At 50.9% G+C, this 57,376-nt stretch carries 54 protein-coding genes (2 of these 54 only partly in view); 31 read left to right on the top strand and 23 right to left on the bottom strand.

The features are described from left to right. Positions 1-297, top strand: partial view of a transcription termination factor Rho gene (rho, locus tag ELY33_RS04755; RefSeq protein ID WP_126944713.1) — the 3' end only. The gene continues 657 nt to the left of window position 1, outside the view; the window shows 297 of its 954 coding nt (coding positions 658-954); its start codon lies off the left edge, out of view; the stop codon is at positions 295-297. 54 nt (positions 298-351) lie between these two features. On the opposite strand, the gene ELY33_RS04750 is transcribed toward rho, so the two are convergent. Both ELY33_RS04750 and rlmF read right to left on the bottom strand, forming a co-directional pair. Beyond that, entirely contained in the window at positions 352-1,548 is a 1,197-nt protein-coding gene (locus tag ELY33_RS04750; RefSeq protein ID WP_126944710.1) for a DEAD/DEAH box helicase, read from the bottom strand. 156 nt (positions 1,549-1,704) lie between these two features. Beyond that, positions 1,705-2,655 (bottom strand): 23S rRNA (adenine(1618)-N(6))-methyltransferase RlmF, encoded by a 951-nt coding sequence (rlmF, locus tag ELY33_RS04745; protein ID WP_244208559.1) that lies wholly within the window; start codon positions 2,653-2,655, stop codon positions 1,705-1,707. Between the two features lie 380 nt (positions 2,656-3,035). Between rlmF and ELY33_RS04740 the strand changes: the two genes are divergently transcribed. Together ELY33_RS04740 and ELY33_RS04735 are read left to right on the top strand one after the other, a co-directional pair. After that, entirely contained in the window at positions 3,036-3,458 is a 423-nt protein-coding gene (locus ELY33_RS04740) for a tetratricopeptide repeat protein (protein WP_126944704.1), read from the top strand. A 10-nt stretch (positions 3,459-3,468) separates the two neighbouring features. Beyond that, positions 3,469-3,939, top strand: coding sequence for a YehS family protein (locus ELY33_RS04735; protein WP_126944701.1), 471 nt, complete (start codon positions 3,469-3,471; stop codon positions 3,937-3,939). Positions 3,940-3,949: 10 nt separating this feature from the next. Here ELY33_RS04735 and ELY33_RS04730 read toward each other — a convergent pair whose 3' ends face one another. Then, a complete protein-coding gene (locus ELY33_RS04730) occupies positions 3,950-4,693 on the bottom strand; it encodes a class I SAM-dependent DNA methyltransferase (RefSeq protein WP_126944698.1) in 744 nt (247 codons plus the stop codon). Positions 4,694-4,850: 157 nt separating this feature from the next. Between ELY33_RS04730 and ELY33_RS04725 the strand changes: the two genes are divergently transcribed. From ELY33_RS04725 to ELY33_RS04715, 3 genes are all read left to right on the top strand, one after another. After that, a complete protein-coding gene (locus ELY33_RS04725) occupies positions 4,851-5,258 on the top strand; it encodes a DUF4019 domain-containing protein (RefSeq protein ID WP_126944695.1) in 408 nt (135 codons plus the stop codon). 148 nt (positions 5,259-5,406) lie between these two features. After that, a complete protein-coding gene (locus ELY33_RS04720; protein ID WP_126944692.1) occupies positions 5,407-6,768 on the top strand; it encodes an NfeD family protein in 1,362 nt (453 codons plus the stop codon). Between the two features lie 29 nt (positions 6,769-6,797). Then, positions 6,798-7,586 (top strand): slipin family protein, encoded by a 789-nt coding sequence (locus ELY33_RS04715; protein ID WP_126944689.1) that lies wholly within the window; start codon positions 6,798-6,800, stop codon positions 7,584-7,586. A gap of 84 nt (positions 7,587-7,670) precedes the next feature. On the opposite strand, the gene ELY33_RS04710 is transcribed toward ELY33_RS04715, so the two are convergent. After that, positions 7,671-8,270 carry a YqaA family protein gene (locus tag ELY33_RS04710; protein WP_126944686.1) on the bottom strand — a complete coding sequence of 200 codons (600 nt, stop codon included), beginning with the start codon at positions 8,268-8,270 and terminating at the stop codon, positions 7,671-7,673. A 10-nt stretch (positions 8,271-8,280) separates the two neighbouring features. Further along, on the bottom strand, positions 8,281-9,099 hold the full coding sequence (locus ELY33_RS04705; RefSeq protein WP_126944683.1) for a DUF1206 domain-containing protein: 819 nt from the start codon (positions 9,097-9,099) through the stop codon (positions 8,281-8,283). 324 nt (positions 9,100-9,423) lie between these two features. Between ELY33_RS04705 and ELY33_RS04700 the strand changes: the two genes are divergently transcribed. Continuing rightward, positions 9,424-10,287 (top strand): bifunctional transcriptional activator/DNA repair enzyme AdaA, encoded by an 864-nt coding sequence (locus ELY33_RS04700; RefSeq protein ID WP_126944680.1) that lies wholly within the window; start codon positions 9,424-9,426, stop codon positions 10,285-10,287. Between the two features lie 4 nt (positions 10,288-10,291). Here ELY33_RS04700 and ELY33_RS04695 read toward each other — a convergent pair whose 3' ends face one another. Together ELY33_RS04695 and ELY33_RS04690 are read right to left on the bottom strand one after the other, a co-directional pair. After that, positions 10,292-11,212 carry a glutaminase gene (locus tag ELY33_RS04695; protein ID WP_126944677.1) on the bottom strand — a complete coding sequence of 307 codons (921 nt, stop codon included), beginning with the start codon at positions 11,210-11,212 and terminating at the stop codon, positions 10,292-10,294. Between the two features lie 303 nt (positions 11,213-11,515). Then, positions 11,516-11,908, bottom strand: coding sequence for a RidA family protein (locus ELY33_RS04690; protein WP_126944674.1), 393 nt, complete (start codon positions 11,906-11,908; stop codon positions 11,516-11,518). A gap of 170 nt (positions 11,909-12,078) precedes the next feature. Here ELY33_RS04690 and ELY33_RS04685 point away from each other — a divergent pair, with 170 nt between their 5' ends. After that, positions 12,079-12,639 carry a hypothetical protein gene (locus ELY33_RS04685; protein ID WP_126944671.1) on the top strand — a complete coding sequence of 187 codons (561 nt, stop codon included), beginning with the start codon at positions 12,079-12,081 and terminating at the stop codon, positions 12,637-12,639. A 215-nt stretch (positions 12,640-12,854) separates the two neighbouring features. Here the strand turns inward: ELY33_RS04685 and ELY33_RS04680 are convergent, their stop codons facing one another. From ELY33_RS04680 to ELY33_RS04670, 3 genes are all read right to left on the bottom strand, one after another. Next, positions 12,855-14,033 carry a vWA domain-containing protein gene (locus tag ELY33_RS04680; RefSeq protein ID WP_126944668.1) on the bottom strand — a complete coding sequence of 393 codons (1,179 nt, stop codon included), beginning with the start codon at positions 14,031-14,033 and terminating at the stop codon, positions 12,855-12,857. Positions 14,034-14,036: 3 nt separating this feature from the next. After that, complete coding sequence (locus ELY33_RS04675; RefSeq protein WP_126944665.1) at positions 14,037-14,891, bottom strand: AAA family ATPase; 855 nt, start codon at positions 14,889-14,891, stop codon at positions 14,037-14,039. Between the two features lie 103 nt (positions 14,892-14,994). Next, positions 14,995-16,977: a sigma-54-dependent Fis family transcriptional regulator gene (locus ELY33_RS04670; RefSeq protein WP_126944662.1), complete on the bottom strand. Its 1,983-nt coding sequence runs from the start codon at positions 16,975-16,977 to the stop codon at positions 14,995-14,997. Between the two features lie 445 nt (positions 16,978-17,422). Between ELY33_RS04670 and ELY33_RS04665 the strand changes: the two genes are divergently transcribed. The 3 genes from ELY33_RS04665 to ELY33_RS04655 all read left to right on the top strand — a co-directional run bounded on the left by ELY33_RS04665 (position 17,423) and on the right by ELY33_RS04655 (position 21,462). After that, positions 17,423-19,237 (top strand): NAD(P)/FAD-dependent oxidoreductase, encoded by a 1,815-nt coding sequence (locus tag ELY33_RS04665; RefSeq protein ID WP_126944659.1) that lies wholly within the window; start codon positions 17,423-17,425, stop codon positions 19,235-19,237. A 21-nt stretch (positions 19,238-19,258) separates the two neighbouring features. Next, positions 19,259-20,323 carry a 2,3-butanediol dehydrogenase gene (locus tag ELY33_RS04660; RefSeq protein WP_279629863.1) on the top strand — a complete coding sequence of 355 codons (1,065 nt, stop codon included), beginning with the start codon at positions 19,259-19,261 and terminating at the stop codon, positions 20,321-20,323. Positions 20,324-20,853: 530 nt separating this feature from the next. Next, entirely contained in the window at positions 20,854-21,462 is a 609-nt protein-coding gene (locus ELY33_RS04655) for an OmpW/AlkL family protein (protein WP_208644202.1), read from the top strand. A 111-nt stretch (positions 21,463-21,573) separates the two neighbouring features. Here the strand turns inward: ELY33_RS04655 and pepQ are convergent, their stop codons facing one another. The 8 genes from pepQ to ELY33_RS04615 all read right to left on the bottom strand — a co-directional run bounded on the left by pepQ (position 21,574) and on the right by ELY33_RS04615 (position 30,451). Next, positions 21,574-22,863, bottom strand: coding sequence for a Xaa-Pro dipeptidase (gene pepQ / locus ELY33_RS04650; protein WP_126944653.1), 1,290 nt, complete (start codon positions 22,861-22,863; stop codon positions 21,574-21,576). An 85-nt stretch (positions 22,864-22,948) separates the two neighbouring features. Next, on the bottom strand, positions 22,949-23,860 hold the full coding sequence (locus tag ELY33_RS04645; RefSeq protein WP_126944650.1) for a LysR family transcriptional regulator: 912 nt from the start codon (positions 23,858-23,860) through the stop codon (positions 22,949-22,951). Between the two features lie 49 nt (positions 23,861-23,909). Continuing rightward, entirely contained in the window at positions 23,910-24,968 is a 1,059-nt protein-coding gene (locus ELY33_RS04640; protein ID WP_126944804.1) for an ABC transporter ATP-binding protein, read from the bottom strand. Between the two features lie 17 nt (positions 24,969-24,985). Next, positions 24,986-26,002 (bottom strand): ABC transporter ATP-binding protein, encoded by a 1,017-nt coding sequence (locus tag ELY33_RS04635; RefSeq protein ID WP_126944647.1) that lies wholly within the window; start codon positions 26,000-26,002, stop codon positions 24,986-24,988. Positions 26,003-26,009: 7 nt separating this feature from the next. Further along, positions 26,010-26,954 carry an ABC transporter permease gene (locus ELY33_RS04630; protein WP_126944644.1) on the bottom strand — a complete coding sequence of 315 codons (945 nt, stop codon included), beginning with the start codon at positions 26,952-26,954 and terminating at the stop codon, positions 26,010-26,012. Continuing rightward, positions 26,951-28,000, bottom strand: a complete 1,050-nt coding sequence (locus tag ELY33_RS04625; protein WP_126944641.1) for an ABC transporter permease — start codon at positions 27,998-28,000, stop codon at positions 26,951-26,953. The genes ELY33_RS04630 and ELY33_RS04625 overlap by 4 nt, the downstream gene beginning before the upstream one ends. Positions 28,001-28,151: 151 nt before the next feature. Further along, positions 28,152-29,723 carry an ABC transporter substrate-binding protein gene (locus tag ELY33_RS04620; protein WP_126944639.1) on the bottom strand — a complete coding sequence of 524 codons (1,572 nt, stop codon included), beginning with the start codon at positions 29,721-29,723 and terminating at the stop codon, positions 28,152-28,154. A 341-nt stretch (positions 29,724-30,064) separates the two neighbouring features. Next, positions 30,065-30,451, bottom strand: a complete 387-nt coding sequence (locus ELY33_RS04615; RefSeq protein ID WP_126944636.1) for a glutaredoxin family protein — start codon at positions 30,449-30,451, stop codon at positions 30,065-30,067. Between the two features lie 242 nt (positions 30,452-30,693). On the opposite strand from ELY33_RS04615, the gene mpl reads away from it, so the two are divergent. From mpl to ELY33_RS04600, 3 genes are read left to right on the top strand one after another with little or no spacing between them, the layout of a single operon-like run. Next, a complete protein-coding gene (mpl, locus tag ELY33_RS04610) occupies positions 30,694-32,079 on the top strand; it encodes a UDP-N-acetylmuramate:L-alanyl-gamma-D-glutamyl-meso-diaminopimelate ligase (RefSeq protein WP_126944633.1) in 1,386 nt (461 codons plus the stop codon). Continuing rightward, entirely contained in the window at positions 32,076-32,738 is a 663-nt protein-coding gene (locus ELY33_RS04605; protein WP_126944630.1) for a flavin prenyltransferase UbiX, read from the top strand. Before mpl ends, ELY33_RS04605 begins: the two co-directional genes overlap by 4 nt. Before the next feature lie 2 nt (positions 32,739-32,740). Beyond that, positions 32,741-33,364, top strand: coding sequence for a LysE family translocator (locus tag ELY33_RS04600; RefSeq protein ID WP_208644203.1), 624 nt, complete (start codon positions 32,741-32,743; stop codon positions 33,362-33,364). A 16-nt stretch (positions 33,365-33,380) separates the two neighbouring features. Here ELY33_RS04600 and ELY33_RS04595 read toward each other — a convergent pair whose 3' ends face one another. The 3 genes from ELY33_RS04595 to ELY33_RS04585 are packed head-to-tail and all read right to left on the bottom strand — an operon-like array spanning position 33,381 to position 36,582. Next, positions 33,381-34,772 carry a bifunctional DedA family/phosphatase PAP2 family protein gene (locus ELY33_RS04595; RefSeq protein WP_126944627.1) on the bottom strand — a complete coding sequence of 464 codons (1,392 nt, stop codon included), beginning with the start codon at positions 34,770-34,772 and terminating at the stop codon, positions 33,381-33,383. A gap of 27 nt (positions 34,773-34,799) precedes the next feature. Further along, positions 34,800-35,732 carry a GGDEF domain-containing protein gene (locus ELY33_RS04590; RefSeq protein ID WP_126944624.1) on the bottom strand — a complete coding sequence of 311 codons (933 nt, stop codon included), beginning with the start codon at positions 35,730-35,732 and terminating at the stop codon, positions 34,800-34,802. Then, positions 35,725-36,582, bottom strand: coding sequence for a hypothetical protein (locus ELY33_RS04585; protein WP_126944621.1), 858 nt, complete (start codon positions 36,580-36,582; stop codon positions 35,725-35,727). The genes ELY33_RS04590 and ELY33_RS04585 overlap by 8 nt, the downstream gene beginning before the upstream one ends. A gap of 188 nt (positions 36,583-36,770) precedes the next feature. On the opposite strand from ELY33_RS04585, the gene ELY33_RS04580 reads away from it, so the two are divergent. The 11 genes from ELY33_RS04580 to lipB all read left to right on the top strand — a co-directional run bounded on the left by ELY33_RS04580 (position 36,771) and on the right by lipB (position 47,229). Then, on the top strand, positions 36,771-38,078 hold the full coding sequence (locus tag ELY33_RS04580) for a glutamate-5-semialdehyde dehydrogenase (RefSeq protein ID WP_126944618.1): 1,308 nt from the start codon (positions 36,771-36,773) through the stop codon (positions 38,076-38,078). 11 nt (positions 38,079-38,089) lie between these two features. After that, the gene (gene nadD / locus ELY33_RS04575; RefSeq protein WP_126944615.1) at positions 38,090-38,734 is read left to right on the top strand and encodes a nicotinate-nucleotide adenylyltransferase; all 645 of its coding nucleotides are present in this window, start codon (positions 38,090-38,092) and stop codon (positions 38,732-38,734) included. A 107-nt stretch (positions 38,735-38,841) separates the two neighbouring features. Continuing rightward, positions 38,842-39,228 carry a ribosome silencing factor gene (gene rsfS / locus ELY33_RS04570; RefSeq protein ID WP_009723533.1) on the top strand — a complete coding sequence of 129 codons (387 nt, stop codon included), beginning with the start codon at positions 38,842-38,844 and terminating at the stop codon, positions 39,226-39,228. Continuing rightward, positions 39,225-39,692: a 23S rRNA (pseudouridine(1915)-N(3))-methyltransferase RlmH gene (rlmH, locus tag ELY33_RS04565; protein WP_126944612.1), complete on the top strand. Its 468-nt coding sequence runs from the start codon at positions 39,225-39,227 to the stop codon at positions 39,690-39,692. The genes rsfS and rlmH overlap by 4 nt, the downstream gene beginning before the upstream one ends. Positions 39,693-39,727: 35 nt before the next feature. After that, positions 39,728-41,635 (top strand): penicillin-binding protein 2, encoded by a 1,908-nt coding sequence (gene mrdA, locus ELY33_RS04560; protein ID WP_126944609.1) that lies wholly within the window; start codon positions 39,728-39,730, stop codon positions 41,633-41,635. Next, on the top strand, positions 41,635-42,798 hold the full coding sequence (gene rodA / locus ELY33_RS04555) for a rod shape-determining protein RodA (RefSeq protein ID WP_126944606.1): 1,164 nt from the start codon (positions 41,635-41,637) through the stop codon (positions 42,796-42,798). Before mrdA ends, rodA begins: the two co-directional genes overlap by 1 nt. Before the next feature lie 47 nt (positions 42,799-42,845). After that, positions 42,846-43,868, top strand: a complete 1,023-nt coding sequence (gene mltB, locus ELY33_RS04550) for a lytic murein transglycosylase B (protein ID WP_126944603.1) — start codon at positions 42,846-42,848, stop codon at positions 43,866-43,868. Beyond that, positions 43,865-44,869, top strand: a complete 1,005-nt coding sequence (locus tag ELY33_RS04545; protein WP_126944600.1) for a septal ring lytic transglycosylase RlpA family protein — start codon at positions 43,865-43,867, stop codon at positions 44,867-44,869. Before mltB ends, ELY33_RS04545 begins: the two co-directional genes overlap by 4 nt. Before the next feature lie 69 nt (positions 44,870-44,938). After that, positions 44,939-46,138, top strand: a complete 1,200-nt coding sequence (locus ELY33_RS04540) for a D-alanyl-D-alanine carboxypeptidase family protein (RefSeq protein ID WP_126944597.1) — start codon at positions 44,939-44,941, stop codon at positions 46,136-46,138. A 123-nt stretch (positions 46,139-46,261) separates the two neighbouring features. Beyond that, positions 46,262-46,573, top strand: coding sequence for an HP0495 family protein (locus tag ELY33_RS04535; RefSeq protein WP_126944594.1), 312 nt, complete (start codon positions 46,262-46,264; stop codon positions 46,571-46,573). Positions 46,574-46,575: 2 nt separating this feature from the next. Next, complete coding sequence (gene lipB, locus ELY33_RS04530) at positions 46,576-47,229, top strand: lipoyl(octanoyl) transferase LipB (protein ID WP_126944591.1); 654 nt, start codon at positions 46,576-46,578, stop codon at positions 47,227-47,229. A 100-nt stretch (positions 47,230-47,329) separates the two neighbouring features. Here the strand turns inward: lipB and lipA are convergent, their stop codons facing one another. After that, positions 47,330-48,388 carry a lipoyl synthase gene (lipA, locus tag ELY33_RS04525; protein WP_126944588.1) on the bottom strand — a complete coding sequence of 353 codons (1,059 nt, stop codon included), beginning with the start codon at positions 48,386-48,388 and terminating at the stop codon, positions 47,330-47,332. A gap of 271 nt (positions 48,389-48,659) precedes the next feature. Continuing rightward, positions 48,660-49,649 (bottom strand): LysR family transcriptional regulator, encoded by a 990-nt coding sequence (locus ELY33_RS04520; RefSeq protein ID WP_126944585.1) that lies wholly within the window; start codon positions 49,647-49,649, stop codon positions 48,660-48,662. Positions 49,650-49,877: 228 nt separating this feature from the next. Here ELY33_RS04520 and ELY33_RS04515 point away from each other — a divergent pair, with 228 nt between their 5' ends. The 6 genes from ELY33_RS04515 to ELY33_RS04490 all read left to right on the top strand — a co-directional run. Next, on the top strand, positions 49,878-52,376 hold the full coding sequence (locus ELY33_RS04515; RefSeq protein WP_126944582.1) for a DUF3141 domain-containing protein: 2,499 nt from the start codon (positions 49,878-49,880) through the stop codon (positions 52,374-52,376). A gap of 303 nt (positions 52,377-52,679) precedes the next feature. Beyond that, positions 52,680-55,307, top strand: coding sequence for a type I DNA topoisomerase (gene topA / locus ELY33_RS04510; RefSeq protein ID WP_126944580.1), 2,628 nt, complete (start codon positions 52,680-52,682; stop codon positions 55,305-55,307). Beyond that, entirely contained in the window at positions 55,304-55,765 is a 462-nt protein-coding gene (locus ELY33_RS04505) for a DUF6586 family protein (RefSeq protein ID WP_126944577.1), read from the top strand. Before topA ends, ELY33_RS04505 begins: the two co-directional genes overlap by 4 nt. Positions 55,766-55,818: 53 nt before the next feature. Next, positions 55,819-56,283 (top strand): 2-hydroxyacyl-CoA dehydratase, encoded by a 465-nt coding sequence (locus tag ELY33_RS04500; protein ID WP_126944575.1) that lies wholly within the window; start codon positions 55,819-55,821, stop codon positions 56,281-56,283. A 173-nt stretch (positions 56,284-56,456) separates the two neighbouring features. After that, complete coding sequence (locus ELY33_RS04495; protein WP_126944572.1) at positions 56,457-57,101, top strand: L,D-transpeptidase family protein; 645 nt, start codon at positions 56,457-56,459, stop codon at positions 57,099-57,101. Positions 57,102-57,322: 221 nt separating this feature from the next. Next, on the top strand, positions 57,323-57,376 hold the 5' portion of the coding sequence (locus ELY33_RS04490) for an Lpp/OprI family alanine-zipper lipoprotein (protein WP_009723517.1). The gene runs 210 nt beyond the window's last position; 54 of the gene's 264 nt are visible here — the first part of the coding sequence; it begins with the start codon at positions 57,323-57,325; its stop codon lies off the right edge, out of view.

The raw sequence follows: 57,376 nt of genomic DNA, 5'->3' as shown, positions 1-57,376 counted from the left end.
GATACCGGAAGCCGCATGGATCAGGTGATTTTTGAGGAGTTCAAAGGCACGGGCAATATGGAACTCGTGCTATCACGCGACGTGGCAAATCAACGAATTTTCCCTGCGATAGATATTGCCAAAAGCAGTACTCGTCGAGAAGAAATTTTGATTGATGAAAGAGATATTGAAAAAGTAAGGACACTGCGTCGAGCGTTGACAACGCTTAAGCCAGTGGAAGGCGCGCAGAAGTTGCTTGAGCTATTAGAGAAATACCCAACTAATGCCGATCTGTTAGATGCGTTTTCACCCGCCTAGTGGTTAGGTGTCAGGTTCCAAGTCACTAATCACTCGGAACCTGACAGTTAAGTCTTAACGATTGCTTTTTTTAACATAGTTCAAGTTGGAAGCGGGTACTGCTTTTTTAACCGGAAAGCCTGCAACTTCTTTGCGTTCAATAATAGTTTTCAACCGCCTTTCAATAGCACAAAGATTTTTAAAGTCACTGATGTCGACAAGAGAGATGGCTTCACCTGAGGCACCCGCACGGCCTGTTCGGCCAATGCGGTGGATGTACTCTTCTGGCTGAAAAGGTAAATCGTAATTCACCACACGGCTCAGTTCACCAATATCCAACCCCCGAGCGGCCACCCCCGTGGCAACCAGGTATTTCAGTTCACCAGCTTTGAATTGAGCCAGAATCTTTTCGCGCATGGCCTGGCTTCTACCGCCATGAATGGAATCTGCTACGATGCCGCGTTTTTCCAGCTGAGCAACAAGCTTGGCCGCACTGTGCTTTTTCTCGACAAAAATAAGTGCTTGATCCCACGCTTGTTCATTGATCAAGTGACTCAACAAGGCAGATTTGATGTCTTTGTCTACCGTGATTAGCCATTGTTTAATATTAGCGGCGGCGCGGATGTTGGGAGAAATGGATATTTCAGCCGCCAGATCGGTCATCTTGCTATCAGAAAAATCGTAGGCAAGGGCGCGAACGTCGTCGGTCATGGTGGCCGTAAACAATAGGTTCTGACGGTTTTCAGGTAGGCGCACGATGATTTTGTGGATATCGTCGACAAAACCCATGTCGACCATTCTGTCCGCTTCGTCCAATACCATGGCTTCAAGTTCATCAAAGTGCAGCGCACGCTGATGTGCCAAATCGAGCAATCTGCCCGGCGTGGCGACCAGAATATCCACCCCTTCGATTAGGCGCTCTTTTTGAGCGTCGGTATCCACACCGCCATACACGGCCATCGAGGTTAAAGGCGTGTGTTTCGCATATTGAGCGACACTGGCTTCGACCTGAACCGCTAACTCACGGGTCGGCACAAGGATCAGCGCACGTATGCGTTTGCCGCGTAACGTTTCCGCTTTGCTGAATCGTTCCAGCAGAGGCAGCACAAAGGCTGCGGTTTTGCCTGTTCCGGTTTGTGCGGTGGCGATTAAGTCGTTACCCGTAAGAATGGCAGGAATCGCTTGTTCCTGGATGGGCGTTGGCGCTTTATAACCGAGTTCGTTAATCGCTTGAACAAGAGGACTGGATAAGCCTAGTTTTGAAAATGGCATTAGTAGCTCTGACAAATTGTCGTAAGGTGTGTCGAAAATAAAAAGTGATGCAGCATAGCGTAAAATCAGCCGTTGGTAGCTCGAATTGTGTAATCAGCTTCATAGCTCTGTATAGCTATATGGTGTTGAATGATCATGCGTCAGTGTTAGGCGCGCTCAGATGAATGTCCAGGCCAGTATCCTCGTGACCTTATTTCCCTGCTTCATTTCTATTTCCCTTATATCAGCGGCGCCGAGCTTACGAATCAGTTTCTTGGCAGGCTTAACATTGTCAGCTTTTGAAACCAGGCTGCTAAACCAGCGGCATTGAGTTGAATAGACTTGGCTTTCTCTTATTAGCTTTTTAAGAAACAGCTGTTCGCCCCCCTTACACCAAAGCTCTGCCCCCATCCCGCCAAAATTCAGCGTGGGAGATTGGGTGTCTGCTTTTTGCTCACCACGACTACGCGCAAGATTATTGAGTTTACGCTGGCTACCTTTAAGTGCTTCATCGAGCGAGGCGTGGAAGGGTGGGTTGCATACGCTGACGTCAAAAAACTCCCCCGCTTGAATAATGCCTTCAAAGATATGGTTTTTATCGTGCTGCATGCGCAGCGTGAAGCGATCTTTGAGCGTGGGGTTGTTGGCGATAATCGTTTCTATGTTTTCAAGCGACTGAAGGTTAATGTCACTGCCGACACATTGCCAGCCGTAAATTTGGCAGGCCAATAGCGGGTAGATGCCATTGGCTCCCGTCCCTATATCAAGCAGCTTGATGTTGGGCTTTTCATGCCCAGGTTCAAGCCCAACTAAATCCGCCATGTAATGGATATAGTCGGCTCTGCCCGGGATGGGAGGACAAAGTGCGCCCTCTGGAATATCCCAGTCGGCAATGTTGTAGTAGCGGTTTAATAACGCGGCGTTGAGCGTTTTTACTGCCAACGGGTCTGCAAAATCGATGGAAAGTTCGCCATAAGCGTTCGTTTTTACATGGGGGGCTAGTGCTGGGTGGTTTTTTACCAGCGCCGGGAAATCATAGCCTTGATTATGTCGATTCTTTGGGTGCAGGCCTTTGCGAACAGGCTTGGTTCGGTCTTTTTCACTTCGATGGAGGTTGTTCACAGTCATAGGCCTGAGGCTTGGCGTTCAATAGCAGAGTCGGGTTGACTTAGTCCGTGATTATAATCTTAAGGGCTGTGTTGAGCATACATAGCCATTTGCGGGAAGTGTGAGGATCTCCGGCTAGCAGTGGGTGCGCAGCGATTGTTATACATTAAAAATAACAAAATCAGTGGATTGAGAGCTTCAGCGTGGTGTAACTGACCAAGATAACGACAACCCTTGCCCGAAGCTTGCGTGGTACTGGACCCGAAAAAAGCCCTTGCAAACAACATCCGCGGAGACTTCGGGCGTATCAAGCCGACGTGGTACATTCATGTATAATCCTTTTTTTTGCGAGCGCGTGAATCCAATTTTTTGCCTGATAGGCACGGGAAGGGTCGTTGGTAATGATTAACACCAAGGTATACAAAGCGGTTTATGAGCTGGCTGAGAAGCTGATGAAAGCCGCCGCTAAAGATGATAGAGAAACTTTCGACGCCCTCTTTGCCGAGCTGAATGCTATCTGCATCGATAATGAAAATACCGATAAAGATCACCCGGAGCAGTGGGAAACCCTGGCTGACTTTACCGAAGAATTAGAGGATGCGCTGCCAATCTATCAAAAAGCGCTAGATAAGGCCGTTGCCAAGCAATCGAAAGATCATATGTCATCCATTGGTTTTTCCATGGCGATGTTGCAGGTGGAACTGGGCCAAACGGATAACGCTATCCAAAGCTTGGAACAGGCAAAAGCCAGCGCTTATGGCATTGAAGATAATGAACTGAAGGCAGAAATTGATCAGCTGCTTGAAACACTAAAGACCGACTAGGAACCCTATTTTGACCAATAACGATATCTTTCGCCGTATCCGCTACACCTTTGATTTAAAAGATAACACCATCGTAGATATCTTCGCGTTGGCAGAAATACCCGTTACGCAGCCGCAGGTGACGGCGTGGCTGAAAAAAGACGAAGACGACGCCTTCGTGACGATGAAGAACAGGGAGCTGGCTGCGTTTTTGAACGGTTTTATCAGCTTTAAGCGAGGTAAGCGTGAAGGCCCGCAGCCTGCGCCAGAATCGCAGCTGAACAACAATATGGTGTTCCAGAAACTGCGTATCGCTTTAAACATGAAAGCGGATGACGTGTTAGAAGTATTCGAGCAGGTGGGGCTGCCGTTAAGCCACCATGAGCTTAGCGCGTTTTTCCGCAAGCCCAGCCATAAGAATTACCGTGAGTGCAAAGATCAAATGCTACGCAATTTCCTGATGGGCATTCAGCGCCAGCTGCGCCCTGGCGATAACGGCTAAACCTGCCACATTAGCGCTTTACACACACGAAAATCGCATTGCCTGATAGGGCGTCCCAAGGAGTGATTGTTTCGTAGTCGTGCTCAAACACGTGCACCTCGAAGGTGGGCACTAGCAAGGCGATAAGTTCGCTAAAGCTGACTGCCACCATGGGGTGTTCGTCGTTCCAAACTTGCGTCGTTTCCGCGTTGGTTTTTTCGATACTCAGCCTGAGTGACTGTCTTTCACCGTGCCCGCCGTAATGCCAGCCAGAGCGAAAGGTAAAGGTATTGTTTGCCTGCTTGGCGGTATGTTTAACAAATAAGCCGTTGTCGATTTTGTCTTTATCAACAGCATTAAAATAGAACACGCCGCCTGTTTTCAACGCGCGGTGGGCGCTGGCAAAGCAGGCACTAAGCTTCTCTTGGCCATCGTTGTAGTGAATGGAGTACAAGAAGCAAGTGATTAAATCGAGCGGTTCACAAACCTCAAAGCTGCTCATATCTTGCAGCGAGAAGTGCGCTTCTGGGCAGCGGGTGGCGGCGATATCCAGCATTGGTTGATTAATATCCAGCCCACTACTGATGTAACCCTCATCAATGAAATGGCGCACATGGGGGCCGGTGCCACAGGCCAAATCCAGGTGGCGTTTGCCTTTGTTGCCAAAAATTTGGTGCAGGCGACGAATGGCGTTGCTTTGGGCGTGGTAGTCGATGTCGACACACATCAAATCGTAATAGCCAGAAAGATCGGTATAGAGTGCGTTGACTGACATGGTCGCCTAAGGGTAAGAGCAAATAAAAGAGGTGGCGCATAGTAAACGAGCGAGAAAGGTTTTAGAAGCGGGTACAGAATCATGACTAAAGAAATCGAGCCATCTTCCGATAACCTCTTAAACATAAGTAATCTTAATGCCGCCACAAGAGCATGTCATGCGCAAAACACTTGCCCTTTGTCTTACCACGTTACTGCTTATCTTGACGACTCATGCTCAGGCTTCTGTTCAAGCGGCAGAGGCGGCGGCGCTGTCGTGGCTAGCGTCGATTGATAGTGGTGAGTACCAGCAAGCCTGGGAAGCCGCGTCGCCGTTGCTTAAAACGCCGCTTTCAATAGCCATGCTTGAACGCACTGTTTCACTTTCGCGCCGCGGTCTTGGCGCAGCGCAAGCGCGTCGTCGTGTGCGAGTGTCGCAGTACACGTCTATGCCCGGCGCGCCAAAAAGAGATTACGCAGAGTTTACCTTTCAAACACGTTTTGAAAATAAGCCCAATGTCATCGAAGTTGTCACGCCCCACCTTGAAAACGGCACTTGGCGCGTTAGTGGTTATTATATTCAATAAAAATCCCTGCAGGATGCTACGTTAAACAGAGACTCTACTATTAATCATCGCTTTTCAATTTGCACATTATGTACAAGTTTTGTGAAACTAAGTGGTGTTCTAAGGGTCGCTGTTGTATAGGTATTGACGCGAAGCGCGGGGAGTTATTATGCATGCCTTTTCTCTTAAATCGCATTGGCTTTGGATGCTTCTCGTCGGCATCACACTGGCCACGCTGTCATTTGCGTGGCAGGCGATGGCTCAAAATAGTGATGGAAAAGCGCTGGTACTCAACGTTGAGGGCGCTATTGGCCCGGCAACGAAAGACTATTTTGAGCGTGGTCTCCGTCGTGCCCAAGAACAAGACAGCAAGCTCGTTATCGTTGAGCTAGATACGCCAGGCGGGCTGGTTGAGACAACCCGAGACATGATTCAAACCATGCTCAATTCCGACACCCCCGTGGTTATGTATGTGTCACCCAGCGGCGCGCGAGCGGCGAGCGCAGGCACTTATTTGCTGTATGGCAGCCATGTGGCGGCCATGTCTCCGTCAACCCATTTAGGCTCAGCTACGCCGGTTCAAATGGGTGGCTCTGGTTTGACTGGTGGCGAGGAAGATGCGGGCGAAGACGGCACTTCAGAGTCAGCGCGCGAGGGCAGCGCGATGGAGCGAAAATTACTGGAGGATGCCGTTAGCTTTATTCGTGGCTTAGCTGAACGCCACGGACGTAATGCAGATTGGGCAGAAGAAGCGGTACGCGATGCGGTCAATCTCACCGCTAATCAAGCACTGGAGCAGAATGTAATTGATGTCGTTGCTAGAGACATTGATGACTTATTAGCGCAGTTGGACGGTAGAACGGTGGTGATGGAGCGAGGCAATGTCACATTAGCCACGGAAAACTTAACGCTTGAGCGCTTTGATCCTGATTGGCGTACCCAGCTGCTGTCCTTAATCACCAATCCTAATATTGCCTACTTTTTAATGATTGTTGGCTTTTACGGGCTGATTTTTGAACTCTCAAGTCCAGGTAGCTTATTTCCCGGCACTATCGGCGTTATTTCGCTTCTACTAGCGCTCTTCGCTTTCCAGGTACTGCCCATCAATTACGCGGGGCTTGCACTGGTGGTGGTAGGGCTAGCGTTAATGGTGGGAGAAACACTGCTACCCAGTTTTGGCATATTGGGAGTAGGGGGCATTGTGGCTTTTGTGCTTGGCTCGGTGATGCTGATGGACGCTGAATACTTGGCCATCTCGTTACCCCTGATTGGCGGTGTAGCGCTAATTTCAGCAAGTTTTATGCTATGGGCACTCACTCGGTTTGCCACCCTAAGAAGAGCGCCCGTGCACAGTGGGGCAGAACAATTGATTGGCGCGCAAGCGGTGGCTTTAGATGATTTTCATACCCAAGGTCACGTGCGCCTGCACGGCGAGCGCTGGAATGCGGTGTGTGATGTGCCCGTCAAGCAAGGCGATACTTTAACGGTGGTAAGGCTTGATGGGCTAACCGTTCATGTGGCGCCCAATTGATCAAAACTAACGGCTAAACGAGGTGTGCAATGATGCTTTCTTACTTGGTTCCCGTTGTGTTGGTAGTGTTGCTATTCGCTGCCTCTATTCGTATTTTGCCGGAGTATAAACGCGGGGTAGTGTTTTTCCTTGGGCGGTTCCAAACGGTGAAAGGGCCAGGATTGGTGATCATTATTCCTGGCGTTCAAAAGATGGAAGTTGTCGATTTGCGCGTTATTACCATGGATGTGCCAGAGCAGGACGTTATTTCTCGGGATAACGTGACGGTGAAAGTGAATGCAGTGCTTTACTTCCGTGTCGTAGACCCTGAAAAAGCGATTATTCAAGTGGAAAACTTCACTCAGGCCACCAGTCAGCTGGCGCAAACAACCCTTCGCTCAGTGCTGGGTAAGCATGATCTTGATGAGATGCTTTCTGAAAGGGATAAACTTAACGATGATATTCAAGGGATCATCGACACCCAGACCGAAGCATGGGGAATTAAAGTCGCGAACGTAGAGATCAAACACGTTGATCTAGACGAGAGCATGATTCGGGCCATTGCCCGTCAAGCGGAAGCTGAACGTGAACGTCGCGCTAAGGTCATCCATGCGGAAGGGGAGCTTCAGGCATCAAGGAAATTAGTTGAAGCAGCCAATGTGATGAAGGAAAACTCGGCGGCTCTGCAGCTACGCTACCTGCAAACCATGAGCGATATGAGTAACAAAAACGCCTCGACTATTTTCTTCCCGTTACCCATGGATATTATGGAAGCGTTTAGGGACATGAAGACCAAGCATAAAGCCTCAGCACCTACCCCACAGCAAGATGATCACTAACGGCTAATGCCTCACTGCTAGCGGCGAACGTTACGTTGCTAGCAGCCTCTAATCTCGTGCTAACTCACGATTAAGTGCTTAACGCTAGATTACTAATCCCGCCAATGCCTGCATCCCTAGCACTAAGAGTAGTACCACGCTGCCCAGCGCCAGACTGGTTTTAAGCGCATGGCGCTTCCACATCGTTTCTACTCGGTTGCCAAATCGGTGCACCAGCCAGGCAAGGCCAAAATAGCGCAGCCCGCGGGCAATAACCGCCGCCAGAGCGAAGAGTAGAATGGGGTAGCCAGAAAGGCCCGCCGTAATCATCGCGACCTGAAATGGAATCGGCAAAATGCCAATGGCCAGAATTGCGGCAAAGCCGTACCGGTTAAAGAAGTGCTGAAATGCCTGATAGCTCTGCTCCATCCCCATAAATTCAATAAACCACGTACCTATGGATTGATACAGCACCATGCCGACCGCATAGCCTAAAATGGAGGCGACTAAGCAGCCTAGAGTTGTCGCGGTGGCGATAGCCCAAATGCGCTGTTTGTTAATCGCCATGAGCGGTATCAGCACGAGCTCAATGGGGATTGGCAAAATAATGGTCTCTAAAAAAGATAGGGAGCCGAGTAGCCACAACATGTTTTTCGAGCCGTTAAGACGCTCGAGCCACTGTTTAGTCCGCGTTTTTGAAAGCATTTTATGGTCTCTACATTTCGGTATTAATGCGGCGATAAACGGCTGCAAGTAGGCTGTAGAGGCCAAATGCGAAGAGCCCCAGGGCGACAAAGGCAAGCAGCCATTGACCAAAGGGCTGGCTTCGCAGCGTGCTGAACACTTCTCTCATGCCACCTGCTTCATTGGGGTTGATTTGGTAAGCGGCGATGATAAAAAAGCTACCCACGATGGCGAAGACGAGGCCTCGAATCACTAAGCCGAAACGACAGATGGGATAGGCCCATCGTTGAGTTTGTATTGGCATCGAGAAGTGCTTGTCGAATTTGGATTTATAGCCTTTGATTGCGTGGGCGATACCGACACTAATCAAGGTTAAGCCAACCCCACCAACTAACCAGCGCCCGAAAGGTTGCTGCATTAACCAGCTTGCCACACCCTTCGAGCCGCCGCCGGAGCCTCCTGAAGAGCCTGCGAATTGGAAGATAAGTGTGGCGGCAAAAAATGCCAGGAGAATATGCGTAATGGCACTCGCCAATAAGCCCGCACGGATCGTTAAACCTTTGCCTCCATTACCGTGGTGGTCAGTGTCTTTAACGGCTTGGATCGTGCGCCACATAGCGTAGCCGACCAAACCAACGGCAATGAGGCCTAGCATACTTTTACCGAAGGGGGCGGTAAGTACTCTTTCTAATGCGCCGCGGCTGCCTTCCGTTTGGCCACCCTGCCCAAAGGCTGCGAGGGCCGCGAGCCCACCTATTAATACATAAACGATGCCGCGAGAAGCGTAGCCCATACGAGCGAAAAGGGTAATCGCATCACGATGATCGGTGTTTCTCATACGATTGGCCATGGAGTCCTCCTGACGTTAATGGCGTTGCGAATTCCTATGCAATCTAATTTATATAGCGCGTTTCTGGCGGCTCATGCTGTGCACGTACTGTGTTACTGTCCAGCGCGCTAGTTTTCCAACGCACTACTTGTCCAGCGTAGGCCAAGTAATCAGGCTATTCGCTATGTATTTGGATAACACTTATTAAACAAAATTGCGGTGCCATAATATTGCGCAAGATTCGGGTAGGCCTAGTGACATGGGGTGGTTAAGCTTGTTCTGTGTTCTGAGCCTTATGTTTCGGCTCTATGCTTTTCCTTATTTTGCTCCGGTGAGAACATCCGCATGAATGACTATGCCCGTATCGAAAAAGCGATGGCCTATATGACGGCCAATGCCGCCAACCAGCCAAGCTTGGAAACAGTGGCGGCCCAAGTGCATTTGAGCGCTTACCATTTTCAGCGGCTATTTTGTCGTTTTGCGGGCATCAGCCCCAAGCGTTTTTTACAGGCGCTCACCTTAGAACGTGGCAAACAGTTGATTGCCTCATCGGAAAGCCTCACCAACACTGTGCACGCGCTAGGGCTTAGTGGTGGTTCGCGGCTTTATGATCACTTTGTGCAGTTAGAAGCGGTGACACCGGGCGAGTTTAAGCGCCAAGGAGAAGGCGTTGAGATTGCCTACGGCGTGCATCCCACGCCTTTTGGCGAGATGTTAGTGGCGATGACGCCAAGGGGAATTTGCCGAATGGCCTTTGTGGCGTCTGTCCGCCAGGAAGCACTGCTGGCGGAGCTAACGAAACAGTGGCCTCGCAGTACGCTCTGCCATCGCCCTGACGCCACCCGTTACGCGGTAAAGGCTCTGTTCACGAAACCTGCTGAGACGCCTGCTTCTATCGCGGCGCCTGCTGCGCTGTCGCTTCACGTGAGCGGTACTAATTTCCAGATTGCCGTATGGCGCGCGCTGCTCACTATTCCTGAAGGCCAGTTGGCGAGCTACTCGCAGATTGCTCAGGCACTTGGCACGCCGAAATCATCGCGCGCGGTGGGTAATGCCGTAGGGGCTAACCCCATTGCAATGTGGATTCCCTGCCACCGGGTAATTCAACAAAGCGGGGCGCTGGGCGGCTATCGCTGGGGCATTAAAACCAAACAGCAGGTACAGGCGTGGGAAGCCGCCCAGCATTCTCCTTTGCTTGCGTCAGAGTAATGAACTAGTGTCCAAATACCGACCAACCAGTGTCTTGGACAAACATTTCCAGCGCACGCGTGCCGAGCAGGCTATTGCCATAATGATCCAGCCCCGGCGACCACACTGCCAGCGAACCGCGGCCGGGTGCAACAGCCAGAATGCCGCCGCCAACGCCACTTTTGCCCGGTAAACCAACGCGGAAAGCGAACTCTCCCGACGCGTCATAGTGGCCACACATCATCATCAACGAGTTGATTCGGCGGGCGCGCTGAGGTGATACCACGCGTAAATCGCTCGGTTGATTGACACCATCGGAGGCCAGAAACAACCCAGCGTGAGCCAGCTGGTCGCAGCTCATGGCAATAGCGCATTGGTGGAAGTAAGTGCCCAGCACTTTATCGACATCATGGCGCAGGCGGCCGAAGGCTTTCATGAAATGTGCCAGCGATGCGTTGCGATCTTTGTGCTGCATTTCGGAAGCCGCTACCTGATGGTCAAAACAGATATTATTATCGTCAGCAATGTAACGCACAAAACTAAGAATTTCCGCCAGCGTCTCTTTCGGCTCGTGACCCATCATGATGGCATCGACAATCGCAATTGCCCCGGCATTGATAAAGGGGTTACGTGGTTTACCGCTTTCATGCTCAAGCTGCACGATAGAGTTGAACGGGTCGCCAGAAGGCTCTCGCCCAACCCGTGACCACAATCCATCGCCCCATTTGCCCAGCGCAATGGTTAGGGTGAAAACTTTGGAAATACTCTGGATCGAGAACGGCGTAGTGGCGCAGCCAGCGGAGAAGCGCTGACCGTCTACCGTAGACAAACTGATAGCAAATTGACTGGGGTCCACATGGGCCAGCTGAGGAATATAGTCGGCTACTTTGCCCCGCTCGGTTTCCAGGGCAATCTCGGCAGCAATCTTATTGAGTAACTCTTGCATGTAAGACGACTTCGTTTGGCAGCGTGAGGCGCTACCCTAGCGGAAATTAGTGCGCTTGTCTGCTTGCGAAAGATGCCAAAATGTCAGGCACTGTACTCGCTGTTGAGAGACCGGCCCGTTGCGAAAGGTGTGTTACATAGCGGCGTTGAAATTGGTCGTTCTAGTGCGCTTCGGGCACAAGCCGCCGTAGTGGTTCCCCAGTTATATAAATTCGGTGACGTAAACTCAGCCATATGAATACAGTGATATTGAAGCGATTTTGGCGATGGTTAGGGCGTATTAAACGCCCTAAACGCTGAGTGGCTATTCTTGCGGTGGTCGTTTTGCCATTAAGGTGATTTCGACGTTGCTGCCTCCGCAGATGTTAGGAGACTCTGTGCAGGTACGAGCCGGATAGCGACCTGGCTCAAAAAATTCTGCGTAGATACTGTCTAGCGCATTGATCTGCTTTAAGTCAGAAAGATGAATGTCGACACGAACAATATCGGTTAAGGTGCCGCCTTCTTGCGCTAGCATGCGTTCAAGCTCGCGCATCACGAGGCGTGTTTCCTCTTTTACATCGCCACGGGCAGCTTTGCCGTTAGATAGGTCAGCAACGGTTAAGCCAGAAATAAACATATAGTGTTCGTCGATCACCATATGGCTACCGGGAAACGATGGCTGAGGTAGCGTTGGGTCGTTAATAAACTGTGGCATTGGCTCTCCTTAGCGACAAATAAACGGGTCGCGATTAATGCGACTCTGCCACTAGAGTGTAGTTCCTTTGGGAAAAGAGGGTGGTGCAAGAGAAAGCTTTGCTCTAGGCTTGCGAGCTTTTAAGGTTTGCCAGACGTTGGTGTGATTTTAAATCCTCATGAGAGAGCGTAATGAAGGTAGTCCCTATTAGCCAGAGCGCCCCGCGTGATGCGTGTTTGGCAACCCTGTGTGCGAAGGTATATGGCCAGCAAGCCGGGTTAACACCCCTCGTGGTTTTTACCGGTACGAAAAACGTGCTGTTCGATCAAGAGGCGGCTCGTTTGCTGGCGGGTGTCGATGGTGATGGCAAGCCCCTGGCGCTAGTACTGCTGGTATTAGATGAGGCTGGCGAAGGAATGACGGTAACCCACGCTTGCGAGTTTGTTGATGGCGCTAAAGCGCGCTTAATCAGTGAGCTAAGTCTTAAAGCCCCGCTGCGTGTTGAAGTAAGTGATGCCAGCCAAGAAGCGTTCTATCAGCAGTGCGGGTTTAAGCGCTGGTTTGATGGCGCGAATGGGCAGCGTGTTGGCTTAGGTGCGCGTCACCCTGCCAAGCATAATGATGATCTGACGCCCACGCTCAGTCTTGATGAAGCGCTAATATTGCGCCGGTTTAAGCATGACCTCACAGCATTTACTGAGGCTAAAGAAGCCTTTTTGTCAGGTTTGAATAACTTTCCAGCAACGCTTTAGGCTTGAAACAGCGAAGCGCTTCATTTTATGTAACGAACTTGCAGGTTGATGTCTTTTTTCTGAGTAAAAGAGCATCAATATCTCCACGTCAGTGGCGTTGGATGGGGATATAGCGTTTCTGTTCGTATGCCAAAAAAAGCGGCGCGTTCAATCAAACGCGCCGCTTTTTCTTGGCTAGCATATTGGGTAAGGCAGTCATTTGGTTTGGATCGTTGCTACTTAGCTAGCTCGCGCATAGCTGTCTCCAGGCCTTCCATGGTCATGGGGTACATGCGGTCATCAATGACCTCACGAATTAACTGGGTCGAATAGGTGTATTCCCAGGTACGGGGTGGCATGGGGTTTAGCCATGCCAAACGTGGGAATGACTCCGCTAAGCGTTTCAGCCACACGCCACCAGGTTCGTCATTAAAGTGTTCCACGCTACCGCCAGGGTGGGTAACTTCGTAGGGCGACATGGCGGCATCGCCAACAATCACGACCTGATAATCGGCGCTGTAGGTGTGAAGCACCTCCATGGTAGGAATACGTTCGTTATTGCGGCGCATGTTATTGCGCCAAACGCCTTCGTAAAGGCAGTTATGAAAGTAGTAATGCTCCAGGTGCTTGAATTCGGAACGGGCCGCTGAGAACAACTCTTCGCAGACGCGAATGTGGTCATCCATTGACCCGCCAACGTCTAAAAACAGCAGCACTTTAACCGCATTATGACGTTCGGGGCGCATTTGAATATTGAGCAGCCCCGCATCCCGAGCGGTTTCACGGATGGTGCTGTCCACATCAAACTCGTCTAGCGCCCCTTGACGGGCGAACTTGCGCAGCCGCCGTAAGGCCATTTTGATATTGCGGGTGCCTAGTTCTAACGAATCATCGTAATCGCGAAAACGCCGCTCGTCCCAGACCTTGGTGGCGCGACGATGGCGTGAGCCATCCTGGCCAATGCGTATGCCTTCTGGATTGTAGCCATACGCCCCAAAAGGGCTGGTGCCACCGGTGCCAATCCACTTGTTGCCGCCGGCGTGGCGCTCTTTTTGCTCTTCCAGGCGCTTTTTAAACGTCTCAATCAGCGCTTCAAGACCACCTAACGATTCAATCTTGGCTTTCTCTTCGTCGCTGAGCTGCTTTTCAAATTCCCGGCGCAGCCACTCATCGGGAATGAGCGCCTCGATGGCGGAATCCATGTCTTCAAGGCCTTTAAACCAGGCGGCAAAGGCACGGTCGAAGCGGTCAAAGTAGCGCTCGTCTTTGACCATGACGGTACGCGCTACTTGATAAAACGCTTCCATATCGGCAAACACGACGCCACGTTCAACCACAGCGTGAAGGTCGAGCAATTCGCGCAGCGAAACAGGCACACCAGCACGTTTAAGGGCATCAAACAGACCAATAAACATGGCTTAACGCCCCGTACTCTTTTGGCGACGCATCATGAACGCCAAGCGCTCCAACAGGTGAGTATCCTGCTCGTTTTTAACCAGTGCGCCGGCCATCGGCGGCAGTGCTTTGGCTGGGTCGCGGTTATACAGCGCTTCCTGGGCCAGTTCGTCGGCCATTAGCAGTTTGAGCCAATCCACCAGCTCTGAAGTAGAGGGCTTTTTCTTTAGCCCAGGGGCGTTACGAAGATCGAAAAACACTTCCAAAGCTTCGCCGACCAGCCTGGGGGCGATATCCGGAAAATGGACATCAACAATCGCCTGCATAGTCTCGCGGTCGGGGAATTCAATGTAATGGAAAAAGCAGCGACGCAGGAAAGCGTCGGGCAACTCTTTTTCGTTATTCGAGGTGATGACGATAATGGGGCGTTGTTCGGCGCGAATGGTTTCGCCGGTTTCATACACATGAAACTCCATGCGATCCAGCTCTTGCAACAGGTCGTTGGGAAACTCGATATCCGCTTTGTCAATTTCATCAATCAGCAGTACTACTCGCTCTCCCGCGGTGAAAGCGTCCCACAGCTTACCAGGCTTGATGTAGTTGCCGACGTTTTCCACCCCTTCAACGCCTAGCTGGGAATCGCGCAGGCGGCTGACCGCATCATACTCATAAAGCCCCTGGGCAGCTTTTGTGCTGGACTTGATATGCCAGGTGATCAGCTTAGTGCCAAGGGATTCGGCGAGTTCCTCGGCCAGCAGTGTTTTGCCGGTACCGGGTTCGCCTTTGATGAGCAGTGGGCGCTGCAATACAACAGCAGCATTGACCGCTTGTTTGAGCGCATCAGTTGCGATGTATGAGGAAGTAGAATCAAACGCCATGGGGAGTGCCTCGGCTTGTCGAAACGAGTTTTTAAAAGAAGATTCAAACAAGTGTACGTGAGGGTAAACCTGAAGGCCAACTAGCAGATAGAGAGCGTGGCTATTAGCCCTGCCAGTTGGGGGGTACTATCCCTTGGCGCTGCATTTGCCGATAGATCGTGGGCCTTGAAACACCTAGCTCACGGGCAACCGCGCTTATATTCCAGTGATGTTGCTTGAGCAGGTCGCTAAGTGAGCCTGAAGGAACTTCACCGGTATTGGTTTCAAGCACCGCCGCGTTGCGGGTAATACGCTGGCTTAGGCACTGTTCCGGCAGGTCGTGAACGGTTATTTCGTCACTTTCCGAGGTGGCCAGGGCAAAGGCGAGGGCGTTTTTAAGCTGGCGGATATTGCCGGGCCAGGAATACGCCAGCAGCGCACTAATGGCATCTGCCCGCAGGCGTGGTGATGCGTGCGTGGCGCGTTCGTTGGCAATATCTTCAAATACACGGCGAATAACATACAGTTTATCGGCGCGTTCGCGTAGTGCGGGCAGGCGCAGCTGGGCGCCGTTTAGCCGGTAATAAAGGTCTTCGCGAAATTCTCCTTGCTGAATCATTTTTTCGATATGTCGGTGGGTCGCGGTAATAACACGAATATCGATCTTTACCGGTGTATTAGCCCCTAGCGGCATGACTTCGCGCTCGGCCAGCACCCGCAACAGTCGGGTTTGCAGCGCTAATGGCATATCGCCGATTTCATCTAAAAACAGCGTGCCTTTGTGTGCTTGAGGAATAAGCCCACGCATTCCTTTCGAGCGGCCACCGGTAAACGCGCCTGGTTCGTAGCCAAACAATTCGCTTTCGATCAGTGACTCGGGAATGGCCGCACAGTTGACGGCAATAAACGGTTGTTTAGCGCGATTGCCGCTTTCGTGCAGCGCCCTTGCAACCACCTCTTTTCCGGTGCCAGTTTCGCCGCTAATCAGTACGTTAACGCTTGCTTCATTGCGCAGGCGGTCGGCTAGTTTTTGTACTTTGCGCATGGCGGGATCATCGGCGCCTAGTCGGGCCAGGGGGTCTGGTAACTCAGATGTAGGTGTCACTGCCTGATGGGCCATGCGAGGGCGGCGGGGCTCCAGCAGGCTAATAAAGTGGATGGTATTGCTGGCGCGGGCGCGAAAGGCGCGCAGTTGATCATCGGTGCCACTATTAATGCTGAGTATATCGGCGATCTCACACTCAAATAGTTCAGCGAGCATTGGGGCGTGATTCGCGGACCACGGTGGCCAACGATGCCGGTGTTCGGCGATGAGCTCGCGGCCCACGGCGTTGGCAGCGATCACCTGTCCATTCTCTTCGATGGCGATTAAACCGCGCCCGTTAACGTGGACAAATTCCCTTGAGGTATCCAGACGCACCATTAGGCAGTCGCGATAGCACTGAAGAAAATAGGCATCCTCAATCATGCGTGCATAAAGCGTTACCAGCGAGAGGCTGAAATTCTGACTTTCGTGTTGGGCAGGCGACTGCAATGCGGAGATATCTAACACGGCCATCACGTTACCCTGAGGGTCAGCAATGGGAGCGGCGGTGCAGGTCAGAGAAATATGTGATGCATCGAAGTGTTCTTGGCGATGGCAAATGATGGCTTGGCGATCATGTAAACAGGTGCCGACGGCGCAGGTGCCAGCAAAGCGTTCATCCCAGTCAGCCCCCAGGTAGAGGCCGGCTTTGCGTAATTGCTGATTCTGGTTGGGGTCGCCGCGAAACTCTACGGTAATGCCGCGGTGGTCGGTGACGAGTAGTACGTAGCCAAGCTGCGCTATTTGCCCATAGAGCTGATCGACCCCAGCGCGGGCAACATGCAGTAACTCGTCAACAGATTCGCGGTGTTCAATCAAGGTTTGCTGGGGCACTACGCGGGCAGGGCGTGGCCGCGTAGGGTCCAGCTGATATTCATTTAGGCAGCGCAGCCAGGAGCGACGAATGGTGGCCTGCGCAGGCAAACAAGGTGTCTCTAGCCCTTCTCCGAGCTGAAAAATATGTTCGATATGCCGACGCTGTTCAGACTGAAGCCGTTTGGCTGGGGGCGTGTGATGACGCATGGCGGTACTCGTTGGGCGCTGTTGTTATTGTTCTTTCAGCCTATGCGCTTTGCCCCTAGAGTCAACGTGAGCTTCTTACGCCGTTAGTCGTGCGTTACACCTGTAACGCAAAGCTGTAAACGGCGTGACAGGTGTACATGGCTCTATTGACTACTCAGTAGGTGATAAGGCTAGGCGATGGCGCTGTAACCCCTTCCCTGGGAGCTACTTTTGCCATCTGACCGCTATGGATGGCGGAAATGCCGGAATTGTTGGGAACACTTTCCGGCCATGGCAAAAGAAACTCACTACGCCTTATCCCTGCCTTGTACTTCATTATGGCTTTATTTTTTGTTTATTTTTCAGCTTGTTGATGTGTTGTTCAGGTTATTTGGCACGGCGGGTGCTTAGGGTTGTGTGTCTTAAAGACAATTCAACAATAACAAATGCACATGGAGTACCTGCTATGTCACATATACCCACACAAGCCCAGCAAACCGCCACGGCTAGCGTTCAAGAGTGGCTTCGCGATTTCGATGCTGCCCTTCAGGCTCAGGATATAGAGCGAGTGCTGTCTCTGTTCGGAGATGAATGCTACTGGCGCGATTTCCTTACCTTCACCTGGAATTTAAAAACCTGCGAAGGTAAAGATGATATTCAGGACATGCTCAATGCCACACTCACTAACATACAGCCTTCGAACTGGCAGTTAGAAGGCGAGGCTACTCAAAACGGCGATGTCTACGATGCGTGGTTTACTTTTGAAACAGCGGTTGCCAGCGGTAAAGGCTATTTGCGTCTGAAAGAAGGCAAGTGCTGGACGTTGTTAACCACGATGCAAGCGCTGAACGACTATCCTGAGCAGTGCAATCATCACCGCCCGAAAGGGGCTGAGCACGGTGCCAATAAGCAGCGTGAAACGTGGTTGGAGGCAAGAGAGCGTGAAGAGGCTGAGCTGGGCTATACCCAGCAGCCTTACTGCGTGATTATTGGCGGTGGCCAAGGCGGCATTGGCTTAGGCGCACGGCTAAGGCAGTTGGGGGTGCCAACGATCATCATTGAGCGAAACGAGCGCGCGGGAGACTCCTGGCGTAATCGCTATAAGTCACTTTGCTTGCATGATCCGGTGTGGTACGACCACTTGCCCTATATTCCCTTTCCTGACAACTGGCCGGTATTCACCCCAAAAGACAAAGTAGGCGATTGGCTGGAGATGTACACAAAAGTGATGGAGCTCAATTATTGGAGTTCCACCGAGTGTCAGAATGCTAGCTATGACGAGGCCGCAGGGGAGTGGGTGGTTAAGGTTAAGCGCCACGGCGAAGAAGTCACGCTACGACCCAAGCAACTAGTAATGGCCACCGGAATGTCGGGTATGCCGAATGTGCCGACATTCCCAGGGGCGGAAAACTTCGAAGGTGAGCAGCAGCATTCTAGCCAGCATTCAGGGCCGGATGCCTATAAAGGTAAGAAATGCGTCATCGTGGGCTCGAATAATTCGGCGCACGATATTGCTGCTGCGCTATGGGAGCACGATGCCGATGTCACCATGCTGCAGCGCTCATCTACCCATATTGTGAAGTCGGATTCGCTGATGGAAGAGGTGCTAGGGCCGCTTTATTCCGAAGAGGCTGTGGCAAGTGGGTTAACTCATGAAAAAGCCGATCTGGTGTTTGCTTCGATCCCATACAAAGTATTACCGGATTTTCAGCGCCCCGCCTTTGAGGCGATTAAAAAGCGCGACGCCGAGTTTTATCAGAAGCTTGAGGACGCAGGCTTTATGCTCGATTTCGGTGACGATGAATCTGGGCTGTTTTTGAAGTATCTGCGCCGCGGTTCTGGTTATTACATCGATGTGGGCGCCTGTGATCTGGTGGCCAGTGGTGATATCAAGCTGCGCAGCGGCGTGGGTATCGAGCATATTAACCCACACTCCATCACGCTTACCGATGGTAGCGAGCTTGACGCTGACTTGATTGTTTATGCAACTGGCTATGGCTCGATGAACGGTTGGGCAGCACGGCTTATTTCGCAAGAAGTAGCCGATAAAGTCGGCAAGTGTTGGGGACTGGGTTCCGACACCACCAAAGACCCAGGCCCTTGGGAAGGCGAGCTACGCAATATGTGGAAGCCCACTCAGCAAGAGGCGCTTTGGTTCCATGGCGGCAACCTGCACCAGTCGCGGCACTATTCACGTTATTTGGCACTGCAGTTAAAAGCACGCATGGAAGGGCTAGACACCCCTGTCTATGGCCTGCAGCCAGTCCATCACAGAGCATAAAAGTAACCTAAGGGGCAGCTAATGAACAAATCAACGATGCAGGCAGCGGTGTGGTACGCAGCGAAAGACCTTCGTGTTGAGCAAATGCCGATACCGACGATTAACGACCCCCATGAGGTAAAAGTTAAGGTGGCAGCGTGTGGTATTTGTGGCAGCGATTTGCATGAGTATGCGGCCGGGCCGATATTTATTCCGGTCGATAAGCCGCACCCAATTAGTGGCGAGCAAGCGCCAATTATCATGGGGCATGAATTCGCCGGTGAAGTGGTTGAAGTGGGCGATAAGGTAACGCGGGTGAAAGTGGGCGACCGCGTTGCCATAGAGCCAATTCTTTCGCCTAACAAAGATGGCGCTTATCTAATGGAGCGCTATAACCTAACTCCGCTGTTGGGTTTCCACGGCCTGTCTGGTGGCGGCGGTGGGTTTTCAGAGTTCACCGTGATGGGTGAGCACATGGTGCATAAACTGCCAGATGATCTTAGCTTCGAGCAAGGAGCATTGGTGGAGCCGGCGGCGGTTGCTTTACATGCCGTTCGCCAAAGTAGCTTGAAAGCAGGAGATAGCGCAGCAGTCTTTGGAGCAGGCCCGATTGGCTTAATGACCATCGAGGCACTAAAAGCGGCAGGCGCCGCTCAAATTTACGCCGTCGAGGTGGCTCCTGCACGCAAAGCTAAGGCTGAAGCGCTCGGCGCGATTGTGGTTGACCCGCAGCAAGAAGACGCCGTGGCGAAGCTGCAAGCGTTAAGCAATGGCGGTGTTGACGTTGCGTTCGAGGTGACGGGAATTGCGGCAGTGCTGAATCAGTCATTACATAGCACTCACGAAGGCGGCGAAGTGGTCGTGGTCAGTATTTGGGAAGGGGAAGCAAGCTTCCAACCCAACGACCTCGTTATTAAAGAACGCACCATGAAAGGCATTATTGCCTATCGACATGTCTATCCGGCGGTGTTGGCGTTAATGCAGCGAGGCTATTTCCGTGCTGAAGACATGGTGACTCAGCGAATTCCGCTAGCGGATATTGTTGAAGAGGGGTTTGAAGCGCTGTTAAGTGACAAGGCGCAGGTGAAAATAATCGTAACTCCCTAGCTATTACTGCTTTAGCAGCACTGCGTTGATGCATTGTGAAGCAAAGGCACCCTGAAACGCGCAGCACTGGTGCATTTTATTTGCTGCAATGCGTTATAAATAAGCTAAAAACCAACGGATTTTGATTAAATATCTGTTTTTTAATGATTTTAAAAAATATGGCACGCAGTTCGCAATATTAAAGGTAAGAAGCAAATGAACAGAGTTCCAGGCAATAGATAGAGTTCTCTTCCTTCTTTGCTATATCGCCCCAACGTAGATTGGTAAGCGATACACCGAGTGAGCTGGCGTGCTCCACCTGGGTCCCCTTCGGGGGACTTTTTTTTTGCCTGTCGTTAATGTCTGGCGTTAATGTCTGGCGTTAATGTCTGGTGTTTTTGGATGAGACTTATTTTAGAAAGTACGTGATTTATAAAACTTATATTAAAATATTACAATAAGTTTGGAAACGCTGTTCGATTGGTATATATTGTACAGGTAGCTGGAATTACCGGCACCAATCCCAAGCAAGATGTAAGAGGATGATCCTGATGAGCAAATTAAAATTAGTTTCTGCTGCTGTAATTACCGCTAGCGTACTGATCGCCAGCCAAGCAGCACTTGCTTACGAAGCAGGTGACGTTTTCGTACGTGGTGGTGTCGCCCAAACGGATACGGGTTCTGGAAATGGCAACGTGGGCGCAGCAGATTTAAACGTGCAAAGCGCGCGCGGGTTTACTTTTGGCGCGGGTTACTTGTTCAACGATAAGTTTGGCGCTGAACTTAACAGCTCTGAAAAGTTTGAACACGACTTAAACACCCGCCCTGGTGGCAGCGCAGGTAGCGTAGATCGCATGCCAATCAACTTGTTGGTCAACTACTATCCGATGGGCGGTTTGGACTCTAAAGTTCAGCCCTATGTTGGGGTTGGTTTGAACTACACGCGTTTCTCAGGCGAGCCCACTGGCTTAAGCGTTGATGAAAGCTACGGCGCGATCGGTCAGGCGGGCGTAGATTTAGCCGTTACCCATAACATCATGTTAAATGGTTACGTTAACTACGCAGACGTGAATGCAGACATTAATGCGGCAGGCAACAAAGTCGGTGAAGTCGACATAGAGCCAGTCACCGTTGGCGGCGGTATCACCTACCGCTTCTAACGAGAAGTAAAGCGGGTGTTCTTGCCCGTGATTTGATCATCGCCCGGCCCAGGGAATTACTCCTTAGGGCCGGGCGTTTTTTTAGGCGAGTCAGGGGGTTAATTAGGCGAGTCAGGGGGTTAGGTTTTTGAAGCCGCTTTCTGTCACGACGACATTATCTTCAATACGGATGCCGCCACAGTTGGCTAATGAATCAACACGTCTCCAGTTAATTGGCAGCGCTTTGTCCCGCAATGGTTCCAGTAACATCGGGATATAGTAGAACCCAGGTTCTATCGTTACCACCATGCCGGGGCGCAGCGTACGAGTTAATCGTAGCGCGGGATGCTGTTCCGGAGCGGGTAAGGGCGTTCCATCTGGCTGACGAAGACCTGCCACATCATGAACTTGTAGACCTAATGAATGCCCCAATCCGTGTGGACAAAAGGCTCGTGTAATACCTTCATCTACCGCCTCTTGGGCACTGCCCTGGAAAAGGTCATTGGCAATAAGAATATCTGCCAGTAAAAAATGCATCTGTTTATGTAGCGAAATAAACTCTACGCCTGGCGCGACGCTTTCCACAAGCGTGTCTTTTAACTGGTGGATACTATCAATTAAATCGCGGTAGATAGTTGGTGCATCAGGGCCTGCATACGTGCGTGTAATATCAGCGCAGTAGCCGCGAAAACGTCGACCAGCGTCAACCAGCAGGCTATGGCGTTGTGTTGGGCTGTTTAGGTCATAATGTTGGTAATGTAGTACACCTGCATGTTCATTTAGCCCAATAATGTTTTGATAGGGAACATCGGATTCCCGTTGTCTGCTGGCGCCCAGGTAGGCCAGTTGAATATCTAACTCAGCCGATGCGCCAATAAAAGCAGCCTGCGCGGCTTGATGTCCTGCCATGGCGAGTCGGTTAGCTTCCCCTAAACATGCTATTTCATAAGCCGTTTTAAACATGCGCAGTTCATCCAGGGCTTTAACCAACGGGTCGGGCTGGTATTGTGCATCTAATGCTAAGCGCGTGGTGGCTTCAATATTACCAATTACGGCAGCGCGACCCGCCAACGTTGGAGTGATCTTTTCGCTACATAAATGAAGTTCAAATTCAGTGACCCACGGTTCTTCAGGTAGTTGGGTAGGCAAATGCCAGAAATCAGCCGGGGCATACAGGTACAGTTGTGGGCGTTTGTTTGGTTGAATCACCAGCCAACTGTGTTGAATATCAGCCATGCCCACCCAGTGCATAAAATGGCCGTAAGTCTGAAAAGTTGGCGTGTGGTCGTCGCCAAAGTGAGGGCTAGCGTGGCCGCTATAAATAGCGATGCTATCGAGATCGTGACTCGCTAGCAGGTCTGTATAGGCTTGCTGTAAATATGTTAAGTGCTCGCGCTGCAGGTTAAATAAAGAAGCTGACATGCAAGTAGTGTCCTTTTTTCAATGACGCTTGGCTAGAATCTCATTACGGTATCAGGCTGAGTTTTGCAGCATCTTAATTGCGTTTTTAACTGCGCGGCGGGGCGAGTTCACTCCATAGGCTATCCAGCTCAGCGTGATGCTGGTCTTGGTGGCGATATAGTCGCAGTTCCATCGGGACATCCCAGCGGCTGTCGCCCGCTCTGATTAACGTGCCGTTGGAGAGTTCAGCGGCTATGTTGCGTTCGGGTAACCAGCTCATTCCATAGCCTAAAAGCACCAATTCTTTAATACCCGCCGCGTAGAGGTTTTCACTTTGTGCCGTGAGGTATGTACTCTGCGGTAGGCGGGCGAGATGCGCCTTTACCGCTGAGCCTAATAAGCCGCGCTTCGGGTAAGCCAGCCAGGGCACGGGGTGTTGCCGCGAGCCGGGCAATGACGCGCAGGGTGAGCCATTCGCATCCAGACCTGTGACTGGTATCAGGCGTTCGTGGCCAATGACCCGATACGTGCAGGCACTGGTATCGATATCTAAATCGCAACGTCCGATTGGCCAGTAGCAAATAGCAAGATCGCACTCTGCTCGGCCAAGCGCTTGAAAATAATCGCTTGCCACCCAGCCTGTTGCGCGCAAGTAGGGTTGGATGCGATCTTGCCAGCCCGTAGAAGAAAGCCATTCTGGCAAAAACTGCGGGAGTAAACTTTGCGGAGCCGCCACCATAATTCGGCGCTGTTGTCCGGCGCTGATTTCTCTCACGCGGTCGCGCGTTAAGCGCACGCGATCAGTGACTTGCTCGCAAAGCGTCAGGAACTCCTCTCCCGCTGGGGTTAGCGAAAGCGGCAATGTTTGCCGGTTGATTAACGTCACGCCCATCTCTTCTTCTAGCAACTTAATGCGCCGTGAAAAGGTGGGTTGGGTGACGTGCTGTTCGTCTGCTGCGCGAGAAAAGTGTCGCGTTCTGGCCAGGGCAATAAAGTCTTCTAGCCAGCGAATTTCCATGCCTTACCTCGCAGTGCTGCCAAATGTAATGCTGTTGTTGAAACTGACGTCATAGGCGGCCTTCTTCAACAGCGTGGCACGCAACGCGTGTGCCATCATCCTGCGTTTGTAAGGCAGGAATTTCCTGATGGCAACGGGCGTTGGCATAGGGGCAGCGGCCATGGAAGACGCAGCCGCTGGGTAAATTAACGGGCGTAGGCACTTCACCTGTAAGACGAATATGCTGAGGACGGTCATCTTTTAAACGTGGAATAGCCGATAGCAATGCCTGAGTATAGGGGTGGCGCGGCTTAGCAAACAATGTCGCGGTCGTTGCTACTTCACAAACTGTGCCTAAATACATGACCGCTACACGGGTGCCAAAATGTTCAACAACCGCTAAGTCGTGGGTGATGAACAGATAGGTCAGGTTACGTTCTTGTTGCGCTTCCATTAGCAGGTTGAGCACTTGTGCCTGAATGGATACATCTAATGCCGAAATGGGCTCGTCGGCAACTATAAACTCAGGGTCTACGGCTAGCGCGCGGGCAATGGCGATCCGCTGGCGCTGGCCGCCGGAAAACTCGTGTCCAAATCGCTTGCCCCAATCTGGGTCAATTCCCACTGAGCCCATGACGTCTTGAACCTTGTCGAGTATCTTTTCACGGCTCCAGTCGGGGTGGTGCAAACGCAAGGGTTCTTCCAGCGTTTGTTGAATTGTCATCCGAGGATTAAGCGATGCGTAAGGGTTTTGGAAAATCATCTGCATGCGCTTGCGATAAGGCAATAGCTGGCGACCGCTTAAATTATCGATACGCTGCCCGTCATAATGGATCGTGCCCTCTGTAGGCGTGAGCAAGCCCATTACCGTGCGTGCCACGGTAGACTTACCGCAGCCAGATTCACCAACCACACAGAGCGCTTCACCACGTTTTATATCGAGGTTAACACCGTTAATGGCGTGTACGTGCTCTTGATGACGAACTAGCTTGCCGCCCTTAAAGCGCAGCTGATCCAAAAAATCCCCTGATAACGAAAAACGCTTTTTCAGGCCACGAATCTGCAGTAGCGATTCGCTGCTTTCTTCGTTTTGAGTGGGCGTTGTTTGAGCGGGCGTAGTTCTTTGCATCGTTTCGACCTGATCACTCATCGTGTTTCCTCCTTCAGGCGACGATCTTCAAGCATTTCAGCCACCATATGGCAGGCGACACGACAATTGCCGGATTCAACAAACTCAGGCACTTGTTGGGTGCAGGCAGGGCGCGGTTGACCATCTGCTCTATTGATAAAGTCGCAGCGAGGATGGAACGCGCAGCCGCTAGGTAAGTTAGACAGTGACGGCATGCTGCCGCGTATCTGATTGAGTTTCTCTCCGGGGGTCGCCATCTGCGGTAATGCGTTAATTAGCCCTTGGGTATAGGGATGCTGCGGGTCGTTGATGATTTCCCGTGTCAGGCCTTGTTCGATAACGCGGCCTGCGTACATGACCAGCATACGTTGGGTGACTTGGCTCACTACACCCAGGTCGTGGGTGATGAGAATAAGCCCGACGTTGTGCTGTTCGCATAGCTCAAGCAGCAGCGCCATGATTTCCGCTTGAATGGTCACATCCAAGGCGGTGGTAGGCTCGTCGGCAATGATGATGTCGGGGTCGAGCAGCAGTGCAATAGCGATAATAATGCGCTGGCGCATGCCGCCTGAGAGCTCGTGGGGGTATTGATCTAAGCGTGTTTCTGGTGACGGAATCTGAACCTGGCGAAGCTTATCCAGTGAGATCGCGCGGGCTTCTTTAGTAGAAATACGTCGATGAGCTTTTAAACACTCGACCATTTGCTCACCAATCGAGAGCACGGGGTTCAGCGTCATCATTGGGTCTTGGAAGATCATCGAGATGCGGTTGCCGCGCACTTTACGCAGACCGCGCTCAGACATGGTATTAAGTGTTTGACCTTCAAATTTAATGCTGCCGCCTGCTATATAGCCAGGTTTGGCAATTAGGTTAAGTAATGAGAAGGCGGCCACGGATTTACCAGCGCCAGACTCGCCTACGATGCCTAGACGCTCGCCGCGCTCCAGGGTGAAATTGATATCGCGTAGCGCGCGCACTTCACCTTGGCGGAGCGCAAAACGTACGTCGAGATGAGAGACTTCAAGTAATGCCATGGTGTCCTCAGCCTTTATAGAGTCGTGGATTCATGACATCGCGCAGCCAATCGCCCAGTAGATTGATAGAAAGCACCAGCACAATCAGTACCGCACCAGGAATCAGGGTGATCCACCAAGAGCCTGATTGAATATAGTCAAAGCCAGCTTTAATCAGCGATCCAAGAGATGGGTGAGTTTCTGGCATCCCGAGGCCTAAGAACGATAACGCCGCCTCTGAAATAATGGCATTGGCAATTTGCACCGTTGAGATAACAAAAATCGGTGACATAGTATTGGGCAGCACATGGCGGAACATAATGCGTTTGCTACGCAGCCCCATCACTCGAGCGGCATCGACATACTCTTTGTTTTTCTCAGCCAACACCGAAGCACGCACTGTACGTGCATACTGAGGCCACTCGGCTAAACCGATAATCAAAACAAGCATTAACACGGCATATTGACTATAAAATGCGCTGCCCATTGTAGCTTTCACTACCGCTCCGACCACAATAGCGACCATCAGGGTGGAAAACGATAGCTGGATATCGGCTAAGCGCATCAAAAAAGCATCAACGCGCCCACCTAAATAGCCTGCCATTAGGCCGAACGTGACGCCGAGCAACGCTTGAAGTATGACCGCGCCAAAACCGATCAGTAAGGATACGCGTGTGCCGTAAAGAATAATCGACAATAAATCGCGACCCTGGGCATCGGTGCCTAAGCCGAAGCGCTCATCGGCACCCTCAACCCAGAAGGGCGGTAGCTCAGACGACATAATGTCGATCTGAGCGAGATCATAAGGATTAGTGGGTGCCAGCAAAGGCGCAGAAAACGCCGCAATGACTAGGCAAATAAATACCGCGAAACACAGTTGAGCCGTGCGGTCGCGCTTGAAGCTATACCATAAGTAGGAGTCACGCAGGCGTTCCCAGCGGCTGGGGGCTGTCGTTGTTGTAGGCGTTGTCATGCGGGCTTACCTGTCAGTTTTACAGTGGGGTTCACGAAGCCGTAGATCAAATCCACAATGGTGTTCGTCACCACGAAAATGACGCCGACAATCATCAGATAAGTAACAATCAGCGGTATGTCGGCACGGTTAATGGCATCAAGGAACATCAGCCCCATGCCTGGCCATTGAAAAACGGTCTCGGTCAAAATGGTGTAGGCCACCATGGTGCCGATCTGAACACCGCCAACGGTGATCACCGGCAGCATGGTGTTTTTAAGCGCGTGCACAAAGTAGACCCGGCGCATTGAAATGCCTTTGGCACGGGCATATTTAACGTACTCTGACTGCAGCACTTCCATCATTTCCGCGCGTATCAGGCGGATAAACAGCGGCAACATAATAGACGCTAGTGAAACAGCCGGTAGTACCAGATGCTGTAAACCATTCCACGTTGCTAGATTGGTATCCCAGTGGCCGACAACATGGACTAAATTATAGCCACGGCCAAACGATGGCATGTTGCCTTCCGTCGACAGCAGTCCATTTAGCCAAGCTCCCCAACTGGTACTTTCAGGAAACAGGGTAATGGTGATGCCAATCGAAAAAATCTGAATCAATAAAATGGCGGTCAAAAACACCGGTATCGAAATGCCGATGATCGATGCACCCATAAATAATCGAGAGAGAGGTGAACGAGGCTTTATCGCGCTGTAAACGCCAATCGGCACTGAGAAAATTACAATAATGAGTGTCGCGGCGAACACCAGTTCGAGGGTTGCAGGCAAGTGCCTTGCGATAACTTCCAGCGCGGGTTCACGATAAAAATACGAGTCGCCAAAATCGCCTTGCACGGCGTTTTTAGCAAAACGTACATATTGCACTAAAAACGAATCATTCAAGCCCAGGCGCTCGCGAATGGCTTCACGTTCGCTTTCGGGGACCGACTGGCCGACCATCTGCTGTACAGGGTCACCCAGGTTATCCTGGATGGCGAAGGCCAGCACACTGATGACAAACATCACCAATACCGCGTGCATCAAGCGTTTGATTAAAAAAGCAATCATGGCGTACGCCACCTATGTCATAGGTTTAATAGAGGAACAGTTGCAAGTAATGACGAAGCCTGTAGCAAGGCTGTTAACCACATAAAACACTTCGTCCTCCAGAATTCTGAAGAACGAAGCGTCCTTGCGCATGTAAAAATAAGTGTGGAAATTAGCGATTAATTACCAGATCACCTAGGTAGGGGAAGTCGAGGGCGTTAACGACAGGCTCGATTTCGATGCCATTAGCTGCACCGTAGGCGAGGTTTTGCCAATGCAGCGTGATGTAGCCCACGTCTTCATAAAGCATAGCTTCCGCTTCGCTCAGCATCTCATTACGCTTTTCTAGATCGGTTTCGCTATCTGCGGCAGTCACCAGCGCATCAATTTCTTCGTTGCAATAGCTGCCGTAGTTGTATTGACCTACACCGGTTTCTTCATCTATGCAGAAAGACAGGTACTGAAAGAAGTTTGCGGTATCTTCGGTGTCAGCATGCCAGCCAATCATGGCCATATCAGATTCGCGAGTATCGTATTCAGGCCAGTACTGGGCAAGCGGCATCGTACGCAAATTAACGTTAATGTTAATTTGTGCCAGCATGTTGGCTACTGCTTGAGCAATCTGAGCGTCGTTCACATAGCGGTTATTCGGCGCGATCATGTCAACGCTGAATCCCTCTTCGTAGCCAGCTTCTGCCATTAACGCCTTAGCACGTTCAACGTCGTAACGTGGTACTAGGTCAGGATTGTGGCCAGAATAGCCTTCTGGAGAGAATTGACCTGCTGGCGTGGCGAAACCGCGCATTAATCGGTCGGCAATGCCTTCTTGGTTAATGGCCAGATCAACCGCTTGACGAACTCGTGCATCCTGGAAGGCTTCAACGCGCTCTTCGTTCATTTGGAAGCCAATGATACGTGTGCCGTCTACCTCTACTAGGCTGGCGTTATCGGCTTCGCGAACACGATCCAGGTCGTTAGGTGGCACTGCATCGATAAAGTCAACGCCGCCTGATAGCAGGGCAGCCACGCGTGACGCATTTTCAGCAATGGGTGTCAGAACAATCTTTGAGACGTTACCTTCGCTCTCAGTATCCCAATAGTCTTCAAAACGTTCGAAATCAACACGGACGCCCTGGCGACGATCAGTGACAATAAACGGACCTGTGCCGGATACATTACGCGATGCAAATGAGTTGCCCGCTTTTACGATTTCTGCTTTTTCGTTGCCATCCTCAGTTTCGCCCGTATAGAACTCGCTATCCATAGGGAAAATGTACGTAGCAAGGTTGAGCAACAGCGGGTAAGGCTCAGTGGTCGTAATTTCGACGGTGTAATCGTCAACCGCTGCTGCGCTGGCGACGGGCTCAAAGATAGCGCGATAATCAGGGCTCTCTTTTAGGCGCTCAATAGTCCATACCACATCTTTGGCAGTGAATTCGTTGCCGGAGTGAAAAGTGACGCCTTCACGCAGGGTCATGCGTGTGGTGGTTTCGTCTACTTGCTCCCATTCTGTCGCTAGGCGCGGCTCGAACTGAAAATCTTTTGTCCAACGTACCAGCGGGTCAAACGCTAAGTGTGAAAGGCGCAGCATGCCGCCAGATAACTGCTCGTGAATATCGAGAGTTTCGGGGTCGGCAGAGTAACCAATGCGCAGGGTTTCTGCGCTAGCGGTCATCGGCAACATCGTCGTGCCCACAACCGCAGCACCAATGACAGAAGCCAGTAGCGTTTTCTTAAACGTCATAATTGTTCCCTTTGTATTGTTTATTGTTCACTTCACTGATCAAACCTAGTGTGATTAAAAACCAGGTGCGTTTGAAAACCAGCAAACCAGACATGTTCAGCTTGTCAGCTATTTTTAGAGCACTATGTTCTTTATAAACATAGAGGTTCTTTATAAACATAGAGAGTACGGGTTGCGTCATACAATCGAAATAATGAGAGGGATCATTCATCTGCTGAATGACAAGGCTGGGTACGGTCTTAGAAAGAGAGGTGGTTAGACGAAGGTAGGGGGGTGGAGGCCGCTATTTAGCTGTTCAGTTTAATAGCGGCAGTTGTATCAATGTTGTTTAAGCGAAATAGTTAAGCAAAATGTTGGTGTAACCAGCGGTTAATAGCATCTGATTCGTAAAGCCACTCTTCCCGACCGTCTTCGTGGTTAATCTTTAAGCAGGGAACCTTGACCTTGCCACCACCTTCTTGAAGCGCTTTTTTATGGGCGGGATCTAGCTGAGCGTCGCGCAACTCGATATTAAGGCCTAGACGGGCAATCTCTTTACGGACTTTGATGCAAAAGGGACATGTTCGGAATTGATAAAGGGCAAGATCTTGGCAGGCGGCATCGACTTTAGCTTGTTCTTCCTCGGTGCGCTCTACGGATTTAGGGGTTGAAAGCTTCTCCGAGATCAACATGACAGGGGCTAGAATCAGGCGGACACCTCTGAAGAAATAGCGAATTAAAACACGCATCGTAAGCTCCCACGGCGACACTGAGATTGGTCGGCGATAGTGTGTGTATGAAAGATCGTATTGAAAAGATCGTGAGCAAAAAGGTAGCTGCATCCTGCATCAAACTGTGCGTTTTGTCACTTCTGGGGGAGCTTAGGCTTGAGCTTTGTGGCCAATAGGGATGTTGAACTAGATGAGCAAGTTAGCGTTGCATGCTAGTCTCAGCAGCCTAGTTAACTCGTTAAGTAAGGAGCGCTTCACCTATGCGTCTGCATATTATTGGCATCTGCGGCACTTTTATGGGGAGCTTGGCGTTACTAGCGCGGGAGTTAGGACATCAGGTAAGCGGTTCAGATACGAATGTGTATCCTCCCATGAGCACCCAATTGGAGGAGGCGGGGATAACCTTGATGGAAGGATATCGCGCCGAAAATCTTGCTGATGAACCTGAACTGGTCATTGTGGGTAATGCACTATCCCGGGGTAATCCAGAAGTTGAGGCGCTGCTAAATAGCGGTTTGCCCTATACTTCAGGCGCTCAATGGCTGGCGGAGCACGTACTACCTGGCAGGCAAGTTATTGCCGTTGCAGGCACTCATGGCAAAACCACCACTGCCAGCCTTTTAGCATGGCTGTTGGAAAGCGCTGGCTTAACGCCTGGATTTTTGATTGGCGGCGTGCCACGTAATTTTGGCGTATCTGCACGCTTAGGTAATCACGAAAGCCCCTTTATTGTAGAGGCTGACGAGTACGACACAGCGTTTTTTGACAAGCGCTCTAAATTTGTTCATTACCGTCCTCAGATTGCGGTGATGAATAATTTAGAGTTCGATCATGCCGATATATTTCCTGACCTTGCTGCGATTGAACGCCAATTTCACCACTTGGTGCGAACCGTACCTAGCCAAGGTTGTCTGCTAGTCGCTGATCAACAGCCTGCGTTGGCGCGCGTTCTAAAAATGGGGGCGTGGTCGCCAGTCGAGCATTTCGGTACGTTAGAAAATAGCGAGTGGCAGCTTCGCTTGGAACGCGCTGATGGCAGCCGCTTTCAGGTGCTACATATCGGTGAAAACGGCGAAGAGGACGCCGTGGTCGAGTGGACCTTAACCGGCGAACATAACGCGCGTAATGCCCTTGCGGCCCTTGCCGCTGCGAGCCGTTGCGGCGTGAATCTTGCTCGCGCTTGCGCCGCGCTATCCCGTTTTCAAACGCCTCGCCGCCGTCAGGAAGTCATCGGAGAAGTTGATGGGGTACAAGTCATCGATGACTTTGCCCACCATCCAACTGCGATTGCGGCCACCTTAAAAGGGTTACGTGCAGCTACTACCAAAGGGCGGTTGCTGGCGGTGATTGAGCCGCGTTCCAATACCATGCGGTTAGGCGCACTACGCGCTCGGCTGAACGACAGCGTTGTCGATGCGGATGCTGTGTTCTGGTTTCAACCGGCAGGACTTGACTGGTCAATGGAGGCATTGGTGGCTGAACAAGGTGAGCGTGCCGAACTATTTGGCGACATTGATGCGCTCGTTCAAGCGGTTGTTACTCAAGCGTCACCACTCGACCGTATCGTTGTGATGTCCAACGGTGGTTTTGAGGGCGTTCATCAGCGGCTGTTGAGTGCGCTATCTGCTAAGGAGCAAGCTGAGTGAACGATTTTAACCCCCCGGTAACGGTGGCGCTGACAGGTGCTTCAGGCGCGCAATATGGCCTTCGTTTGATTGACGTATTAGTGGCGGCTGGGCACGAAGTATGGGTAATGATTTCTAAAGCAGCGCATATGGTCATCGCCACGGAGACGGATCTATCGCTACCTGCTCAGCCTAAACGCTTAGTAGAAGCACTTACCGAGAAAAGTGGCGCTAAACCCGGTCAAATCCGCTGTTTTGGTCGTGAAGACTGGATGGCGCCCGTCGCATCGGGTTCCGGTGCTCCCTCTGCCATGGTCATCTGTCCTTGCTCAACAGGCACGCTGTCAGCGGTTGCGACTGGCGCAAGCAATAACTTAATTGAGCGTGCCGCTGACGTTGCTATCAAAGAGCGGCGGACATTAGTTATGGTGCCGCGTGAAAGCCCATTTTCACCCATTCACTTAGAGCACATGCTGGCGTTAAGTCGTTTGGGAGTGGTGATTTTGCCTGCGGCTCCCGGTTTTTATCATCGCCCAGAACGGATAGAAGATTTAATCGACTTTGTGGTTGCAAGGATACTCAACCAGTTAGATATACCCCATCGCCTTGTGCCGCGCTGGGGGGAAAAAGATGAAACCGCGTCCAGCAATATTGAGAGCGATAACAACACGGAAGAGTAATGATGATGTCATGGGCTACGCTGTCAGTGTTTGTTCCCACGTTTTTGTTTGTTTCATTAACGCCAGGGATGTGTATGACACTGGCCATGGTGCTGGGTATGACCCAGGGGGTGAAGCGAACGCTGTGGATGATGATAGGCGAGCTAATTGGCGTTGGCATTGTGGCCGCCGCCGCGGGCGCTGGTGTGGCAGCGTTAATGCTGCGTCAGCCAGAGCTGTTTGTTGCGTTTAAGTGGGTAGGTGGTGCGTACTTGGCGTATCTGGGCATTATGATGTGGCGCTCTAGGGGGCGCATGGCTATCCCTGACGAGCTTAATGCGGGGCCTGCCGCTGGGCGGATGCAGCTAGCCATTCAGGGGTTGGTTACGGCAGTGGCCAACCCCAAAGGATGGGCCTTTTTCATGGTGCTGCTGCCGCCGTTTTTAGATGGCGGGCGGCCACTAGCCCCTCAGCTAACGCTTCTGATTGCCGTTATTTTAGTGATCGAGTTCGCCAGTATGTTGGTCTATGCGACCGGTGGTAAAACGCTGCGTAATGCGCTGGGTAAAAGCGGCAACGTCAGGTTGCTTAACCGCATAGCGGGAACATTAATGATAGGCGTAGGTGTTTGGCTGGCCCTAGGATAGGTTTTGCGTTGATTTACTAAACAGGTGGCAGCAGGAAAACCCGCAGGCTTACCAGCACAAGGGTGGCTGTTAACAGTTTGCCCCACGGGCAATGGGGTAAAGGAGCTCTGCTGCGTCGCTGCCAATTCAAACGAATGAGCGCGCATACCAGAAGGCCCAAAAGTATGCCGCCAATCAAATCACTTAGCCAATGGACGCCTAATATCAGGCGTGATAACGCCATGGGCGTGACTAAAATAATGGCTAGCCAATAAACCCAAATGCGTTGTTTGCGGTGTACTTCTGCTGCAATGAAAGCAGCTGCTAACCCAACAACAACAACAATTGTGGAGGTGTGGGCACTTGGGTATGAAAATGAACCTGTTAGGTAATCTGGTGTTTCTGGTCGTATACGTCCGAAAACCATTTTTCCTATCGTGTTGAGCAGCGCAATGCCTCCGATTGCTACCGCCAAATGAAAGAGAGCATCCATTCGTTTGTGACGTATCAGCCAAACAGCCAACGGTAAAAGCAAGGCGGTAATTCCAGCTGAGTCCCCTATTTTAGCCAAGCCCACACTAATCAACTGAAGTGGCTCATTGCTTAACCAGTAAAACAGGCGCTGAGCTTGTAGATCTATTGACAGCGGGCCTTGATGATTCATGACGAGCAGCGTCCAGGCTGAAACGCTTGCCAGTGTGATAACGAAGAGGAGTAGCGAGGCTAACGGCACTTCATCATTCAGGCTCATCGAGAGCCACGAACGGCGAATGAACGGAACTCGACGAATAAGACGCGCTATTGTGAAGTAGACGAAGCCGTGTCGGCTAGTCTGTGCTCTTCCCCATGAAAAAATAACCGCGACTATGACAACGCATACGCCTAGCGTAATCACCGCCGTTTCTATATTGGCGGGAAGATTGAGATGTTGTTGCCAGGTTCTACCTAGTAAGTAGCCAGGTAACACGTAAGCGGGTGCCCATAGGGCTGCTGAGGTAACGTTAGCCCATAAAAAAGTGCGGGGTGGCATTCGCATCATGCCTGCAATCAGCGGAATAATAGGACGGACGGGGCCTACAAACCGACCAATAAATACCGAATGAACACCATAACGTTCAAAAAAACGTACGCCGCGCTCGAGCCATTCAGGATGCATGGATAGCGGCCAGCGGTTGGTCACTTGTTCGCGGTGATGATAGCCAAGCTGGTAGCTAATGCCATCACCTAAAATAGCGCCCAGCAATGCAGCACTGATTAGCCAGGGCAAAGCAATGGCTTGGTGTCCCGCCAAAGAGGCGGCTGCTGTGATTAGCACGACTCCAGGCACTAAAAGGCCTATCAGCGCGAGGGATTCTAGCAGTGAAATCAGTGCAACCATCAGGAGTAACATGGCAGGTGAGAGTGATAGGGAAAAAAGCATATCTGCCATGAAAAATACTGCTCCAATCAATAAGCATCAGACGATAGATAACGCTTTTGCGCGTGCTTCCAAGCGATTTATGTAGCGCTCAAAACTCTCATTTTGGCGTGGTAGGCATACAGCAATTCGGGTTTCTAATTGTCCCGTTTCGACTAAAACACGTTGCGATAATGCGCGTTGCAGCCGCTCGCGCACCAACATAGCTCCGCTTTCGCTTGTGTCGGGCAGCACTAGCCAGAAAGTAGCGTTGTTTGAGCGGCCTAACAGGTCGTGGTCACGGCAACGGCTATTGACTTCGTTGCACAAAGCGCCCAATAGCGCAGTTTGTGCGCGAGGGCCAAATTGCTCTTCCGCCATATCAAGCTGGGGTAGATGCATGACTAATACCGCTAAGCGTTTATCGAGCATCGCTGCTCGTTGGTACTCATTGTGTAGTCGCTCTATTAGCATATCGATATGATAAGCGTCGCAATCATTGTCGTTCGGATCTGTTGCTCTTAACAAGGCCCGCTGACGTGCGTGCTCCCAGGGTGGTAATGCCAGCAGAAGAATGAGAGCGCTGTAAGCGATCACAATCTCTGTGGAAGCATTGTTTTGGTGAGTTAGTAACCACCACAAAGGGCCAGAAAATGCGGTTAATAATAATGCACTTAATAGTGGTAATAAAAAAAACGCAGCAGCAGTGGGAAGGCCGATCCAAACAGCAGGGATGTCAGGATGGTAATAGTAGGCGGACAAGGTAATGACATAACTACTGCCCAGCAAAATAGCGCGGGGTAGAACAGGATTTAACGCCTGACTGTAATGCATCAATAACGCAGCAAGTAACAGCAGTGCCACAAACATTGGCACTAAAAGATCGTGATAATTTCCCAGGCCATACAGCCAGTACGTATAGCCTGCTACTAGGATGACGCTGGCGGTGTAAGCAAAGGTCATCAGGTGCCGATGCAGTGGTTGGTCAATCATCTTTATCTTCCCGTTGTTGAGGCGGGAGTTGGACTAGTGCTTCGACGGAGAGGCCAGACAGCTCTATGTCCATTAGTGGTTGGTGATAAGTGTGCTGTTTTTCTGGGAGTCCAGCACATAGAAGCGTGCGGCGGTGGGTAGCTTCTTTTGAATTATTCGACAACATTAAGGCGGCAAGCGTTTGATTGTCTAAGCGATAAACGTGTTCGAAGCTATGTGTGAGGTTGCATAATTTTTGTGCTGACGACCAAAGCTGATGACGTTTCACTTGGATAATTAATAACTCTGCATAGATAGCTTCACGTTCAGAGCGGGTTTGTTCGCGACTTAGGTCTCTCAATAGTTGCCCGCTTGGCCACAGGTTAAATCCAGGGATAAGACGAAGGCGTTTGCGAACTGAGCCGTTAATATCGATTAACTGGCATGCTTTAGCGCTTGATAGTACGCCCAGCGTAATCAGAGCAGCCAAAAGTAACAGCCCTTCGGGCAAGGTAAGAAGCGGGGCGATTAATAACCAGCTGAGCAGGGCAGCGAATGCGTTAAAAGTAGCTACCCAGCGGTTTTGGGGCAACATAAACATTGCCGGCCAGGCCCATATTAAAAAGCTATGACGTTCTGGAGCAGCGGCAATAAGACTCAATAACAGCACGCCGGTGAGCATTTGCCAAGATAGGCCTTTAGAGCGACGGTGGCTAAAATCGAGCAGTAGCGCAGTTACAAGTAGCCAGCCAGCTGACAACCATAGCGCCAACGCAGCCACTGGCTGCGCCGTATATGTCCAAAGTGCTAATACTATCGCCGCTGTGATCAGATTGGCTCTTAGTAGGCGTATTTTGTACTTGCTTTGCATGGTGGCTTACTATTCACCCTTAAATTCGCGGTTGCCCATAGAGCCGTTGTTAAACGCGCGGGCGTCAAAATTGTAGTTACTAACAACATCATTATAACGTCCTAATGACGTAACATACTGCCAAACACTCAGTACCACTACCATAGAATGCAACTTGCCTTGCACACGCGATATCACAGGGAGAAAGTATGAGCGGTTCAAACCCACGCCAAAACGTAGCCCAACAGCAATTAGCTGCGGGGAATGTGCCCGCTTATATCCAGGCGCTCGGTCAAGGCGCTCGTTCAGCTGCCCGGGAATTGCGCCGTGCTGATACGGGATTAAAAAATCGTGCCCTGGAAGCAATGGCATCACGCTTAGCGGCATCTAGACAACGACTACTAGAAGCTAATGCGCTTGATGTGCAGCGGGGTAAAGAGACCGGCTTAGACAATGCGTTATTAGACCGTTTGGCGCTTAACGATGCGCGAATTGATGCCATGATCGAAGGCCTGCATCAAGTGGCTGCTTTGCCAGATCCTGTTGGTGAAATTGACGATATGCGCTATCGGCCAAGCGGGATTCAAGTTGGCAAAATGCGCGTGCCGTTAGGGGTCATTGGCATCATCTATGAATCTCGCCCCAACGTTACCCTTGAGGCTGCGAGCCTGTGCTTAAAATCTGGTAATGCTTGTATGCTACGCGGAGGCTCTGAGGCGAGTGCGTCAAACGCTGCCATTAGTAGCTGTATCCAGGAGGGGTTAGCCGATGTGGGCTTGCCGCCTGAATCTGTACAAGTTGTTGCCACTACAGACCGAGCTGCAGTGGGTGCGATGATTAGCATGCCTGAGTACGTCGATGTCATTATTCCAAGAGGGGGAAAGTCTCTGATCGAGCGCATTTCCCGCGAGGCAACGGTGCCGGTTATTAAACACCTCGATGGCGTTTGCCATGTTTATATCGACACCACGGCAGACCCCGCTAAAGCGATGGCCATCGCGGTGAACGCGAAGACGCATCGTTATGGCACTTGCAATACGATGGAAACGCTACTGGTAGACGCACCGATTGCTGATATCGTGCTGCCAGAGCTGGCGCGTGTGTATGCTGAACACCGTGTCGAGCTGCGGGGTTGTGAGCGTACACGGGCGTTACTGCCTCACGCAGCGTTGGCGACTGAAGAAGATTGGGGTGCTGAATACCTTGCGCCTATTTTAGCGATTAGAGTCGTCGATGGTATGGATGAAGCAATCCAGCATATCGAACAATACGGCTCCCACCATACCGATGCCATTGTGACTCAAGACATCAGTCTAGCGAGGCGTTTCATGGCTGAGGTCGACTCGAGTTCGGTTATCGTCAATGCGTCTACGCGCTTTGCAGATGGCTTCGAGTATGGGTTAGGGGCAGAAATAGGCATTTCAACCGATAAGCTTCACGCACGGGGGCCGGTTGGTTTGGAGGGCCTCACAACGCAAAAATATATCGTATTTGGAGACGGACAAGTCAGGCAATGAGTTCAACACCCATGCAAATAGGTATGTTAGGAGGCACCTTTGACCCTGTGCATCTAGGGCATTTACGAAGTGCTGTTGAGGTTCGTGAAGCCCTGGGGCTTGATCGCCTGCACATGATTCCCGCGCCTCAGCCGCCTCTGCGCGATACGCCTCAGGTATCACCGGAACAGCGTTTCGAGTTGTTGAGGTTAGGCATTAGCGACACGCCAAGCATAGTGGCAGATGACCGTGAGCTACGCCGAGAAGGGCGCTCTTATAGCGTGCATACACTTATCGAGCTTCGTCAAATGTATGGCAATAGCGCTTCGCTGGTGATGATTATCGGGTTTGATGCCTTTCTGAAGTTAACTAAATGGCACAACGTTAAACAGATATTCTCCTTGGCGCACCTCGTGGTCATTGACCGGCCTGGCTATAACGTTCCTTGGCCTGACGCGTTAAGGGAACTGGTGGGTGATCGTGAAGTCGATAGTGCAGATGAACTGAAGCAATGCCCGAATGGCAAAGTTCTTATGCTGGCATTGCCTTCTATGATGGCGATCTCGGCTACTTATATAAGAGAGCGTTTAAAAGAGGGCAGAAGCGTTCGTTATTTACTGCCTGAGGCAGTCGAAGACGCCATTCTGCGGCATGGTTTCTATCATTCTGACGAATAGCGCTGGCAGTCGGGAAAGAAGCCGTTACAATGTCCGGCTTATTTACTGAATATCACTGAGCTTGCTTTTGCTGAGCTTACGACAACAAGGGGTTGCCTTTAGGAGCTATGCACATCGATACACTGAAAAATCTAGCGGTTGATGCCCTAGAAGAATTGAAAGCACGAGATATTACGCAGCTAGACGTTTCCAAGTTGACTGAAGTTACCGACTTGATGCTGATTGCCAGTGGTACATCCACTCGCCATGTGGCTGCTTTAGCGCAAAATGTTGTGGAAAAAGCCAAAGCGTCCGGTCTTTCGCCACGGGGTGTTGAAGGCGGCGATAACGCTGATTGGGTGCTGGTAGATTTGGGTGATGTGGTTGTCCATATTATGCTGCCTGAAGCGCGAGCGCTCTATGATCTTGAGCGTTTATGGGCAGACTTACCCAATGATGCTGGCGCTATAAGTGAGTCGCTCAAACGGTTTGAAGAGCGAGCCACAATGTCATGAAGATCCGGCTGTTAGCGGTGGGCACCAAAATGCCTGCGTGGGTTGAAGAGGGCATTGAAACCTACCGCAAACGGCTACCTCGGGATTTTATGCTCGACATTGAAGAGATTTCTCTGGGTCAGCGTGGCAAAAATGCTGATATAGCTAAGGCGCGTGCCCAGGAAGCCCAACGTATCCGTGACAAGCTACGGGGTGATGAATACATCGTGGCACTTGAGGTTAAGGGTAAAACCTGGAGTACAGAGCAACTTGCTGACGAGGCTGATGCATGGCGCATGTTAGGCAAAGATGTGGTGCTGTTGGTAGGTGGGCCTGATGGCTTGGAGCCGTCCCTTTCTGCAATGGCTAATAAAACATGGTCTTTGTCGCCCCTTACACTACCACACCCACTAGTACGCATCATGTTGGCCGAACAGCTATACCGGGCGTGGACTCTGCTAGTAGGTCATCCCTATCATCGATAATTGCTTTTTGTCTGATTTGAGAGTCATCGTTACCCATGCCTAAGCGCCGTGACACGCTTAAAAACCCTGAGCAAGAATTACGTATTTTTCGTGTCAGGGCGCTGCTTGCCGTCTTAGTAGTAACCATTTTGACGGGACTATTGACTGGGCGATTAGCATACCTGCAAATCGTTCAGCACGATTTATACAGTACTCGCTCCGAAAAAAACCGTGTTCGTGTCGAACCGTTACCCCCCAATCGAGGGCTGATTTACGATCGCAACGGCGTTCTCCTCGCCGAAAATCGTCCTACCTACAACCTTACGCTGGTGCGCGAACGCGTTGATGATTTAGATGAAACGTTAGCGCTTTTAGTTGAGATTCTAGATTTACCTGAAAACGATATTGACGCATTCAATGTTCGTTCGCGGCAACGCCAACGCCCGTTTCAGCCTGCGCTGTTAATGAGTGATTTGAGTGAAAGCCAAATCGCACGACTAGCGGTGAATCGACACCGCCTGCCAGGGGTTGAAGTCGAAGCGCAACTGCTCCGCTACTACCCCGACGCTGAAATGATGGCCCATGCATTAGGTTACGTTGGGCGTATCAATGCACAAGAGATGGAAACTCTGGATACGGGACGTTATGCGGGGACGCACTTCATTGGTAAAACGGGTGTTGAGCGTTTTTACGAAACGGAGCTGCACGGCCAGGCTGGGCTGCGTAAAGTTGAAACAAATGCGCGTGGGCGAGTGCTGAGAGAACTTGGCCGTACGGACCCAATTCCTGGAGAAACGCTAACTTTAACGCTTGATAAGTCGATGCAAATGCTGGCTTACGAGTTGATGAGTGGAAGGCGGGGATCTATCGTCGCTATCGTGCCTAGCACAGGTGAAATCCTCGCCATGGTATCAACGCCAGGCTTTGATAGTAATCAGTTTGTGACGGGAATTGACGTCGCCTCCTATCGCGGTCTGCAGGAAAATATCGATCTACCTCTGTTTAACCGCGCCATTCGCGGCCATTATCCGCCAGGTTCAACGATTAAACCTTTTTTAGCGCTGGCGGGATTAGTCAAGGGAGTTATCACCCCCGATAGCACGATTAACGACCCTGGCTTTTATCAGCTGCCTAACGACTCTCGTCGTTATCGTAACTGGTTGCGCTGGGGGCATGGCCGGGTGGATATGGAGCGTTCCATCGCTGTTTCAAACAACACCTATTACTACACCCTAGCCCATGATTTGGGTATCGATAATCTGCATGAACAAATGTCCAATTTTGGTTTTGGCCAGCGGGTTGCTCATGACGTCCAGGGTGAAAGCACTGGCCTGATGCCTTCTCGTGATTGGAAGCGGGCGCGTTTCAATCAGCCTTGGTACCCCGGTGAGACACTTTCGGTAGGTATAGGTCAGGGCTATTGGCAGGTAACCCCGTTACAGCTAGCTAGCGCGACCGCGACACTAGCTAATCGCGGTCATTGGGTAAAGCCGCGTCTCGCGTTAGAGATAGGCGAAGAACCCTTGGCACTAGACTTGCCTGATACACCGCCCGATATTCAGCTGGATAATGAAAATTGGTGGAACCGGGTTTTCAGTGGCATGGAAAAAGTTATTAGCGGTAATGAAGGCACGGCGCGACGAACGGGGGTGGGGCTCGAGTATCGAATGGGCGGAAAATCAGGCACAGCGCAGGTGTTTTCGCTTGGGCAGGATCAGCGCTATAACGCTGATGAGCTTGAAGAACGCCTGCGCGATCACGCTCTTTTCATGGCGTTTGCACCGCTTGAAGACCCACAAATTGCGGTATCAGTGATTGTTGAAAACGCTGGCGGTGGCAGTACCCACGCTGCCCATTTGGCACGCGCGATGACCGACGCATGGCTGTTAAACGACGATGCGCCGGACGTTGAAGAGGTTAAGGAAGTATTGGAAGAAGATACTGCCAATGTGGAGGGTAACTAATGAGGCCATGGCAAACGCTCTCCCGCCCGTTACGTCGTTACCCCGTGCGGCCGCCAGATAGCGGTATCAAAAGACGCAAAAGTATTTGGGAGCGGATTCACCTTGACCCATGGTTATTAGGTTTGCTGTTGTTGCTGATGGGTGGTGGATTACTAGTGCTTTACAGTGCTTCAGGGCAACGTATTGATACTGTGATTGCTCAAGCTATCCGCTTTGGCGTTGCCATTGTGGTTATGGTGGTTATTGCCCAATTATCGCCTTCCACGTTTCTTCGTTGGGCGCCCTTTGCTTACGGTGTGGGGCTGGCAATGTTGGTGGCAGTTGAAATCGTTGGTGATGTGGGAATGGGGGCAAAACGGTGGCTTGAGATACCGGGTGTTATTCGTTTTCAGCCATCTGAAATGATGAAGTTAGCGGTGCCGTTAATGGTGGCTGCCTACTTGAACCGTTGCCAATTACCGCCGCGGTTTAGGCATATTTTGGTATGCGCGGTGATAATAGGTGTGCCAGTGGTGCTCACCGCTATTCAACCAGATCTTGGGACATCACTTTTGGTGGCTAGTGCGGCGGTTATCGTGGTGCTTCTGGCAGGTTTGTCCTGGCGGTTGATCGGTTTAGTTAGTGCTTTAATAGCGGCAGGGCTGCCTTTGCTATGGATGAACATGCAAAACTACCAGCGTCAACGGGTCTTAACGTTCCTGGATCCGGATAGCGACCCTTTGGGGTCGGGTTGGAATATTATCCAATCGACGACGGCGATAGGCAGTGGTGGCTTATGGGGGAAGGGGTGGCTAAAAGGTACCCAGTCTCAATTAGAATTCTTACCTGAACGCCATACGGATTTTATTATCGCCGTGCTAGGTGAAGAGTTTGGTTTAGTAGGAATGCTGGTACTGCTATTCCTATATGTTGTGATTGTGGGGAGAGGTCTTTGGCTAGCGACGTCTTCTCAGGATACCTTTGGGCGGCTCCTTGCGGGCAGTATTATCCTGACATTTTTTATATATGTGTTCGTCAATGTCGGCATGGTGAGCGGTATTTTGCCCGTTGTTGGCGTACCGCTGCCGTTAGTAAGCTATGGCGGTACTTCCAGCGTGACCTTGATGGCAGGGTTCGGTATTCTCATGTCAATACATGCCCATCGGCGGTTGTTGCCGCGCTAATATCGAATGGATAAGTGACGGTGCTTTTTCAAAGGAGTGGTGAGTTAATGAACTGGGCCCGAAATAAAGCAGGCGGTTGTTTAGCAGCCGTGTTATTGGCGTGTTCTTACACGGTAACGTGGGCTGACGACGCGTCGCCTTTTGATCCGCAGCAGCACGAAGGTACTCAACAGTTAGTTGATGAGTTAGCCGCCCAAGGCATTCCTCGGCAGTGGCTAACAGATACCATGAATCAAGCCAGCTTTAGCCAATCTGTCCTGGACGCTATGGAAGGCGCGGCTGAACGTCGCTTACGTTGGCATGAATATCGAAATATATTCCTAACGCAACAACGTATTGAGGAAGGCGCGGAATTCATTAATGAGCATGAAGATGCGCTCGTTAGGGCCGAAAATGTGTATGGCGTTCCGCCAGAGGTCATCGCCGCGATTATTGGTGTCGAAACCTACTATGGTAAGCATAAAGGGCGGCATCGCGTCCTAGACTCATTAGCAACGTTAGCGTTTTACCATCCTGTCCGCGGTAGTTTCTTTCGAGGCGAACTGGCCGCTTTCTTGAAAATCGCTCATGAGCAAGGCGTCGAGGCTGACGAGCTTTATGGCTCGTATGCCGGTGCCATGGGGTATCCCCAGTTCATTCCCACTAGTTATCAAGCATATGCCGTCGATTTTGACGATGATCGTAAACGAGACTTATGGGAGAATCCGGTTGATGCCATTGGCAGCGTGGCGAATTACTTTGCAGTACATGGCTGGCAGCGTGATGGGGCAATTTACCATGAGGCTAACGGCCCTGAACTAGCACCCGAAACGCTTGCTATTAATCAAACCAGTAAACCTGTCGTGACTGCCTCTGAAGCGATCGAGGCGGGCATTGAGCCACAAGGTACGCTTGACCCAGAGTTGCTTGTGGTGCCATTGAGGCTCGAGCTTGCCGATGAAAGTATCCAATATCGCTTGGGTGAGTATAATTTTTACGTTATTACCCGCTATAACCACAGCCACCTCTATGCAATGGCGGTGGCGGAGCTATCAGAAGCTATTAAGCGGCAGGTTGAGGGCGACACATGAGCACAGTGCTTTCTGAGGCTCGCTGTATTGGCGGTGCGGTCGTCATCATGGCGTTGGTTAGCGGTTGTGCTAGTCATGAAGTCAAGCAAGATAGCGCCAGTGCGAACCAGCCAATAAGCGGGCCTACTGCCGCAAGTACGAATGGATCGAGCGGCAGTGGAACGAGTGTAGGCGGGCAACGTAGTAGCCTGTCTACGGGTGAGCGCTATGCAATGACTGGCGATGCGTATCCACTAGAGCCACCGGATGTGAGCAAAGTGCCAAACGCTGAGCCTCGCATAGAGCCTTTATCGCGTGCCGGCAATCGTTCCACTTATGAGGTGTGGGGTGAAACCTATCGTGTGCTGCCGGATGCAACAGGCTATGTGAAGCAGGGAACAGCCTCTTGGTACGGTGAAAAATTTCATGGCTATGCCACCTCAAACGGTGAAATTTATGACATGTATAAAATGTCGGCTGCTCATCGTTCGCTGCCATTGCCAACCTTTGCCCGCGTTACCAGTTTAGACAACGGCCAATCGGTTATTGTACGCGTCAATGATCGAGGGCCTTTTCATAGTGACCGTGAAATTGATCTTTCCTATGCAGCGGCTGCGCGGCTAGGCTTTCTTGATAATGGCACTGGCGCGGTTCGTGTTGAGGCTATTGAGCCTGAACAATGGCTGGCGCAGCAGGGAAGGAGCAGCCGAGGTGCTGGACTAACCAATGCGGTTTCTTCGGTATCGCCTACTGTCAATGCACGGCCTGCTCAAGATATGCCTGTTCAGCTATCAATGGCATCGGATGATGCCATTTATCTTCAAATTGCGGCATTGGGCAGTGAAGAAGGAGCCCAGCAGTTGCAACAGCGCTTGGTCAGTGAACTCCCGCATAAAGTAAGGGTGATGAGTGATACCGATGTGCACCGTGTGCAAGTTGGGCCAGTAACCCCTATGCAGGAAACCCAAGCGCGTGAAGAACTCCGTCGGGCGGGCTTCCCACAAGTATTTATCGTGAGATAGTTTACCCCGTTTATTAGCTAAAATTACGTGCTTTGTTGACGTTTTTTTCTTTGTTGTGAGAAGTAAGAGATGAATGTAATGATGTCTATTCGCCGTACCGCCGGGCTTTGTTTGATGGCAGCTTTTGCTGTGGTTGCTTCACCGGCTGTGGCTCAGGTAATCCCACAGCCACAAACGATTATCCCCGCTGCTCCTCAGTTGGCGGCGAGTTCGTGGATTTTGATGGATGCCAACAGCGGTCGGATTCTTGCCGAGCATAATTCTGATGAACGCTTGCCGCCAGCGAGCCTGACCAAACTTATGACTGCTTATTTGGTAGAGCGTGAGTTAGATCGGGGCACTATTAGCCTGACGGACATGATCAATATTAGTGAAAAAGCTTGGCGTACCGGCGGCTCCAAGATGTTCATTGAGGTAGGTGATCGAGTCTCTGTCGATGACCTACTGCATGGTATTATTATTGTATCGGGCAATGATGCCAGTGTGGCAATGGCAGAGCATCTTGCAGGAGGCGAAACGCCATTTGCTGATTTGATGAATCAGCATGCTACGCGCTTGGGAATGCAAAACACTAATTTCCAAAATGCGACGGGTTTACCTGGCGACAATCACTACTCAACAGCCCGTGATATGGCGCTATTGTCCCAGCATATTATCAGTGACTATCCTGAGCACTACGCTATTTACTCCCAGCGCAACTTCTCGTTTGGCGGTATAGATCAGCCAAACCGTAATCGTTTGTTATGGCGTGACCCGAGTGTCGATGGCTTAAAAACCGGTTGGACAACGGAAGCGGGTTATTGTCTTGTCTCTTCGGCTCAGCGCGATGGCATGCGTTTAATTTCAGTCGTGATGGGCACTAGCTCGGAAGAGTCAAGGGCGCAGGAAACCCAGAAGTTGCTTAGCTATGGCTTCCGTTTTTATGAAACGATGAAGCTCTATGAGCGTGGTGCCGTGCTTGCAACCCCGCGCATTTGGGGCGGTGAAAGTAATGAGCTGCGTGTTGGCGTTGACGGAGAAGTGTTTATGACGCTTCCACGCAACCGCAATGAGGAATTGCGCGCTCGCTTAAACCTTGATGCTGACCTTAAAGCGCCGATGGCCGTAGGTGACGATGTAGGTACACTAGAAGTGTACTTAGGTGAAGAAATGGTCGGCGAGCGTCAACTCGTCGCCCTTGAAAATGTTGAAGAAGGTGGCTTGTTTAAGCGGCTGTTTGACCAAGTAAGGCGTTTCTTCAGTGGCTTGATCAGCAACTTTACAGATTAATAGTAGCGAGCTTAAGCGCAGGATTTTTAATATTTTGCGCTTAACTTACTAATTCTTATGTCAGTTCTGCATTCGTATTTTGAAAAGAAGCATTTATATTCTGTGCAAAAGGTAAGGTGAGCCATGAAAAAAGGCGCGAAAAATGGGCTAAGAGATTTACGTCAGCCTGAAGTAAACGAGCCACCTAAAATCACCTTTCCCTGTGATTACTCATTGAAAGTCGTTGGCGATGCTGCTGACGATTTTCCAGCTTGTGTGTGTCAAGTGATCGTTAGGCATTCGCCGGATTTTGACGAGACGTCACTTCAAGTTGTCGATAGTCGTAACGGCCGTTTTCAGTCTGTGCGCGTCACCATTGTTGCCACTGGCGAACAGCAGTTACGCCAGCTCTACGATGATCTGAAGGCTACGGGTCGCGTACACATGGTGGTATGACCATGGCTAGTCAATCAATCGAGCTGCATCAGCTTGGCCATCGTGCCTATTTGCCTGTGTGGAGCGCGATGCGCGAACTCACTGATACGCGGGATCATGCAACGCCTGATCAGTTCTGGTTAGTTGAGCACGATCCTGTTTTCACGCAAGGTCAGGCGGGTAAACCAGAGCACCTGTTAATGCCTGGTGATATTCCTGTAGTGAAAACGGATCGGGGCGGGCAAGTAACCTACCATGGCCCAGGCCAAGTTGTGTTGTATCCATTGCTGGATGTGCGGCGTGGCAATATTGGGGTTCGTGAGCTGGTGACTGCGCTGGAAAATTCAGTGATTGACGTGCTTGCGCTTTATGGTGTCTCTGCCAGGGCGAGGCCCGATGCGCCAGGTGTATACGTTGATACGCAACTTGGTGAGGCGAAAATTGCTTCGCTCGGGCTACGTATTCGGCGGGGCGCAAGCTATCACGGGGTTGCACTCAATGTAGACGGTGACTTATCCCCCTTTGGACGGATCAACCCCTGTGGCTACGCGGGTATGCAAGTAACGCGATTAGCTGATTTAGTGGTATTGCCCACAGTTCACAGCGTGGGCGAACAGCTCGCATATGCTTTAGCCGAGCGGCTGGGTCGCCAATTGGTAAACGCGGACGTTTGTTGAATAAAAATGAGCTTCCTACACGCAATGCACTTGTTAGTACTGAACTAGCTGTGTCAATTGTAAGCTATGTCAATTGCGTGCAGGTAGTTGGTTTATCGTTTTATCCGACGTTAAACGCAGGAATGCGATTAGTGTCGGGCTCTTGACCAGGCACCGCAGCGGGTGAAGCGAGACCGAGGTTGTTTTTCTCAAAGACGCGATCTGCGCGATAGCTAGAGCGAACCAGCGGCCCGGAAGGTACTTCGATAAAGCCTTTTTCAAGGCCAAGTAGGCGATAGCGGTCAAATTCTTCAGGAGTGACCCAGCGCTCTACTGCTAGATGGTTTTTGGTTGGACGCAAATATTGACCAAGTGTCACAATATCAACGCCAATCTCTCTCAGATCATCGAAAGTTTTAAGAATCTCTTCCTCTGTTTCACCTAAACCAAGCATCAGGCTTGTCTTGGTAATAATGTCCGGACGATACCGTTTTGCATGGGCCAAGACGTCTAGCGTTTTACGATAACCGGCACGCGGGTCGCGCACCTTGCTTGTCAGGCGCTCTACAGTCTCAACGTTTTGTGCAAACACTTCTAAGCCTGAGTCGACTACTCGCTCAATGGCAGCTTTATCAGCGTCAAAATCAGGCGTTAGTGCTTCGACAACCACTTCTGGCGTCCGGGATTTGATAGCTTTGATACAGTTGGCATAGTGAGTGGCACCGCCGTCGTCGAGATCATCACGGTCAACCGAAGTCAGTACGATGTATCTCAGCCCCATCAATTCGACCGATTTTGCAGTGTTTTCCGGTTCATCGTGATCCAGCCATCCTTTTGGATTGCCTGTGTCCACTGCACAGAACCGACATGCACGAGTGCAAACAGACCCCATCAACATGATGGTGGCAGTGCCATTACTCCAACATTCACCCATGTTAGGGCAGTGCGATTCTGCGCAAACAGTGCTGAGACGGTGCGTAGAGACATTTTTTTTGACGGCCTCAAAGCGGTCGCCTCCTGGGATCTGCGCGCGCAACCATTTGGGTTTACGATCAAGACTAGGAGGCGCCTCGTCTGGCAGTGTTTTACGCTGCTTCATGCCGTCTTTAATGACCGACATGCCATGCTCGTTGCGGAACTTTTCGCCGCTAGGGATACGCGTTGTGGGGTTTTTGCTCATAGGAGGGAGCCTCTCTACTGTGCGGCAGGCAATGCCCAAACGATGTGGCGTCTAACCATATGCGATGGCGATGGCGCTTTAATGCCATGGCGTTGACAGTTGGATCGCCTGCGCGAATACATGCCAAATCCTGAATAGTCTGAATGATACGTAGATGATGGCCTAATGTAACATATCTGTTGGTTAGCAAGACACTAAGCCCTATTTGTCGCCCTGTTTATCAAACCACTATATAGCCGCCCACCAACCAACAGATCTCTAAATCGATAACTTACTGTACTGGCAATAAAGGTAGGCAGGAAACGCCGTGGCTAGGCAAAGGGCTAGAAGGAGCTTGGAAATAGCGACGAAAATCCGTCAGGTTTTCTCTTATAAAACGTATAAAAAGATCAGCGACTGGCGTTGGGAAGTGATCACGACGATACACCGTGCACCATGAGCGCCGAATGGGGAAGTTAGGTAAAGGGAGCTCCGATAGCAGTTCCTGGCCTAGTTCAAGTTGAACCGCCATGCGGGGCAAAACGGCAACGCCCAGGTGGGCCATGATGCCTTGTTTAATCGCTTCATTGGTGCCTAGTTCAATGCGGTGGGGAAGGCCTACTTCTTGGTCAACAGCCAGCTGTTCAAACGCGGCACGCACTCCAGAGCCTGGCTCGCGCATCAATACATAATGGCGGGCAAAGTCGGCTAATGTCGGTGCTTCCATATGAAGTAGTGGGTGGTCTGGCCATACTAGAGCGATGAGCTCATTTTCAAGAATGGGCATCACTACCAAATCGTCGTCATCAGGCACCATGGCCATAATCACGACATCATCTTTTTGTTCAGCCAGCCTCTCCAACGCTTGACTGCGGTTGCATACCCTTAAGCGAATTCGTACGTCTGGATAGCGTGCTCGAAACCGCGCTAGTAAGTAAGGCACCACATATTGCGCTGAGGATACTGCTGCGATGTTCAGTTCGCCGCTGATATGGCCATTAATCTCCGAGAGATTCATTTGCAGTCTAGAAAGCTGCCCAAAAATTTCGCGTGTAGAAAGTGATAGGGTATCCGCAGCAGGTAGTACGTGAAGGGTTTTACCGGCATATTTAAACAGCGGCTGACCAAGAGCGAGTTCTAATTGGCGAATTTGTGCGCTAACTGCAGGCTGTGTTAATCCTAGCTGCTCGGCTGCGCGTGAGTAGGAGCGCTGGTGGTGGACTGCCTGGAATACCTGTAATTGCCGGAAGGTCAAACGGTTGAGTAGTGTAAGGGATGACATAACAACCTCTAGGTATACACCCTCCGAAGATAGAAAGTGCCAAAAAACAAAAAGCCTCAGCATTACGCCGGAAATGCTATCACCGATAATGTGCGGCGTCTTTATGACAACAATGATGAATTTGCAAAGGTAAGCATCGACGTTAGGCAGTGAGTGGCCTAAACTATATTGCATTGCAGCATCATCGCTTCGGGACAGATGCTTTGCATCAACCCAATGGGAGAATTTATGAACTTTCTCGCTCATCCTATGTTGCCTGGCAATGCGCTGAAAAGCCTGTGGCCAGGAATGTCTGATCAAATGACGCCACTGCCGGGCGGCGAGGCCCTTGCGAGTATGGTAGACCCGTTCGGATTCGGACGGGCTGCAGCGAGCTATTGGCGCGACAGTTTTGAGCGTAGCGTCCTGTATTGGGATGTTATGCGCGAACGCGGAAACCAATACCTTGAGCATATGGAACAAACCAAGCCCAACGTACTTGGGTTTGAGACGGAAGTGCTCGTTGATGGACGCACGCTGCCGCATCCGACTAACTATGAACTGCTGAGAGTGCTTCCCCCTAGCCACATTCAGATTGACCCTGAAATGCGCCCATTTGTGGTCGTGGACCCCAGGGCAGGGCATGGCCCGGGGATTGGCGGTTTCAAGCCTGATAGTGAACTTGGGGTTGCTTTAAAAGCTGGTCATCCTTGTTATTTTATTGGTTTCTTACCTTTTCCTGAGCACGGCCAAACCGTTGAGGATGTGATAGAAGCGGAAATTGCGTTTTTACGCCATGTTATCGCTTTGCATCCAGAAACAACTGAAAAACCGATGGTCGTGGGCAACTGCCAGGCGGGTTGGCAAATAATGATGGCGGCGGCGCTTGAGCCGGATGTGTTCGGCCCGATTCTTATTGCGGGCGCGCCGCTTTCTTATTGGGCGGGAGAGCACGGCAAAGCCCCTATGCGCTATACCGGTGGTATGGCCGGTGGAAGCTGGATTACGGCCTTAACTAGTGACATTGGTAATGGTCTTTTCGACGGCGCGTGGCTAGTGCAAAACTTTGAGCGTCTCAACCCAGCTAATACCTACTGGAAAAAGCAGTATCACCTGTACGACAACATCGATACCGAATCTAAACGTTATTTAGAGTTTGAACGGTGGTGGGGTGGTCACGTCGTTTTAGGTGGCCAAGAGATCCAATATATTGTTGATAATCTATTTGTCGGCAATCGCCTCTCGACCGCTCAGTTAGTGACCCGCGATGGTCGTCGTGTTGATCTGCGAAATGTGCGCTCGCCTGTTGTCGTATTTTGCTCGCGCGGTGACGACATAACGCCGCCGCCACAGGCGCTAGGTTGGATTCGTGATTTATACGAAGGCGAGGAAGATATTATCGCCAACGAACAGACGATCGTTTACTGCATGCACGATACAACGGGGCATTTAGGAATATTTGTTTCCGGCAGTGTATCTCGCAAGGAGCATACAGAATTCACGGCAAACATGGACTATATCGATGTTATGCCGCCTGGGCTGTATGAAACAACGGTCTCGCATGTCAGTGAACGGGATGATGCGGAGTTAATTGAGCGCGACTATTTGCTTGAATTTACAGCGCGTAACTTTGATGAGCTTGATCAGGATGTGATGCATAATCCTGAAGATGATCGTCGATTCGCTACTGTTGCACGTATTTCTGAGATCAATCTTGGTTTCTATCGACTGTACGTCCAACCCTGGTTGCAAGCCACGATGACGCCAGAGGCAGCGCGCTGGATTCGTCGGATGCATCCTATTCGGTTAGGCTACAAGCTCCTATCTGATCGTAATCCACTGTCAGTTCCACTGCCGGTCATGGCTGAAGCCGTTCGTCGCAATCGTCAGCAAGTGGGCCAGGATAATGTTTTCAAAGCGCTAGAAACCATGTGCTCCGATCAAATAGTTGCCAACCTCAATGCAGTACGGGATTTGCGCGATAGCACGACAGAAAGACTGTTTATGGATATTTACGGACAGCCTCTTTTGCAAGCAGCGGTAGGCCTGCATGGCGATGCCCATGTGCACCGTCGTCGCCCTGGGGCAGAGCCAGAGCATAAACGTTTCGTTGAGAACCGCAAAAACGAGCTGCGTAATAAAATTGCTCAGGGTGGTGCTCATGAAGCTGTCATGCGCTCGGTTATCTATGTGTTGGGCGGTGCACCTGCAACTGATGAACGTAATTTCAAACGGTTACGTGCTTCCCGTGCGGAACTGGAGCCTAGTTCAACGCTGAGTGAATTCAAGCGGTTGGTGCGCGACCAGTTCTTTATCCTGAAATTAGATCGTGAGCTTGCACTATCGTCATTGCCTGAGCTGTTAAAAGGGCAAAGTGATAGCGATATTGACGGTCATATCGAGCACCTTAAACATGTGTTCGCCGCGAGCGGAGAGTTGTCAGAGCACGCAGCAGAGCGCTTTGATCAGGTAACCGCGTTATTTGACAAGGCGCGGCCGCCGAAAGCTGCTCAGCCGAAGGCAATAGAGAGTAAGCCAGACGCTGAAGCTAAAGATGCTAAAAAAGTGGTGGCTGAAAGCGCCGCAGTTGATACTCAGGCGGCTGTAAGTTCTTCAGTTGAAGGCGCGTCAGCAGAGGTTGCTTCGGCGGAAAATGCTTCTAGCAGCGTAAAGGCAGAGGCGCCCAAGGAAGCAAGTAAGTCACCGTCAAGAGCGGCATCGCGTAGGAAACCACCGCGCAAACGCTAAGAGTTGTAATGCCTATCTACGCCCCTGTTTTCATCCAGGGGCGTTTTTTTGTTTGCGTATTTTGGGTTGCCGTTTGCATATTGGCAGTCTAGTGTCTAGCTACTTCATTACGAAAAATAGTGGTGTTAAACACCTCTTGGTTCAGCATTAGTTTGTTAGCTGAACGTCGGTTGTTACTGGCGCTTGTTGCAGGCCTGGGGTAGGGTAGGCGCATTTTTCTCATGGTCGTCAAGTGGTAACGACAGGCGACAACGTATTCAGAGCATGGGCGATAGCGCCTAAGCATTAGGAAAGTGGAGCACTATGGGCAAGTCACTGGTCATCGTCGAGTCGCCTGCGAAAGCGAAGACGATCAATAAATATCTCGGCAACGATTTCATCGTAAAGTCGAGCGTGGGTCATATCCGTGACCTGCCGACCAGCGGCTCAGGTAAGGCAGCCTCCGACCCGAAGGAGCGCGCTCGCCAGGCTGCGGCAACACGCAAGATGTCGGCGGAAGAAAAAGTAGAGTACAAGAAACGTAAGGCTCATGATCAATTAATAAGGCGGATGGGGATTGATCCGGGGAATGGTTGGGAAGCGCGCTATGAAGTGTTGCCGGGCAAAGAAAAAGTTGTTGCGGAACTAAAGAAGCTAGCCGAAAAAGCGGATGCCGTTTATCTCGCAACGGATTTGGATCGCGAAGGGGAGGCGATTGCTTGGCACCTGCGCGAGACCATCGGTGGCGATGACAGTCGCTACAAGCGTGTCGTATTTAATGAAATTACCAAAAATGCCATTCAGGACGCTTTCAAATCGCCTGGGGCGCTCAATATTCCCCGCGTGGAGGCGCAGCAAGCGCGCCGCTTTTTGGATCGCGTCGTCGGTTTTATGCTTTCCCCGTTATTGTGGGCCAAGATTGCTAGGGGCTTATCTGCGGGCCGTGTCCAATCTGTTGCGGTTCGCCTAATCGTTGAGCGTGAGCGAGAAATCCGTGCGTTTATTCCAGAAGAGTTTTGGGATGTGCATGCGGATCTCGCTTCTCCGGACGGCGAGCTCGTTAGATTTGCGCTGGTGCGTCAAGATGGCAAGCCCTTCCGTCCCACTTCCGAAAAAGACACGCTTGCGCGTATTGAACAGCTGCTTAAAGCCAAGCTTGCGATTACCTCCCGTGAAGATAAGCCGACGAGTTCCAAGCCTACTGCGCCGTTTATCACTTCTACATTGCAGCAAGCCGCCAGTGGCCGATTAGGTTTTTCCGTTAAGAAAACCATGACCATGGCCCAGCGCCTCTACGAGGCCGGCTACATTACTTATATGCGTACCGATTCCACCAATCTTTCAAAGGATGCGGTGGAAAGTGTTCGTTCGTTTATTGACGATGAGTACGGCGCACGCTATTTGCCGGAATCGCCTAACCGTTACAGCAGCAAAGAGAGTGCTCAAGAAGCTCACGAGGCAATCAGACCCTCTAGTGTTGAGCGAAATGCAAATGATCTTTCTGGTATGGAGCGAGACGCAGAACGCCTTTACGAGCTGATTTGGCGTCAATTTGTAGCCTGTCAGATGACACCCGCCGAGTATCTTTCCAGTACGCTGAGTGTTGAGGTGGACGGCTACGATTTGCGCGCCAAAGGACGAGTGCTTAAGTTTGATGGTTACACACGGGTAATGAAACCATCGGGTAAAAATGAAGATCAAAGCCTGCCTGATTTGCCAAAGGGCACGGCAATGGCGCTTGAGAATCTTGACCCGCAACAGCACTTTACTAAGCCTGCTCCACGTTACACGGAAGCCAGCTTAGTAAAAGAGCTCGAGAAGCAAGGCATTGGTCGTCCTTCTACCTATGCGTCTATTATTTCCACGATTCAGGATCGTGGCTATGTGAAATTAGAAAGTCGTCGTTTTTATGCTGAGAAGTTGGGTGATATCGTCACCGAAAGATTGAAAGAGTCTTTCCCAGACTTGATGGATTACTCGTTTACAGCTCGCATGGAAGATAGCTTGGATGAAGTTGCAGAAGGTGAGCGCAACTGGCAAGCCCTGCTGGATGCGTTCTACGGCGAATTCAGCCAAGAGCTTAGCAAAGCGGAAAGCGATGAAGGAATGCGTCCTAACCAGCCTGTTCCTACAGACATTGACTGCCCAAGCTGCGGTCGAAAAATGCAGATTCGGACCGCCTCTACTGGCGTGTTTTTGGGATGCAGTGGTTATAACCTGCCCCCAAAAGAGCGCTGCAAAACAACCATTGACTTAATTCCTGGCGAAGAAGCCGTTGCAGAAGACGCAGGTGAAGAAGCAGAAACCAACGCACTGCGTGCGAAGCGCCGTTGTCAGAAGTGTGGTACTGCCATGGATAATTATCTAATCGATGAGGGTCGAAAACTGCATATTTGTGGTAACAGCCCTGATTGTGATGGTTATGAAGTGGAAACAGGTAAATTTAAAATCAAAGGGTACGATGGTCCCATTATCGAATGTGATAAATGTGGTGCCGAGATGCAGCTTAAGTCGGGGCGATTTGGAAAATACTTTGGCTGCACCAACAGTGAGTGTAAAAATACCCGCAAGTTACTTCGCAGTGGTGACGTGGCGCCGCCTAAAATGGATCCTATCTCTATGCCGGAACTGGCCTGTCAAAAGGTAGACGACCACTATGTGCTGCGTGATGGTGCTAGCGGCTTATTCCTTGCGGCCAGTAAGTTTCCTAAAAATCGTGAAACACGGCCGCCGCTGGTAAAAGAGCTAAAAGCCCATGCTGACGAACTGCCGGAAAAGTATCATTTTATTCTGAAGGCGCCCAGCGAGGATCCGGATGGACGTCCTGCGCAGATTCGTTACTCACGGAAAAATAAAGAGCAGTACGTGATGACCGATGAAGAGGGCAAAGCCACCGGGTGGAAAGCGACATTTGAAGCAGGCAAATGGCACGTAGAGGATAAACGTAAGTGAGCCCACGTTCGCGCACTAATCAGTTGCTGTATCAAGCTGAGCTTTTGATTGGTCTTCCAACAGGTAGTGACGAGCACACCCCGGCTCGGCAAATGGCGATTGAGGAGAGCGCTCTGGCGCTCTTCGAGCTGGCATTAAATTCGCTACTCAAAGAAGTGACCGAGCACGCACGTCTTAACGAACATGGTTGGCAGGTGCTTCTCAACGAAGAAGGCCCTGCTGTTGCTGAGCTACAGCGCTTAAGAGACATGAGGTATCAATCGGATAGCTGGTTACATTGGCTAATAGAGCAAGTTGATAAGCTGCATAGTGATGAAGGAGCGGGTAAGCGCGTTGTGCAAAATCCCGCTATGATTGCTGTTGGCAGTCAGATGAGCGTTGCTGATCAGCTGTTAACTAACCTTCATGCCGCAAAACGCGACATTGCATCATTACGAGAAACTAGCCAAGAGTGGTAGTCATCGACATAAACCCACTGCTTAGTGAAGATGAATCGCAAAAGGAGATATAGATGCGCTATAACCAAGTCAAAGACTTAGTTGAATGGGCCGCGGGCTACCATGGGCACATGGCGCGTCAGTATCGCGCGGCCGCCGATTCAAGCGAATCTCAGCGTCTTGCGATGGCATTAACCTATTTAGCTGACAGTGAACTACGGATGAAAACCGGTCTGGAAGCGCTTTTCAATGATGGCTCTGACCACAAAGAAGTGTTGGAAATTTGGTTTGATGATCCTAGTGATTTTCCTCAACCTCCGATGCTCGAGGCACTTGTTCAACAAACAGTGGCAGATTCTATTGATGAGCTAACTCACGCAGCGGTTGAGTCGCACAGTAAGTTGCAGAGTCTTTATGAGCATCGTGCATCACGCTCAAAAATAGAGCCAGAAGAGACTTTCTTTAACTCTTTGGCAGAAGGACATAATGCAGAAGCGCGTAAACTAGTCGTAAGTATGCAAGAATTTGAAGACATTTAAGTAGGAATTTAGTGTTATCAAGATGGCGTTTCACAATGGCGCGGTTGCCAACACTGAAGAATCGTCGTATTAATTGGCTTGTTCAGGCACTGACAATTGGTATGAGAATAGGGTATAACGTTCCCAACAAATGCTTTGTTGGCTGGCAGTTCTAGCCTGTATAGAGAGCAATAATGATGCCCGTAAACCGTCGCCGTTTTTTAGCGTTGGCGCTGGGATGGCCTGTTGTGGCCAGCGCAGCGGCTTCCAGTGCTTCTTCTAGTACCCTAAATAATTACGAGCCTACAGACCTTGTTGAGTCGCTGCTTTCCCGAGCAAGTATTCCGCGTCACACCAATGAGCTCTGGGTGTTAATCGATGATAAAGACGCTACGTTGAGTGTTTACCGTGGTGATACGTTGGTTGAGCACTACGCGCCTGTATCACTTGGGCGAGGTGGAGCGAAGACCCAGCGGATCCGTGGAGATAATGTAACACCGCTTGGCGAGTTTCGAATTAATCGATTTAATTACGAAAGTCAGTGGCATATCTTTATTGGTATCGATTATCCTACGCCACCTCATGCAAGGATGGCGCTCGAAAAAGGCATTTATTCCCAGGCGGATTACGATGCTTATTTTGATCACTATCGGCGTCACGGCTCTCCGCCTCAGAATACGGCACTGGGCGGCGCCATTGGCATACATGGCATTGGCAGTGGTGATCCTGATATTCATGGCCAGTATCACTGGACCCAGGGTTGTGTTGCCGTTACTAATGAGCAAATTGAGCGTGTCGCTTCGCTGGTAGGTGTTGGCACTCGCGTGGTGATCCGCTAGGCTATGCCGTTGAAGGAAGTTTATGGTTTTGAATACGTGGCTATAGACAACCGCTGTGGACTATTATAAAACAGCGTTTGACTTGCGTTCTTTGGTGTAAAGCCATGGTACAAGTCGCTATAAAGAACCTGCACCGCAGGTAGACAAATTTAGCTAACGCATTAGCCTCAAATTTGTCATACCCTTAATGTTGTACCCAAGGAAGACTCAAGGAGAACACTATGACTCTGAAGACTGCTCTGAAGATGACTGCCGCTGCCGCTTCACTGGCAATC

Source organism: Vreelandella andesensis (assembly GCF_003989795.1).
In the GTDB taxonomy this organism is placed as follows: domain Bacteria; phylum Pseudomonadota; class Gammaproteobacteria; order Pseudomonadales; family Halomonadaceae; genus Vreelandella; species Vreelandella andesensis.
Note: the sequence above shows the minus strand (reverse complement) of the source record. Positions and strands in the feature narration are given on the sequence as shown.

Bases quoted from the DNA above. Each gene is read 5' to 3' on its own strand.
- ELY33_RS04750 (WP_126944710.1), bottom strand. From the start codon at position 1,548: ATGCCATTTTCAAAACTAGGCTTATCCAGTCCTCTTGTTCAAGCGATT.
- rlmF (WP_244208559.1), bottom strand. From the start codon at position 2,655: ATGACTGTGAACAACCTCCATCGAAGTGAAAAAGACCGAACCAAGCCT.
- ELY33_RS04740 (WP_126944704.1), top strand. From the start codon at position 3,036: ATGATTAACACCAAGGTATACAAAGCGGTTTATGAGCTGGCTGAGAAG.
- ELY33_RS04730 (WP_126944698.1), bottom strand. From the start codon at position 4,693: ATGTCAGTCAACGCACTCTATACCGATCTTTCTGGCTATTACGATTTG.
- ELY33_RS04725 (WP_126944695.1), top strand. From the start codon at position 4,851: ATGCGCAAAACACTTGCCCTTTGTCTTACCACGTTACTGCTTATCTTG.
- ELY33_RS04720 (WP_126944692.1), top strand. From the start codon at position 5,407: ATGCATGCCTTTTCTCTTAAATCGCATTGGCTTTGGATGCTTCTCGTC.
- ELY33_RS04715 (WP_126944689.1), top strand. From the start codon at position 6,798: ATGATGCTTTCTTACTTGGTTCCCGTTGTGTTGGTAGTGTTGCTATTC.
- ELY33_RS04710 (WP_126944686.1), bottom strand. From the start codon at position 8,270: ATGCTTTCAAAAACGCGGACTAAACAGTGGCTCGAGCGTCTTAACGGC.
- ELY33_RS04705 (WP_126944683.1), bottom strand. From the start codon at position 9,099: ATGGCCAATCGTATGAGAAACACCGATCATCGTGATGCGATTACCCTT.
- ELY33_RS04700 (WP_126944680.1), top strand. From the start codon at position 9,424: ATGAATGACTATGCCCGTATCGAAAAAGCGATGGCCTATATGACGGCC.
- ELY33_RS04695 (WP_126944677.1), bottom strand. From the start codon at position 11,212: ATGCAAGAGTTACTCAATAAGATTGCTGCCGAGATTGCCCTGGAAACC.
- ELY33_RS04690 (WP_126944674.1), bottom strand. From the start codon at position 11,908: ATGCCACAGTTTATTAACGACCCAACGCTACCTCAGCCATCGTTTCCC.
- ELY33_RS04685 (WP_126944671.1), top strand. From the start codon at position 12,079: ATGAAGGTAGTCCCTATTAGCCAGAGCGCCCCGCGTGATGCGTGTTTG.
- ELY33_RS04680 (WP_126944668.1), bottom strand. From the start codon at position 14,033: ATGTTTATTGGTCTGTTTGATGCCCTTAAACGTGCTGGTGTGCCTGTT.
- ELY33_RS04675 (WP_126944665.1), bottom strand. From the start codon at position 14,891: ATGGCGTTTGATTCTACTTCCTCATACATCGCAACTGATGCGCTCAAA.
- ELY33_RS04670 (WP_126944662.1), bottom strand. From the start codon at position 16,977: ATGCGTCATCACACGCCCCCAGCCAAACGGCTTCAGTCTGAACAGCGT.
- ELY33_RS04665 (WP_126944659.1), top strand. From the start codon at position 17,423: ATGTCACATATACCCACACAAGCCCAGCAAACCGCCACGGCTAGCGTT.
- ELY33_RS04660 (WP_279629863.1), top strand. From the start codon at position 19,259: ATGAACAAATCAACGATGCAGGCAGCGGTGTGGTACGCAGCGAAAGAC.
- ELY33_RS04655 (WP_208644202.1), top strand. From the start codon at position 20,854: ATGAGCAAATTAAAATTAGTTTCTGCTGCTGTAATTACCGCTAGCGTA.
- pepQ (WP_126944653.1), bottom strand. From the start codon at position 22,863: ATGTCAGCTTCTTTATTTAACCTGCAGCGCGAGCACTTAACATATTTA.
- ELY33_RS04645 (WP_126944650.1), bottom strand. From the start codon at position 23,860: ATGGAAATTCGCTGGCTAGAAGACTTTATTGCCCTGGCCAGAACGCGA.
- ELY33_RS04640 (WP_126944804.1), bottom strand. From the start codon at position 24,968: ATGCAAAGAACTACGCCCGCTCAAACAACGCCCACTCAAAACGAAGAA.
- ELY33_RS04635 (WP_126944647.1), bottom strand. From the start codon at position 26,002: ATGGCATTACTTGAAGTCTCTCATCTCGACGTACGTTTTGCGCTCCGC.
- ELY33_RS04630 (WP_126944644.1), bottom strand. From the start codon at position 26,954: ATGACAACGCCTACAACAACGACAGCCCCCAGCCGCTGGGAACGCCTG.
- ELY33_RS04625 (WP_126944641.1), bottom strand. From the start codon at position 28,000: ATGATTGCTTTTTTAATCAAACGCTTGATGCACGCGGTATTGGTGATG.
- ELY33_RS04620 (WP_126944639.1), bottom strand. From the start codon at position 29,723: ATGACGTTTAAGAAAACGCTACTGGCTTCTGTCATTGGTGCTGCGGTT.
- ELY33_RS04615 (WP_126944636.1), bottom strand. From the start codon at position 30,451: ATGCGTGTTTTAATTCGCTATTTCTTCAGAGGTGTCCGCCTGATTCTA.
- mpl (WP_126944633.1), top strand. From the start codon at position 30,694: ATGCGTCTGCATATTATTGGCATCTGCGGCACTTTTATGGGGAGCTTG.
- ELY33_RS04600 (WP_208644203.1), top strand. From the start codon at position 32,741: ATGATGTCATGGGCTACGCTGTCAGTGTTTGTTCCCACGTTTTTGTTT.
- ELY33_RS04595 (WP_126944627.1), bottom strand. From the start codon at position 34,772: ATGGCAGATATGCTTTTTTCCCTATCACTCTCACCTGCCATGTTACTC.
- ELY33_RS04590 (WP_126944624.1), bottom strand. From the start codon at position 35,732: ATGATTGACCAACCACTGCATCGGCACCTGATGACCTTTGCTTACACC.
- ELY33_RS04585 (WP_126944621.1), bottom strand. From the start codon at position 36,582: ATGCAAAGCAAGTACAAAATACGCCTACTAAGAGCCAATCTGATCACA.
- ELY33_RS04580 (WP_126944618.1), top strand. From the start codon at position 36,771: ATGAGCGGTTCAAACCCACGCCAAAACGTAGCCCAACAGCAATTAGCT.
- nadD (WP_126944615.1), top strand. From the start codon at position 38,090: ATGCAAATAGGTATGTTAGGAGGCACCTTTGACCCTGTGCATCTAGGG.
- rsfS (WP_009723533.1), top strand. From the start codon at position 38,842: ATGCACATCGATACACTGAAAAATCTAGCGGTTGATGCCCTAGAAGAA.
- rlmH (WP_126944612.1), top strand. From the start codon at position 39,225: ATGAAGATCCGGCTGTTAGCGGTGGGCACCAAAATGCCTGCGTGGGTT.
- mrdA (WP_126944609.1), top strand. From the start codon at position 39,728: ATGCCTAAGCGCCGTGACACGCTTAAAAACCCTGAGCAAGAATTACGT.
- rodA (WP_126944606.1), top strand. From the start codon at position 41,635: ATGAGGCCATGGCAAACGCTCTCCCGCCCGTTACGTCGTTACCCCGTG.
- mltB (WP_126944603.1), top strand. From the start codon at position 42,846: ATGAACTGGGCCCGAAATAAAGCAGGCGGTTGTTTAGCAGCCGTGTTA.
- ELY33_RS04545 (WP_126944600.1), top strand. From the start codon at position 43,865: ATGAGCACAGTGCTTTCTGAGGCTCGCTGTATTGGCGGTGCGGTCGTC.
- ELY33_RS04540 (WP_126944597.1), top strand. From the start codon at position 44,939: ATGAATGTAATGATGTCTATTCGCCGTACCGCCGGGCTTTGTTTGATG.
- ELY33_RS04535 (WP_126944594.1), top strand. From the start codon at position 46,262: ATGAAAAAAGGCGCGAAAAATGGGCTAAGAGATTTACGTCAGCCTGAA.
- lipB (WP_126944591.1), top strand. From the start codon at position 46,576: ATGGCTAGTCAATCAATCGAGCTGCATCAGCTTGGCCATCGTGCCTAT.
- lipA (WP_126944588.1), bottom strand. From the start codon at position 48,388: ATGAGCAAAAACCCCACAACGCGTATCCCTAGCGGCGAAAAGTTCCGC.
- ELY33_RS04520 (WP_126944585.1), bottom strand. From the start codon at position 49,649: ATGTCATCCCTTACACTACTCAACCGTTTGACCTTCCGGCAATTACAG.
- ELY33_RS04515 (WP_126944582.1), top strand. From the start codon at position 49,878: ATGAACTTTCTCGCTCATCCTATGTTGCCTGGCAATGCGCTGAAAAGC.
- topA (WP_126944580.1), top strand. From the start codon at position 52,680: ATGGGCAAGTCACTGGTCATCGTCGAGTCGCCTGCGAAAGCGAAGACG.
- ELY33_RS04500 (WP_126944575.1), top strand. From the start codon at position 55,819: ATGCGCTATAACCAAGTCAAAGACTTAGTTGAATGGGCCGCGGGCTAC.
- ELY33_RS04495 (WP_126944572.1), top strand. From the start codon at position 56,457: ATGATGCCCGTAAACCGTCGCCGTTTTTTAGCGTTGGCGCTGGGATGG.